We start from the raw sequence: 53803 nt of genomic DNA, 5'->3' as shown, positions 1-53803 counted from the left end.
ACATCCAGCGAACCGTCGCCGACAGTCTGGACACGGCCGGACCCGCCGTGATCGCCGTGCTCTTCGCGCTCCTGCTCCTTGTCCCTCTGCTGATCCGGCGCCGCAGGGGATCACGCTGACCCGCCGGCAGGAGCCGGGAGACGGAGGCAGGGCAGAAGACCATCGCGTCGACGGCCCGCCCGGCCGCCTGCGGGCTGCGGTGCGCGCGGACCATCCCGGAAGCCCTGTGCTGACGCGGTGTGAGACCTGCCTGGCAGGGAATTCGTAGGGAGAAGAGGGCCTGCGCGGCCGCCGGCCGATGACGCAGGAAACGCGTCGCTGTCCGCGGCCGGTCTCAGCGGCCGCGGGACGGCGCCATCTGCCCTCTTCGGAGAGAGCGTCACCATCATGACCACGAACACCACGGTCCTCCCCCCGCCCTCGCAGGCGCCCGGCAGTGACTTCGCCCGGTTGTCGAGAAAGATCGCCGATGCCGGTCTGCTGGGGCGCCGTCCCGGCTACTACGCACTGCGGATCACGGTCGTGACCGCGCTTTACGCCGGTGGGTGGGCCGCCGTCGCGCTCCTCGGCGACAGTTGGTGGACCCTTGCGGTCGCTGCCTTCCTGGCCGTCGTCTTCGGCCAGGTCGCCCTCCTCGCGCATGACGCGGCCCACCGCCAGGTGTTCCGCCGACGCCGGGCCAGCGAGGTGTCGGGACGGATCGCCGGTGCCGGTATCGGGATGAGCTACGGCTGGTGGCAGGACAAGCACACCCGCCACCACGCCAACCCCAACCACGAGGAACTCGACCCCGACCTCGACCCCGACCTGCTGGTCTGGTCCCAGGACCAGGCACGGGCCGCCAAGGGGCTCCCCCGTCTGATCGGCCGCCGGCAGGCGTTCCTGTTCTTCCCGCTCCTCACACTGGAGGGCTTCAACCTCCACGTGTCGAGCGTGAAGGCGCTGGCCAATCGCTCGCTCAAGCACCGGGGGCTCGACGGGGCGCTGCTGTTCGGGCACTTCGCCGTCTATCTGAGCGTCCTGTTCTGGCTGCTGCCGCCCGGTACGGCGTTCGCCTTCCTCGCCGTCCACCAGTGCCTGTTCGGCGTCTACCTCGGCTCCCTCTTCGCGCCCAACCACAAGGGCATGCCGATCCTCACGGGCGAAGACCGCCCGGACTTCCTCCGCCGCCAGGTGCTCACCTCACGCAACGTGCGCGGCGGCCGGCTCACCGACATCGCGCTGGGCGGGCTGAACCACCAGATCGAGCACCACCTGTTCCCGAGCATGCCCAGCCCCAACCTGCGCAAGGCCCGGAGCACCGTCCGGCGCTACTGCGAGGACCTGGGCGTGGAGTACGTGGAGACCGGGCTGATCGCCTCCTACCGGCTGGCCCTCGTCAGTCTCCATCAGGCTGGAGCGCCGCTCCGGAACGCCCGGGTCCCCGCCTAGAAGTCCCGGGTGGGTCCCCGGATGCCCAGCACCACCGATCGTGATCCACCCGGCGTCCCGTGCCGCGGCACGCTCGGCGTGGTGCCATCGCGTGACCGTCCGCGGATTGACGCTCACCACGGAGGCTCCCAAGCTGGTAGCGAGGGGGCCGGCGGAAGGGACCGCGGTCGTGAGTGGTGGGCAGAGTGAGCTTCCCCGGCTGCTGACGGCAGCGGAGACGGCGGCGCCGGTCGACGCAGCCGACGTGGTCGCGGAGGACCTGCGGCAGCGCTTCCAGGCGGAAAGGGTCTCCTTCCTCATCGTGGATCTGACGGGAAAGGCCGTGGCGCGGCTGTCGACCGCCCCGGCGACGGGAGGCCGGGAGGCGGAACGGATCCCGCTGTTCGGCAGCGTCTACGAGGAGGTGATCCGTACCCAGCGGCTGTATCACGAGGCGACCGGCCAGGGGCATCGTGTGATCATGCCGGTGACCAACCGGGGCGACGCGATGGGACTGCTGGAACTGCTCCTGCCGGTCGACCCCGGCGAGGACGTCCTGGACGCGGTCGGGGAAGCCGCCCACGTCCTGGCCTACATCATGATCGCCAACGGGCGCTTCACCGACCTCTACACCTGGGGCAAGCGCTCGGTGCCGCCCACCTTGGCAGCGGAGATCCAGTACCAGCTCCTGCCACCGTCCCTGTCCTGCGAAGCCGCGCAGTTCACGCTGTGCGGGAGCCTGGAGCCCTCCGAGAACCTCAGCGGCGACACGTTCGACTACACCTTGGACCGCGACACCCTGCATGTGTCGGTGACCGACCCGATGGGACACGACATCGATGCCGCCCGGGCCGCCACGGTCCTGGTGAGCGCCCTGCGCGGTGCCCGCCGCGCGGGAGCCGGCCTGGCCGAGCAGGCCCGCCGGGCCGACCAGGCGCTGGCCGATCACGGCCACGGGCACGCCACCGGGCAGCTGCTGCACGTCCATCTCCGCACCGGGCGGGCCCGGCTCGTCAACGCCGGTCACCCGTGGCCGCTGCGCATGCGCGACGGGACGGTGGAGGTGATCACCTGCGAGGTGGATCACCCCTTCGGCCTGTCCGTGCTGGCGCCCCGTCCCTACCGCGTCCAGGATGTCGACCTGCGTCCCGGTGACCGCCTGCTCATGTTCACCGACGGCATGGTCGAACGTCATGGCGCCAAGGTCGACCTCGCCGACCTGCTGGAGCGCACCCGGGACCTGCACCCGCGGGAGGCCGCGCTGGCGCTGACGGCCGCGGTCCGGGACGCCGCCGACGGCCCGCTCGAAGACGACGCCACCGTCGTGTGCCTGGACTGGCACGGCCCTCAGGAGACGCAGCGGCACGTCAGCTCCGGCGCGGACACCCGGCAGGCCTCGGCCGCCCGCGAGCAGCAGCAGCCGTGACCGGGCTCCCCTTGGAGGGCGCCGGGGGACGCCCTCCGCACGGGTTCTCTGTCAGGATCCCTTGGCAGGGAGCCGGGGGGACGCGGTCTCCGGGCGGTCATGGGTGTCCTTCCGCTCGGCGGGAAGCACGACCGGGTGCTTCGAGCCGAGTGCGCCGCCGGGCCCGCCTTGCGCCGGGACGGCTCCGGCGCCTGCCGCTCGTGCCGGTACCGGCCCGCTGCCGGCCGTCCGCCGCATCACGCGTCGGCCGAGGCGAGGCAGAAGGGTGTAGAAGCGGTCGGGAAGGAACACCGCGTCGGCGACGATCATCGCCCCGGAGAAGAGCGGCAGTCCCATGAGCACGGCGATGCCGATGTGCATGCCCAGCAGCAGGATGAGAACGGGGTACTTGAGCCTGCCGAAGAGCACGAACGGGAAGGCCACCTGCAGCAGGACGGTCAGGTAGCCGGCGATGGCGATCACGAGCGTGTGCTCGTCGACGAAGTGCGAGAGCACGGGCCAGGGCCGGAAGAGTTCGAGGTTCAGGGCGTAGTGGAGAGCGGTGCCGTTGCCCCAGGTACTGCCCTGGACCTTGTACAGGCCGGCTGATCCGTAGAGAAGACAGACCTGCGCCGCGATGAGGAACATGCCGCAGTTGTGCAGTGCCGTGACCAAGATGCTCCGGCCGTCGCGGAGTTGCCGGGTGAGGGGGCTTCCCGGCGGTCGCGGCGCGCTGTCGGCGGGAACCGGCTTCGCCTTGAGTCTGCGCGCGTCCAGGGACCAGCGCCGGCCGCAGGCGGTGAGGACGAGGTAGAGGGCCATCAGCAGGAGCAGGTTGTCACCCCCGTCGGTCATGAAGATCGCGCGGGCGTGGAAGGAGGTCACCACGACGGCGAAGAGAACGGACATGACACGGGTCCGCCAGCCCAGCATGAACAGCGCGGAGACGACGAGGGCCAGGACGTAGCAGAGTTCGAAGTACCCCCGGCTGTCCGACAGAGCCAGCACGCTGACCCAGCCCGTCTGTTCGAAGAGCTCGCGGGCCAGGGCGGGCGTCCAGGGGGATCCGGGGCCCCAGATCTCGTCCCGGTGCGGGAACTCACGCAGCAGAAAGACCAGGTAGAGCAGCCCGTAGCCGATGCGCAGCACCGACGCGGCGTACAGGGACACCGGCCGCCCGGTCAGGAGGTCCCACCCCGCGGTGATCCGGCGGCCGAGCCGTTCGCCGGCGCCGGGCAGCGCCGTCCCCTGCGTCTCATTCGGCATGGCGGGTCACCTTCCACCAGGGCAGGAGCCGGTTCTCGGACGGCTTCGGCGGGCGAGCGCCCGCTGATCCGGGAGCGGCGACGGGCAGCGTGACGACGCGGAGCTGGACGAAGTCGAACGGATCGCCTTCATGGGCGGCGAGGCGGTCCGCGGCGATGTTGGTCAGATACGTCCGCATCATCACGGCACGTTCCGTGCGCGCCCTGTCGTCCCCGCCATGCGAGTCGACATAGCCCGACCAGGCGCGACGCAGCATGTTCTGCGCCGTGTGGCTCGGAAACGCCTGATGTTCGACCGCGGAGCCGTCCGTGGCGCTGAGATCGAGCCAGGGGCTCACCTCAACCGATCCATCGGAAGCGGTGTGGGCGGTTCTCGCCAGAATCTGCCGGTTGACGGATTCCGGATCCGGGGCGAAAAGCCGCCAATTCTGTTCGAAGAAGGGGAAAACCCATGCATTGATCTGCGAGCCGTATCGCTTGGAGACGGTGTTGGCCGGTGCGACATGGAGAAACACCAGAAGCACATGGACGACACTCGCCACCATGCACAGGACCACCACGGCGCACACACTTTTTCCGAGGACACGGGTACCTCTTGGCAACGTGGGCGGAGCGGCCGTGGCGTCAGGACATTCCCTCGCATCCGGACCGGGTGCGGAATGCTGGATTTCCTTCACGTCCGCTGCATCGATTCCGCTTGACATCGCCTACCGCCTTTCTCATATCAGCCGCCCATGCCGGGCGGCGCGCGGCGGATTCGAAGAGATTCCGCCGCGCGCCGTCATCGGGTGAGCGGGCTGACCACAGCGCGTTGCCTAGCCGTCGTGACGCTGGGAGTGGTCGTCGCCCTCGTGGCCCTTGGGCTTCCCGTCGTGGCCGTACTTCTCGTGGGGCTGCTCGCCGTAGCCGTACTTCTCGTGGGGCTGCTCGCCGTAGCCGTAGTCCTCGTGGGGCCGCTTGCCGTGGCCGGAGTCGTCGCCGTGACCGGGCTTGCCGTGGCCGGAGCCGTCGCCATGGCCGGGCTTGCCGTGACCGGGCTTGCCGTGACCGTGCCCACCGTCGTGGCCCGGCCTTCCGGGCTTGCCCGGCCCGTGGCCGTGGCCGCCGCCGTTGCCGCCGCCGTTGCCGCCGGTGGTGTTGCCGGCCGTGTTGCCCGCGGTGTTCCCGGACGTGTTGCCGGCGGAGTTCCCGGCCGTGTTGCCGGCGACGTTGCCCGCGGTGCTGCCGGGCGAGGCGATGGGGCCGCCCAGCAGGCCGCCGGTCACGAGGCCGCCGCTGACGAGGCCGCCACCGAGAAGCCCTCCGGTGGTCGTGCCCGCGGTGGTTCCGGTGGTCGTGCCCGCGGTGGTTCCGGTCGTCGTGCCGGTGGTCGTGCCGGTGGTCGTGCCCGTCGTCGTGCCACCCGTGGTGGAGGTCGCGCACCCGCTGAGGAAGATCCTGTTGTTGTCGAGCGTCACGGAGGCGTTACGGGCCAGCGCCCGGCCCTCGATGTTCGCACCCGAGTTGGCGCTGATCGCGGTCAGAGCCATGATGGTGCCCACGAACGTGGAGTCGGTGCCGAGGGTGGCGGAGCTGCCGACCTGCCAGTACACGTTGCACGGCGAGGCGCCGTTCGTGAGGAGCACCCGGCTGGCGGACGCCGTCGTCAGGGCTTCGGGAATCTGGAACACCCAGACGGCGTTCGGGTCTCCCCCGGCGTTGAGGATCAGGTCGCCGGTGAGGCCGACGCCGACTTCGGCGGTGTGGACGCCCGGAAGCAGCGTCTGGCCGTTGCCGATGGCCGCCGGGAGGGCGAAGTCCGTGGCCTGGCCGGCCGCCTGGTTGTACGCCGTGACCAGGTCGGACTTGGCCTGGAGTGCGACAGCGTCCCCAGCGTGCACGGCGCCGAGCACGAGACCGGGCGGGAATCCGGTGATGGCCGGGTTCGGGTGCGTGCCGAGGTCGTGGCTGATCACCGAGGGGCCGGTGTTGGTGACTCCCTCCCCTGCGAGAACGGAGAAACTCGCGGCCGTGGCCAAAGGCACGGGCGTCGCGATGGCCAGCGCCTGCGTCGGCGTCAGGGCAACCATCGCAGCGGCGACCGTGGCGGCAAGCGCCGATGCCAGCATGCCGGACATGGTACGGCGGTGAGTTACCTGCGGGATCTTCAGCTTCATCGAAAAGCCATTTCCTGTGGGGCCATGGCGTACCGGGCCCTACCAATCACCCGGGAAGCCTCGTTGCTGTTACTGCCGCCGCATATTACGCAGAAATATCGTTGTAACTGACTTGAACAAGACAGAAGAATTGCAGCTCATTCGGACGGCGCACAGCGCTGTGAAAATAGCTTGAACTCGAATGCCGGAGCCAAATGCAGCAATTTCCCTACCGGCGCCTCCGGCACGGGACGCCTTCGGGCACCGGATCACCGCACCCGGCCAGATCACGGCGGCCGCAGATTGGCCCCTGTGCGGACGCCGGCGGGATGATGGCGGGCATGCGCATCCGCATCGACGCCGTCGACCTGCCCGGCCGCACCTGCCCGGCCCCTGCCGCCGCCAACGTCCCCGAGTACGGCAACCTCCACGTCGCCGTGCAGCGCCGCGACCGTCCGGCCGAACTCCTCGCGCCGCAGCCCGGTGACGCGCCGTCCGCGACCTGGACCCTGGAGTGCACCACCAGCGTCTCGCCGGCCGGCACCGAGGTCCAAGGCCCCTACGTCCAGGACCGTCTGGGCCGGCGGTTCATCTACCTCTCGTGGGGCACCGTCGACGAGTCGGGCAGCTTCACGATGTTCCGCCGCGCCAAGCTGATGCTCGACGTCATCCCCGCCGACGTACTCGCCGCCGCCGCACGCGACGGACTGCTGGTCGGGCGCCTCGGCCTGACCGACGCACAGGGCGGGCCCCTCTGCGCACGCGTCCAGCCCCCGCACATCACCTGGACCGCCGAACGCGCCGGGTAGCAGATGCCGCACACCGCCCCAACGCCGGCAGCTGCCACCGAATCGGCAGCCTCCCCGGCCCGTGACCGGACGCCGGGAACACCGGCAGGAGCAGCGCGGCCGGTCTGCGCCTTGCGGGTCTCCGCACCGCCTCGCCGCCTGCGGGTGATGGACGGTCAGGTCCTCCAGCCCGCCGCCGCAACGCGGCTCACGCTGGTTCCGGTTCCGGTGCCGGTTCCGGTTGCGGTTCCGGTTGCCGCGTCGGTGCGACCGCCGGTTCCCACTGTCGGGTGGTCCGTACATAGCCGTAGAGCACCGACGTCATCGCCAGGATGAGCAGGGGCCCGGACGCCTCCGGATGTCCGGCCATTTCCATCGGCAGGTAGCGGTACGCGACCAAGAGCGCGGTGAAGATCGTGGTGCCGTAGACGACCAGCTGGATTCCTCGGCGGTCCCGGCCTCGTTCGAGCGAGCGGAGGGCTGCCTCGATGGTGAGGGCGAACACCACGCCGGCGACGAGGTCCACGCCATAGTGGTAGCCGAAGCCGAGCGTCGCGGCGAGAGTGGCGATCAGCCAGAACGTGCCCGCGTAGCGCAGGATCCGCGGGGCTCTGCGGGTATGGATGAAGATCGCGACGGCCCACGCCGTGTGCAGGCTGGGCATGCAGTTGCGGGGGGTGATTCCGTCGTACGTCATCGGGACCGGGCTGGTGATCGGCAGCGGCGTGTGCGGCCACAGGTTGACCGCCGCCCATTCCACGCCACCGGTGCCGGATGCGCCCGGGCCGTAGGCGAAGACCGGGCCGACGACCGGGAAGAGCATGTAGATGCCGGGCCCGAGAAGGCCGATCACCAGGAAGGTGCGCACCAGGTGATGGCTCGGGAAGCGGCCCTCGGCCGCCACGTTGCGCAGCTGGTAGAAGGCGACGACGACCGCGGCCACCGCGAGCTGGCCGTAGACCAGTTGGAGAACGTGGGAGCTGACCGGGTCGGTGGCCTCGACCAGCCGGCCCGCGAGCCATGACGGGTTGCCGAGCGCGTGATCGGCCATGGCCACGTACTGGTCGAGTACCGTCGGGCGGGCCTTCGACGTGATGAGCAGCCAGGTGTCGCCGGTCTTGCGGGCGGCCACCAGCAACAGGCCCAGCCCGACGCCCTTCAGCAGCAGGACGCGTTCGCTGCCGGTGCGGCGCGTGACGGCGAAGACCGCGAAGCCCAGCATCACCCACAGCGCACCGGTGCCGAAGACATGGCCGCCGGACAGGTCGGCGTCGACAGCCCACCGCACCGGCAGGAGGAGGGCGTCGACGCCGATCGCGGCGCCGGCCGCGAGGAACCGCTGCCGCCAGGTGAGCACCACCATCATCAACACCAGACCGCCGTACAGCGGGCCCGGCTTGGGGGCGAGGGCCAGGGCCTGCACCTGGTTGGTGACCGGCCCCGGTTCACCGTAGCGGCGTGCCGCGATCTCCAGTGCGATGAGGAACCCGCACGCGACCACACCGGCCGCGATCCACAGCATCGCGCGCCCATGGCGCCACGTACCCCACGACGTCCTGCCGCCTCTTCGCGAGAACACCCGCGATGCTCTGGCTATCAATCTTCTGGCCGATTCATCCGAATGGCTGGGGAGAGGGAGAGCGATGGACGGACCACCGCGAGTTCGAACATGCTAGCGGAGGGTCGCGTGTCGGCTGCCGCGTCGGACGGCCCTCTCGCGAACTCACCCGCATCGCCGTCCGGACCGGTCCCGCCACAGCCCGGGATCTGCTGTGGGGTGGCCACGCGATCAGCGTCGTGACCGCCGGCGCGTCCAGGACCGGTTCGGCGGTGAGGCCCTCGCGCGGCCGGGTCCGGTACGACTCCGGTGCGGTCCAGCAGGCACGGCCGAGTGCGATCAGCCGGGGCAGTTGCTCGTGGTCCCGGGCTTGTGGGCCGGGGCCGTCCGGGCAGGTGCCGTCGGGGCCGGGCCGGCGCGGCATCGGCAGCCCAGCAGCGCCACGTCGGCCCGGCCGTCGCGCAGCATCGGTCCCTGCTCGCCCGTGCTGCCGCACAGGAGCAGATCGACGGTGACCGCGTCGGGTTCGGCCGCGTAGGCGTCGAGCAGCCCCGGCCTCCGTCAGGGGGACCGACGCGCAGCTCCTCGGCGACGGCGACGAAGTACCGCAACTCCCTTGTTTCCACGGCGACATGGTACTGATCGGACCTGGGTCGGCCTCAACGGTCTCCGCGGGGCCCGCCCCGGAGCAGGGCGCGGCGGTCGCGATCCGGCTCGCCACGCTGCCCGACGACGGTCCGAGCGGCAGGTTCTTCGACGACGAGGCAGAGGTGCCGTGGCGGCCCCGGAGGGAGCCGCGGGTCCGTTCAGCGGGCCTTCGGGGAGACCGGGTCGCGGTCGTCGTCACCGACGGTGACGACGATGCCGGCATGTCCACGCAGGTATCGCCCGGGTACGCCCGCACGGGGGATGTGACCTATGTCGCGGGAGCGGGATTCCGGCGCGCTCACCGCCGTACCGGCCGCTGACGGCGGTGGCCGCGGCTCGCCCCCGTCGACGGAGGTCACAGCGCCGGCACCCGGCGACACGGCAGGAAGGGCCGTGCCCTCGGAGGGCAATATCTGTGCTCGCAAAATGAGAAATAGAACCGGGACCCGCCGAATATTCCTCGAACGCCGGCCGGAACGGAAATTTCGCACGGCACAGGCCCGATCGCACCGTGCTACTGTCGATCTCAGTTGCAGGTGTGGTTGCCAGAAGGTTCATTTCCTACGGGGTAATCATCACGGCGACACGGAATTCACACAGGGTGGATTCCCGAAACCGCCTCCGAAGGAGAAATAAAATGGCTACTGGCACCGTGAAGTGGTTCAACGCGGAAAAGGGCTTCGGCTTCATCGAGCAGGACGGCGGCGGCGCCGACGTCTTCGCCCACTACTCGAACATCGCCACCCAGGGCTTCCGTGAGCTGCTCGAAGGCCAGAAGGTGTCGTTCGACATCGCGCAGGGCCAGAAGGGCCCGACGGCCGAGAACATCGTGCCCGCCTGATATCGGCGCTCGCGCATATTTCGCAGCTGGGGCCCGCACCTCTGGGGTGCGGGCCCCAGCTCGCTGTTTTTCCCCGCCGGTCCGTTCCGGCCGCATCGACTTCGGCTCGTCTCGAGATTCTCTGCGCTGCTCCTTCTGCTGCGGGATTTCCTTGCTACGCGCCCCTCAAGGAAGGTCCCGCATGAAGCGTGCCCACACATCCCGTACCCGTGACCGTTTCTCCGGAGGCGACGGCGGAAACCGCCGTTCCGGTGGCCCGCGCCGCTCCCAGGGCTACGGAAACCGCCGGTCTCCCCAGGGCGAGTTCGCCCTGCCGAAGACGGTCACCGCGCCGCTGCCCGCCGTCGAGTCGTTCGCCGATCTCGCCATGCCCGCGCGGCTGCTGGCCACGCTCGGCCACGAAGGCGTGACCGCGCCGTTCCCGATCCAGGCGGCGACCCTGCCGAACTCCCTGGCCGGTCGTGACGTGCTCGGCCGGGGCCGCACCGGCTCGGGCAAGACCCTGGCCTTCGGTCTCGCCGTGCTGGCCCGTACGGCGGGGCGGCGTGCCGAGCCGCGGCAGCCGCTCGCCCTCGTCCTCGTGCCCACCCGTGAGCTCGCCCAGCAGGTCACCGACGCGCTCACTCCGTACGCCCGCTCCGTGAGCCTGCGGCTGGCCACCGTCGTCGGCGGGATGTCCCTCGGCAGGCAGGCCGGTGCGCTGCGCTCCGGGGCCGAGGTGGTCGTCGCGACACCCGGGCGGCTCAAGGACCTCATCGACCGGGGCGACTGCCGGCTGGACGATGTCGGCATCACGGTTCTCGACGAGGCCGACCAGATGGCCGACATGGGCTTCATGCCGCAGGTCACGGCCCTGCTCGACCAGGTGCGCCCGGGCGGCCAGCGGATGCTGTTCTCCGCCACCCTGGACCGCAACGTCGACCGGCTGGTCCGCACGTACCTGAACGACCCGGTGGTGCACTCGGTCGACCCGTCCGCGGGCGCGGTCACCACGATGGAGCACCACGTCCTCCACGTGCACGACGCGGACAAGCACCGGACGACCACCGAGATCGCGGCGCGCGACGGCCGGGTGATCATGTTCCTGGACACCAAGCACGCGGTGGACCGGCTGACCGAGCACCTGCTGAGCAGCGGCGTGCGCGCCGCGGCCCTGCACGGCGGCAAGTCCCAGCCCCAGCGGACACGCACCCTCGCCCAGTTCAAGAGCGGCCATGTGACGGTCCTGGTCGCGACGAACGTCGCGGCGCGCGGCATCCACGTCGACAACCTCGACCTGGTCGTCAACGTGGACCCGCCCAGTGACCACAAGGACTACCTGCACCGGGGCGGCCGTACCGCCCGCGCCGGCGAGTCCGGCAGCGTGGTCACCCTGGTGACCCCGGGCCAGCGTCGCGGCATGAGCCGGCTGATGACGTCGGCGGGCATCACCCCGCAGGTCGCCCAGGTGCGGTCCGGCGAGGCGGAGCTGAGCCGCATCACCGGTGCCCAGGCCCCTTCCGGCGTCCCGGTCGTCGTCGCCGCGCCGCGCGCGGAGCGCCCCCGCGGCGCGTCCGCCCCGTCCCGGGGCCGACGGGGCCGCCGTCCCACCGGCCAGGGCCGCCCCGCCGGCGAGGCGGCGCGCCCCAGGAGCCAGCGGCGGACCGGCTTCGGCTCGGCCGCGTAGAGCACTGCGCGCCCACCCGCCCTCCCCTCTCGGCAGGAGACACCCATGACGCCGGCTCAGACGCTGCACCACACCATGGCCCACGCACCGCGCATCCGTGACGACATGACGGTCGAGGTGGCGCTGTCCCTCATGGCCGGTGCCCGGGTCGATCACCTCGTCCTGTGCGACGGTGACGACGAGAGCACGGGACTGGTCACCCTGGCCCGGCTCAGTGTCCTCCGGGACGCCCCCACCTACACGGACCGGGTCCGGCTCCGGGACGTCCCGGAGAGGTGAGCACAGGCGGTCAACCGCCACCAGGAACCAGTGAGGGCCCTGCCGACGCGCGTCGGCAGGGCCCTCACTGTCATGTCCCCGGCCCGCCGGCCTCCTCCGTCCGTCAGCTGAGGCCGCCCCAGGAACCCTGCGTCTACCGAACTTCAAAATCTGTCTTTGCCAGAGTAGACATTGGCGCTTGCCACGGTTACTCTTTTTCTCGTTGACACAGTCAAGCCAGACGCAAGGAAGGACGGAGGAGCAGACGCCATCAGGATCGCCCGGCCCGGGAGCACCCCGGTCCGGGTACCGCAAGACCCCGGAATGGATGGTGGTCCCCGGTCACGCAGCCGCGATCCCCGCACCCCTCCCGTTGTCGGGCCGGGTAGCGGAAACAGAAGGTCGGCACAGCATGAGGGCCGACAGATGGTGTTGAATTTCCTTCGGGGCCCTGGTGCCGTACGGCACCAGGGCCCCTCGACGCGTTGTACTACGAGGTGACATGGCAGCAGATACCCCGCTCAGCAACCGGCTGGACGACGACGACTACCCCGCCTACACCATGGGCAGGGCCGCCGAGATGCTCGGCACCACCCCGGGCTTCCTCCGAGCCATCGGTGAGGCCCGTCTGATCACTCCACTGCGCTCGGAGGGCGGACACCGCCGGTACTCCCGCTACCAGCTGCAGATCGCCGCTCGCGCCCGTGAGCTCGTCGACCGGGGTACGCCGATCGAGGCCGCCTGCCGCATCGTCATCCTCGAGGACCAGCTCGAGGAGGCTCAGCGCATCAACGCCGAGTTCCGCCGCGCCGCGAAGGAAGCGGCCGGCAGTTCCGATTCCAGCCCGAGCTGACGCGTGAGAGCCGGGAGCCGGTCACCCGCCTTATGAAGCCCCAGGTCGACGGCCTGGGGTCAGTCTTTGCCCCGGCCGGCTCCAGGGCCCGCCCCGGGATGAATCAACCCCTCGTCATCAGGTCAACCGTCCCGGTCCCTTGACTCGTACGGCGGTAGTGGCGATTCTCATCGCACACTTTGCGAGGTCATGACAAGACGACCGAGCGACCCGCCGACCGAGGGACGTGGGCTGTGACCAGTTCCGGACGCCCGTACCGCCGACGCACGAACGTCACCGTTGTGTCGCTCCTCCTGCTCGTGCTGTCGATCGCGCTCGGCCCCACCCCGGGTGCCGCGGCCGGGAACGACTGGTGGGACCCGGCCGCACGGCCCGCGCCGGACTCCCGGATCAACGTCACGGGCGCACCCTTCACCGGCACGAACGCCGAGGGCGAAGTGCGCGGGTTCGTCGACGCGCACGACCACATCTTCTCCAACGAGGCCTTCGGCGGCCGTCTGATCTGCGGAAAGCCGTTCTCCGACCAGGGCGTGGCCGACGCGCTCAAGGACTGTCCGGAGCACTACCCCGACGGATCGCTCGCGATCTTCGACCTCATCACCAACGGCGGCGACGGCAAGCACGACCCGAACGGCTGGCCCACCTTCAAGGACTGGCCGGCCCACGACTCGCTGACGCACCAGCAGAACTACTACGCCTGGCTCGAGCGGGCCTGGCGCGGCGGACAGCGGGTGCTGGTCAACGACCTCGTCACCAACGGCGTGATCTGCTCCGTGTACTTCTTCAAGGACCGCTCCTGCGACGAGATGACGTCCATCCGGCTGCAGGCCAAGCTGACGTACGACATGCAGGCCTTCGTCGACAGGATGTACGGCGGGCCCGGCAAGGGCTGGTTCCGGGTCGTCACCGACAGCGCGCAGGCCCGCAAGGTCATCGAGCAGGGCAAGCTGGCCGTGGTCATGGGTGTCGAGACCTCCGAGCCCTTCGGCTGCAAACAGGTCCTGGACATCGCGCAGTGCAGCAAGGCGGACATCGACAAGGGCCTGGACGAACTGCACGCGCTGGGCGTGCGCAGCATGTTCCTGTGCCACAAGTTCGACAACGCCCTGTGCGGGGTGCGCTTCGACTCGGGCACGCTCGGCACGGCCATCAACGTCGGGCAGTTCCTGTCGACCGGCACGTACTGGAAGACGGAGAAGTGCACGGGCCCGCAGGCCGACAACCCGATCGGCAACGCGGCGGCGCCGGCGGCCGAGGAGAGACTCCCGGCGGGCGAGGAGGTCCCCTCGTACAGCGCCGACGCCCGGTGCAACGTCCGGGGGCTCACCGGCCTCGGCGAGTACGCCGTACGCGGCATGATGGAGCGCGGCATGATGCTGGAGATCGACCACATGAGCGTCAAGGCCACCGGCCGGGTGCTCGACATCTTCGAGGCCGAGTCCTACCCCGGCGTGCTCTCCTCGCACAGCTGGATGGACCTGGACTGGACCGAGCGGGTCTACGGCCTCGGCGGCTTCATCGCCCAGTACATGCACGGCTCCGAGGGCTTCATCGCGGAGGCGAAGCGCACGGAGGGGTTGCGTGACAAGTACGGCGTGGGCTACGGCTACGGCACCGACATGAACGGCGTCGGCGGCTGGCCGGCCCCGCGCGGGGCGGACGCTCCGAACAAGGTCACGTACCCGTTCAAGAGCGTCGACGGCGGTTCCGTCATCGACCGGCAGACCACCGGCGAGCGCACCTGGGACCTGAACACCGACGGCGCCGCCCACTACGGCCTCGTCCCGGACTGGATCGAGGACATCCGCCGCGTAGGTGGCCAGGACGTGGTCGACGACCTGTTCCGGGGCGCCGAGTCCTACCTCGACACCTGGGCGTCCTCCGAGAACCACGTGGCCGGGGTCGATCTCGCGGCCGGCTCCACCACGTCGGCCAGCTCCTCGGAGTGGAACCTGTTCACGAGCTACCAGCCGCACCGGGCCGTCGACGGGGACCGCGCTACCCGATGGGCCAGCGACTGGAGCGACGACCAGTGGTACCAGGTCGACCTCGGCTCCACCCGGACCGTGGGGCGGGTCACCCTCGACTGGGAGCGCGCGTACGCGAAGTCGTACCGGATCGAGCTCTCCGCCGACGGCGCGAACTGGCGGACCGTCTGGTCCACGACAGCCGGTGACGGCGGTCTGGACACCGCGCGGTTCGCCGGCACACCGGCCCGGTACGTCCGCGTCCACGGGCTGGAACGCGGCACCGGCTGGGGCTACTCCCTCCACGAGGTCGGCGTCCACAGCGGCTGACACCCACGAGAGGGTATCCATGGCACGGTTGCCGTCCGCCGAGCGGCGGCGACAGCTCACCGAAGCGGCGATCAGGGCGATGGCCCGGGACGGCGTCCCCAGGACGACGACCCGGTCCATCGCCGCCGAGGCGGGCGTCTCGCTGAGCGTCTTCCACTACTGCTTCGACTCCAAGCAGCAGCTGATCGAGTCCGTCATCACCACCATCACCGGGCACTACGTGACGGTGGTGAAGGAGGCCATACGGCCCCGGGCCACCCTCGAGGAGACCGTCCGGGCCGGCTTCCAGGCGTACTGGGACCACGTCCGCACCCACCCGGACGAGCACATGCTCACCTACGAGCTCACGCAGTACGCGCTGCGCCAGCCCGGTTTCGAACACCTGGCGCGCCGTCAGTACGAGCTGTACGCCGAGGCGTACACCGGGCTCATCGACCAACTGCGGCAGGCGATGGGCCTGCGTCTGCGCGTGCCCGTTCCCGTCCTGGCCCGCTACCTGGCCGCCATGACCGACGGCCTGACCCTCAACTACCTCGTGCTCGGCGACGACTCGGCCTGGACAGCCATCCTCGACACGGTCACCGCGCACGTCGCAGGGCTGGTGCACGAGAACTGACGGCACACTCCCCCGAACTGGTGGTCATGGGGAACGCCCCGGATCGGGCCGGGCGCCGCCGGGCGCCATGCGGCGGTAGGCGGCGCGGGCGTGGACGAGGCGGGCCAGGGCCGTGCCGATGAGAGTGGCGGTGAGCAGGCAGGCCAGCCAGGGGGCGTCGCGGTGGCCTGTCCAGGTGAGGACGCCGGCGGGCGGTACGGCGAAGCCGTTCAGGAACAGCCAGCACAGGAACGCCGTGCCGGGGGCGGCCGTGAAGCGTGCGCACAGACCCAGCAGGGCGGCCAGCACGGACAGTACGGTCAGGGCCAGTTGCGGCCGGTCCGGGCCCACCACGGTGTTGAGGAGCGCCACCAGCGCCAGTGCCCCGGCGCCGGCCCCCGCCCAGACCAGCGGCGTGGCCACGGGCTGGGGTACGGGTTGGGCTCCGGTGCCCAAAGGCTCCCACTCGATCACGCCGGCGCTTCCTTCCGGTCCTCCTGGACGGAATTCTCCCCGGGTCTCCCCTGCCGGTTCCCGGGGTGCTCGTCAGGGTGCCAGCCCGCCCTCCTCCGGGAGAACAGCCAATCCGGACAGCCGCGCCGGGGCCGGCGTGCCGGGCCATGTGTCGATCGGCAGGACGAAACCCCGGGCGGTGACCCGGGGTTGGTTCGTTCTGGCGTGCGCCGGTGGTCAGACGAAGGCGCTCTCGCCGGTGATCGACTTGCCGACGATCAGGGTGTTCATCTCACGTGTGCCCTCGAAGGAGTAGATGGCCTCCGCGTCGGCGAAGAAGCGGGCGATGTCGTGGTCCAGGAGGATGCCGTTGCCGCCGAAGATCTCCCGGCTCCAGGCCACGACCTCCCGCATCCGGGAGGTGACGAACGCCTTGGCCAGGGCGGAGTGTTCGTCACGGAAGATGCCGGCGTCCTGCAGCCGGGCGAGCTGCACCAGCATTCCCCAGGACGCGGTGATGTTGCCCAGGCTCTTCACCAGCAGGTCCTGGACGAGCTGGAAGCCGCCGATCGGGCGGCCGAACTGGCGGCGCTCCCGGGCGTAGTCCAGGGCGAGTTCGTAGGCGCCGGCCATGACGCCGAGGGCCTGCCAGGCCACTCCGCTGCGTGTGGCGCGCAGGATCTCCGCGACGTCGCGGAAGGAGTTGATGTTCTGCAGGCGGTCGGCCTCCGGCACCCGGACGCCGGTCAGGGTGATCTCGGCGTTCTCGACGATGCGGAAGGCGAGCTTGTTCTCGATCTTCGCCGGGCAGAAGCCGGGCGTGCCCTTCTCCACGACGAAGCCCTTGACGTGGTTGTCGTCGACGTCCCGGGCCCACACCACGACGTAGTCGGCGAAGGTGGCGTTGCCGATCCACTTCTTGGCGCCGTTCAGGATCCAGGTGTCGCCCTCGCGCCGGGCGGTGGTGCGCATACCGCCCGCGACGTCGGAACCGCCGAGCGGCTCGGTCATCGCGAACGCGCCGATCTTGTCCATCGCGGCCATCGCCGGGAGCCAGCGGTCGCGCTGCTCCTGGTCACCGCCGGAGTGGACGGAGTACATCGCCAGGCCGTTGTGGACGCCGAAGAAGGTCGACACCGAGGCGTCGGTGCGGGTCATCTCCAGGGCGAGCATGCCGCTGAGCAGGTTGCTGACGGCGGGAGCGTGCTCGCCGTACCCCTCGTAGGGGAGGCCGGCGAGGCCGCTCTCGCGGAACAGGCCGATGAGCTCCTTCGGAAACTCGCCCCTGGCCCAGTTCTCGTTCACCAGCGGCCTGATCCGGTCCCGCATGAGGGCGCGGGCCTTGAGGAGGATCGTGCGCTCCTCGTCCGGCAGCAGCGCCTCGTAGCCGTAGAAGTCGGCGACCGTCTGGTCCTCGGCCGGTGTCATGGTGGTCGTCATCTCAGTTCTCCTCCTTCTCGGCGCTGTCCAGGGCGGCCAGGACAGCGAGTTGCCTGCGGTCGCGCGTCCCGGTGAGTTCCGAGTACGTGGAGGAGCCGTAGGCCTTTTCCACGGCTTCGATGAGCCGTTCCTGTTGTTCCTCGTTCTGCGACGGGGTGCCGGGGCCCGCCCCCGTCTGCTGCATCGACGCGCCGATGTGCTCGACCAGGTGCCGGTAGCCGCCCGGTCCGCCGCCCAGGTGCGAGCCGAGGAACGGCCCGACCGTGGCCCAGCGCAGGCCCAGTGAGTTGGTCATGACCTTGTCGAGGTCCTCGGGGGTGACCACGCCCTGTGCGACGAGGTACACCGCCTCGCGGCTGAGCGCGTTCTGCAGGCGGTTGCCGACGAAGCCGGCGATCTCCTTGCGCTCGACGACCGGGGTGCGGCCGACCGAGGTGTAGAAGTCCGAAGCGGCCTGTACGGCGTCCTCGCCGGTGCGTTCGCCGGGCACGACCTCGACCAGCGGGACCAGGTGCGGCGGGTTGAACGGGTGGCCGATCAGCACGCGGGCGGCGTCCTCGCCGGACAGCTCCCCCGTGAACGCGGTCGACGGGATGGCCGAGGACGAGCTGAGCAGCAGGGCGTGTGCGGGTGCCTCGCGGGCGAGGACGGCGAACAGGTCCTTCTTGAAGGCGATCCGCTCGGGGCCGTTCTCCTGGACGACGTCCGCGTCCCGGACCGCGTCGGTGACGCCGGCCGCGATGTGCACGCGGCCGGCGAGGCCCGTCACGTCCAGGCCGCGGGCGGCAAGGTGCGGCGAGTACCGCGCCAGGGCCTCGGTGACGGCCTCGGCGAGGTCCTCGCGCGGGTCGCTCACCCGGACGGTCAGGCCGTGCGCGGCGAACAGGGCCGTCCAGGACAGTCCGATGGTCCCGGCGCCGATCACCGCGGCCGTACGGAAGGTGCGGGTCATGACGCGGCTCCCTTCAGGTAGTCGTGGACCGGCTCGACGCCCGACAGCGTCAGGTCGGTGAGGACGTGGCTCGCGGAGACGACCTCGAGTACCGGCAGGTCGGCCAGCGGGGCCAGCACGTGCTGGAAGAGCTGGAGCCGGGCGGGTCCGGTCCACGCCTGCTTGACGGTGAGGTCGGTGATGCGGGTGCGGACGAGTTCCTGCACACGCGGCATGCCGTCGTAGCCGGGGACGGTCTTGAGCATGAAGGTCGGCACGCCGATCTGTTCCTCGGCCTCGCGCCGGTCCAGCTCGTGGTGCTTGTAGCCCATGGTCGCGGTGGCGACCCGCAGGGTGCCGTGGTCGAGGGTGCCGACGAGCGCGCCGGAGTCGACGTACAGCGACGGGGAGCCGATGACCTTCGGGTAGGCGGCGACCTCGCGGCCGGAGGCGGTCGCCGGGAAGTTGTCGAGGTACATCGCGTGCAGGTACTCGCCCTGCTCGCCCTCGAAGCTGACGGGGATCGCCTGGCCGGCCTCGGTGTAGGGGCCGTAGCCGCTGACGTCGCCCATCTTCATGACCTCGAAGCGGACCAGCGGCTCGCCGGTCCGCAGCGGTTCGGGGACGACGGACCGCAGGGCGTCGGGGTCGGTGCGGTAGACGACGTTGAGGTACTCGCGGTCGGTGAACCGCGGGACGGTCGGCGCGAACGCCGGGCTGGTGAGCGGGGTGGTGACGTGCTGACGTACGTCCTCGGTCCTCATGCCTGCCTCACCGCCCCGTCCAGCGCGGGGTGCGGCGCTCGGCGAAGGCGGTCATGCCCTCGCGGACGTCGTCCGAGGCCATCAGGGTCTTCATCCGCCCTCGCTGGAAGGCGAAGGCCTCTTCGTCGGACGCTCCGTCGGCGGCGCGGACGACGCGCTTGACGGCCGCCAGCGCGAGCGGGGCGTTGTCCGCGACCCGTTCGGCCAGCCGGAGCGCCTCGGCGACGGCCTGCCCCTGGGCGGTGACCCGGTTGGCCAGGCCCAGTTCGCCGGCCCGGCGGCCGTCGACGGGCTCGCCGGTCAGCAGGAGTTCCATCGCGAGGTGGTGCGGGACGCGCCGGGGCAGCCGGATCACGCCGCCGCCCGCGGCGATCAGGCCGCGCCTGACCTCGGGCAGGCCGAACCGGGCGTCCTCGGCGGCGACGATCAGGTCGCAGGCCAGGGCCAGTTCGAAGCCGCCGCCCATGGCGAAGCCCTCCACGGCGGCGATGAGGGGCTTGTCCGGCCGGGCCTCGGTCAGACCGCCGAAGCCGCGGCCCTCGACCTCGGGCGACTCGCCGCGCAGGGCGGCCTTGAGGTCCATGCCGGCGCTGAACGTGCCGCCCTCGCCGGTCAGGACGCCGGCCCGCAGGGTGGGGTCGGCCTCCAGTGCGTCGAGTGCGGCGGCCAGGCCCGTGGCGACCTCGGCGTTCACGGCGTTGCGGGCCTCGGGGCGGTCGAGGGTGATCAGCAGGGTGGAGCCGATGCGTTCGGTGCGCACGACGGGAGGTGTGGGGGTGCTCATGACTGTCCTCCGGTGGCAATCAGCGGGCGGTGGCGTCGAGTTCGGCGAGGACGTCCTCGGTGTCCTGGCCCGCGACCGGCGCCAGGCGGCGGATCGAGCCGGGGGTGGCGGAGAAGCGCAGCGGGATGCCGATGGTGCGGACCGTGCCCTCGGTGGGGTGCTCGACGGTGTCGAGGAGGTGGCCGCCCTGGACGTAGGGGTCGTCGTGGGCGCGGTCGAGTTCCAGCACGGGAGCCATCGGGATGCTGTGCTCGGCGCACACCTCCGCCCACTCGTCGGTGGTCAGCGCCGGGGCGCAGGTCTCCAGGAGCGCGGCCAGGTCCTCGTGGTCGGCGCTGTCGATGGCGTCCCCGTTGACCCGCGGGTCCTCGGCGAGGTCCGGGCGTCCGGCGGCGGTGAGGAAGTCCCGGTAGTTCTGCGGGTTGTACGGCATCACGCAGGCCAGGCCGTCCTTGGTGCGCACCGCCTTGTGGCCCTTCAGCATCGACAGGGCGAAGCCGGTGGGGCCGGTCTCGGGCACGTGGGTGTGGCCCGCGAGGTGCTCGACCAGGTTGAACGCGATCAGGGTGTCCGTCATCGGGATCTCGATGAGCTGGCCCCGGCCGGTCCGGTTCCGGTGCAGCAGGGCGGCCAGGACGCTGTAGGCGATGGTCAGCGAGGAGACCTTGTCGCCGATGATGGTCGGCAGGTAGACGGGCTCGCCGAGTGCCCGGTCGGCGATGTCGACCAGGCCGGAGGCGGCCTGCACGGTTTCGTCGTACGCGGCGTTGCCGGCCCGGTCCGAGTCGCTGCGGAAGCCCTGGGCGTGCGCGTAGACGAGGCCGGGGTTGCGGGCGGCGATGTCGTCGTGGGACAGGCCGAGGCGGTGCAGGGCGCCGGGGCGCATGTTGGTGATCAGCACGTCCGCGGTGTCGATCAGCTGGAGCGCCCGCTCGCGCTCGGTGTCGTCCTTGAGGTTGAGAAACACGCTGCGCTTGTTGCGGTTGACGTTGAGGTTCAGCGGGGTCATGCCCGGGGTGGTGCGGTAGTGGCCGGTGCGCACGGTGTCGGCCGGCGACTCGATCTTGATCACGTCGGCGCCCAGGTCGCCGAGGATCTGGGCGGCGTAGGGGCCCATCACCACGGTCGAGAGGTCGATCACACGGATGCCCTCCAGCGGGCCGGCGACGGTGTCGGTGATGTCCGTCATCGGTTTTCTTCACTCCTCGGTTCGCCATGTATGTGCATCTAGAAACTAAGTTAACGCGAGGAGCGGTGCAGCGGAATGACCGAATAACGAAAAGCGGTATGACCGCAGTGGTCATACCGCTTTTCGTGAATACTTTCCGGTGATTACGAGTGGAGCGGCTCGGCGAACACCTCGCGGGCCGCAGCCACGACTTCTTCCAGGTCACCGCCGTGCGCCCGGTCCTTGCGCCAGATCAGCCCGGTCTCCAGACGGGGATGGAAATCGGAGAAGGGAAGGACGGAGACATTATCGATACGATAATTCTGCAGGGGGCTTCTGGGATCCAGCATGGAAATGGAGAAAGCCAGACCGCTGGAGACTATTTCGGAAATCCCGTCGAAAGTGGCGCTGCCCAGTTCGACGCGCTTCTTGATGCCTAGTTCGGCGAGCTGCTGGTCGAGTCCGCGGAAGTACGCGTTGGTCACCGCCGTCGGGGACCCCGCGTAGGCGAGTTCGGCCAGTTCCGCGAGGGCGACGGACTCGCGCCCCGCGAACCGGTCCCGGGGCACGACCGCGCCGAGCCGCTCCGACATCACCGGCACCTGCTCCAGCGCCGGGTCGCCGCCGGCCGGGAGCCGGGCCAGGGTCAGCGCCAGTCTGCCGTCGCACACCGCGTCGACGAGCCGGTCGGTGCCGCCGGGCCAGCGTTTGATCTCGAACCGGTCGCCGACCCGCTCGGCGAGGGCGTCCATCCGTTCCCGCAGGTCGGGATGGACGCCACTGGGGACGCCGAGCAACAGGGTGGTACGCCGCGGCCGGGCCGTCTCGTCCAGCCGCCACCGGATGGAGTCGACCTGCTCCAGCACCCCGCGCGCGATCGGCAGCAGCGCGTTGCCCGCCGGGGTGAGCCGCACGTGATGGGTGTCCCGGTCGAACAGCCGGTGCCCGACCTCGTTCTCGAGATCCTTGATCCGCCGGCTCAACGGGGAAGCCGCCATGTGCAGTTTGCGGGCCGCGGTGGAGAAGTTGAGTTCTTGGGCGACGGCGAGGAAGTAGCGCAGGTGCAGGAGCTCCACGGAATGCACCCTAACCGCTGTGACTCGGGGCCTCGCCGCCCTCTGTCACCGGGGGAATCCGGAGATCCTGATCCGGTGGCGGCGGGCGTTTCCGGGCGGGAGCCGGACACCACCGGGCCGCGCCCGTGCCGTCCCGTACGACGCACCCGAAGGCCTGGTCGGCGAAGGGGAAGGCGAAGGCGTGGGTGCGCGGCAGCAGGAGGCGGGGCAGAAGGGTCCGGCGGGCCTTCAGGACCGCGCCGGTGCACCCCCGTGCGTGGCGGTGCTCCGCGGCCGAAGCCGTGGTGCACCGCCACGCGGGTACACCCGGGGACCCGGCACCGACGCCGTCCCGTCACGCCGAACCGTCACGCCGAAGTCCCGTCACGCCGACCCGTCACACCGGCTCGGACACCCGGCGGTGGCCGGAGAGCACGACCAGTCCGCCGACGACGGCGAGGCCCATCAGGACGGTGCCGAAGAGGGTCGCGCCGGTGGGCAGGCCCACCGCGTCCATGAGGTAGCCCGTGGACACCGGCAGGAGGCCGGCCGGGATGTAACCGCCCACGTTCAGCGCGGCGTTGGCCTCGGCGAGACGCTGCGCCGGGACGGTGGAGTTGAGCAGCGACAGACCGCCGAGCTGGCCCATGCCCTGACCGGCCCCGGCGAGCAGGGCGGAAGCGACGAGCAGCGCCACCGACGCGGCGTGCACGGCGCCGATCAGCGAGGCCATGCTGAGGGTGGTGCTGGTCGCACCGGCGGTCAGGATGGTGCGCCGGGACAGCTTCCGCACGGCGAACTGGACGCCGGTGGCGGCGAGGAACATGACGAACGCCATGGCTCCGGCGACGATCCGGCTGGTGGTGCCGAGCAGTTCGGTCAGCAGGGTGGGGCCGAGCGACAGCACGAAGGACGTGGCGGTGATGCCGGGGGCGAACACCGCGATGCCCAGGGTGAGATGGATGCCGTTGCCGTGCGGTACGCCGGGCACGCGCACCCAGGCGCCCTTGCCGCGGGCGGCGGGACGGCGTACCGGCATGCGCAGCACGGCGAGGACGGCCGTGAGCAGCAGGACGGCCTCGACGACGAAGACGGTGACGGTGGGGGCCGGGAGCGTCTCGGACAGCAGGCCGGCGAGCAGCGGGCCGAGGCCGGCCCCGAAGACCATCGCGCAGGAGGCCAGCAGCGCGGCCAGCCGCTTCCGCTCCGGGCCTGCCACGTCCGTCACGGCGGCCATGCCGGCGGAGACGACCGCGCCGACGGCGATGCCGGTGAACAGCCGGGCGACGATCAGTGCGATGACCGTCGTGGCGGTCGCGAAGATCACGCAGGCGGCCAGGGCGAGCGCGAGGGCGGGCAGCAGCACCGGCTTGCGTCCCAGCCGGTCGGAGACGACGCCCGACACGAGCAGCGAGCCGAGCAGTCCGACGATGTAGAACGCGAACACGACGGTCAGGGTGCCCTGGGAGAACCCGATGTCGCGCTGCCACAGCACGTACAGCGGGGTCGCCGCGTTGGACAGCACGAAGACGGCGGTGACCGGCCAGGCCGCCGGCCACACCCACCAGGTGGGCGCGCGGGCCGCGGCCCGCTCCGGCGGTGCGGCCTGCTGATCGTCCGTCGTCCCGGCGGACGGGGTCCGGCCCTCCGACATGCGTTGCTCCCTCCGGCAAGCTCAGTACGAGTCCATTCGAACTTAGCATGCAGTACGATTGAACTCGTACATAGGATTTCGGTGACAGGGAGCTGCCCATGTCTGCGACGGTTCGACAGGCGCCGGTCGTCAAGGTGGTGCCGGAGCCGGAGAACCTGCCGGAACCGCTGCCCGAGCCGACGGTGGGGGAGTTGCGGCTGGAGACCGTGCTGGGCGCGCTGAGCGACCCGCTGCGGCTGCGGATCGTGCGCAAACTCCTGCTCGAGTCGGAGGCGTTCGACCACTCCTGCGGCTGGTTCGGCCTCGACCGCCCCAAGTCCTCCCTCACCCACCACTTCAAGGCCCTGCGCGAAGCCGGCGTCACCCGCCAGCGCCAGTACGGCCTGGAACGCCGCAGCCACGTCCGCGTGGACGACCTCAACGCCCGGTTCCCCGGACTGGTGGACCTGGTGGCGGCCTGGACACCGCCGGACACGCCCTGAACCAGGGCTTGTTCTCCCGGCGCGTGAGGCCGCCGCCCCGCTACGGTTCCGGGGTCGGGCAGTACGAGACGGGGGGCGTACGTCGCCATGGGCATACGCGGGGAAGTGCGCGGGTGGCGGGCGCGGGGGCGGGTGCTCGCGGCGGACCATCCGCTGCTGGTCGACATCGGTGTCGCGCTGCTCGTCCAGGGCGCGATGACCATGCCGTTCCTCGTGCCGCGCGCGCCGGGGCTGCCGCCGGCGACCTGGGCCGCGTACGGGCTGAGCACCCTCACCGTCGTGCCCCTGGTCTGGCGCAGGCGCGCCCCCGTCGCCGTGCTGTTCGCGGTGCTGGCCGCCAACGCGCTGTACCGGCTGACCGTCGACGGGCCCGGGCAGCCGCTGCCGTACACCGGGCTGGTCGTCGTCTACACCATCGGCGCGCTGTCCGCCCCGCGCAAACGGCTCCTCACCGGGCTCGTGCTGGCCCTCGCCGTGCCGGTGGGAGTGTGGCTCAACACCCGGTCGGCGCGTGAACTGACCTTCTCCCTCTTCGTGTTCATCGCCGCCTACGTGTTCGGACGGCTGACCGATGCCCGGCAGCGGGCCCACCGCGTCGAGGCCGAACGGGCCGCCGCACGCGAACGGGCCCGGATCGCACGGGAGATGCACGACATCCTGTCCCACGCCGTGAGCCTGATGATCGTGCAGGCCGAGGCCGGACCGGTGGCCGTGCGGAGCGCGCCCGAGCGGGCCGAGGCCGCCTTCGACGCCATCTCCGCGACCGGGCGGGACGCCATGGCGCAGTTGCGTCACATGCTGGGGGTGCTGCGGGACGACGGTGACGCGGGCGACGGCACCGCCCCGCGCGAGCCGCAGCCCGGGCTCGCCGCGCTGCCCGGACTTCTCGACCGGGTACGCGGCAGCGGGCTCGAGGTGGCGTACCGGGTCGTGGGGGAGGACCGGCCCGTTTCGGAGGGCGTCGGGGCCACCGTCTTCCGGGTGGTCCAGGAGGCCCTGACCAATACCCTCAAGCATGCGGACGCGCGTACCGTACGGGTTCAATTGACTTATGCAGATGGCGAGCTGGAGGTCCACGTGAGCGATGACGGGAGCGGGTCGCGATCCGTGTCCCGTCGCGGCGGGCACGGACTCGCCGGGATTCGTGAACGGGCCGCGGCCCACGGGGGCAGCGCGGTCGCCGGGCCGGGAGCGGGCGGGCGCGGGTTCGAGGTGCGGGTGCGGATTCCCGTCTCCGCGACAGCGGAGGTGGGGGCGTGACGATCCGTGTCGTCGTCGCCGACGACCAGGAACTCGTGCGCAGCGGCTTCGCGATGATCCTGGACGCGCAGCCGGACATCGAGGTCGTCGCCGAGGCGGGTGACGGCGGCGAGGCCGTCGACGCGGTACGGCGGCACGTGCCCGATGTGGCGCTGCTCGACATCCGGATGCCCCGCACGGACGGCATCGAGGCCTGCCGCGCGATCAGCGCGGCGAGCCGGTGCCGGACGGTGATGCTGACGACCTTCGACTCCGACGAGTACGTGTACGACGCGCTGCACGCGGGCGCGAGCGGCTTCCTGCTCAAGGACGTCCGCCGGGACGACCTGGTGCACGCCGTGCGGGTCGTCGCCCGGGGCGACTCGCTGCTCGCCCCCTCCGTCGCCCGGCGTCTGGTGGAGCAGTACACGCGGCCCGCCGCCGCCCGGGCCCGCCGGTCCGATCCCCGGCTGGACGTCCTGACCGCCCGGGAGCGCGAGACGCTGCTGCTGCTCGCGCGCGGCCTGTCGAACGCCGAGATCGCCGCCGAGCTGGTGGTCAGCGACCACACCGTCAAGACGCATGTCGGCAACGTGCTCTCGAAGCTGGGTCTCAGGGACCGGATCCAGGCCGTGATCTGCGCCTACGAGACCGGACTCGTCGCGGCCGGGGATCCCCCGCCCGGGGGAGCGGCCCGGGCCGGGTCCTCCCCCGCGTCGGCGAGGAAGTGACGCCGCGAGACCACCGGCGGGGGCGATCCGCGGGGCGGCGCCGCTCCGGAGGATGAAGCCGTCACCTCAACGTCGGCCCACCTCACCGGAGTTCGCCATGAAGACCCGTACCCGCCTCCTGACCACCGCCGCACTCGTCGTGGGAGTCGCCGTGGGGCCGACCGTCCTCCCGGCAGCCGCCTCCGCCCCGGCCGCGTCCACCACCGCGCGACCGGCCACGGGGCAGTCCCCGAACCCCGCCCTCGAAGCCGCCATCGCCGGCCTCCCCACCTCCGACGCCACCGCCGCCCTCGTCCGGGTCGGCGGCACGGAGGGCACCTGGCACGGCAGTTCGGGCGTGCACGATCTGCGGACCGGCCGGCCCGCAGATCCGGCCGGCCGCTTCCGCGCCGGATCCGTGACCAAGGTCTTCACCGCCGCGGTCGCCCTGCAACTGGCCCAAGAGGGACGGCTTGACCTCGACCGCAGCGCCCGCTCGTATCTGCCGGAGCTGATTCCCGCCTCGTACGGGGGCGTCACCGTCCGGCAGCTCCTCAACCACACGCACGGCATCCCGGCCCCGGACTTCCCCGGCACCACCGTCGAGGAGTGGTACGCGAACCGCTTCCGCGTCCACGACCCCCGGGGCATGGTCCGCTCGGCGACGTCGAAGAAGCGTGAGTTCGCTCCGGGCGAGCGGCAGCACTACCTCAACATCGGATACACCGTCGCCGGCCTGCTCATCGAGCGTGTCACGCACGACTCGTACGAGCGCCAGGTCGCCCGGCGGGTGCTCGGGCCCCTGGGGCTTCGGGACACCTCCTTCCCGGGGACGAACCCGCGCATCACCGGCCCGCACAACCACGGCTACCAGATCATGCGGCTCGACGACGGCACGACCGGACTCCGGGACGTGTCCGTGTGGGGGTCGACGGACGGGTGGGCGGCCGGGGACATCGTCTCGACCACCGCGGACCTGGAGCGGTTCACCGGCGCCCTGTTCCGGGGGCGGATCGTGCGCGGGCCGCTGCTCCAGGAGATGTTCACACTGCCGGAGGTGACCGACTTCAAGACCGGCAAGCCGGCGGCCTACTCCGCGGGTCTGTCCATGAAGGTGCTGGACGGACGCGAGGTCTGGGGCAAGACGGGCGGGCGCTGGGGATACAACGCCGCCATCGCCTCCACCCGCAACGGCTCCCGCACCCTCGTCTACAGCGTCAACTCCACCGACGCCAAGGGCCAGGACATGAACAGGACCGCCGAGGCCCTCATGGTGGCCACCTACGGCAGGCCGTAGGCCACCACCTCACGGCGCCGGCGGCGCAGCCCGTACGAGCCCCGTCTGGTAGGCGATGACGACCAGCTGCGCGCGGTCCCGGGCGTGCAGCTTGGTCATGGCGCGGTGGATGTGCGTGCGGACGGTCAGCGGGCTGAGCGTGAGGTCCTCGGCGATCTCCGTGTTGGACCTGCCCTCCGCGGCCAGCGCCATCACCTCGCGTTCCCGGACCGTGAGGTCGGCGAGGCGCTCCGGGGGTGCGAGGCCGGTGCCGGAGGGCGGCGCCATGAGGAAACGGGTGATGAGGGAGCGGGTCGCGCCGGGCGAGAGGAGGGCCTCGCCGGAGGCCACCGTGCGCAGGCCCGTCAGCAGGGTGTCGGCGGTGACGTCCTTGCCGAGGAAGCCGCTGGCACCGGCACGCAGGGCCTGGGCGACGTAGTCCTCGGTCTCGAACGTGGTGAGGATCAGGACGCGGGTGGCGGACAGCTCCGGGTCGGCGCACAGCTCGGAGGTGGCGGTGAGGCCGTCGGTGCCGGGCATGCGGATGTCCATGAGGACGATGTCGGGGCGGAGTTCGCGGGTCAGGCCGACCGCCTCGGCACCGTCGGAGGCCTCGGCGACCACCTCCATGTCGGCGCAGGAGTCGATGAGGATGCGGAAGGTGGCCCGCAGCAGGGCCTGGTCGTCGGCGAGCAGCACCCTGATGCTCATGCGGGGGTTCCTTCCACGGGGTGGACCGAGGGTTGCAGGGGCAGCGCGGTGGTGACCGCGAAGCCGCCCTGGGGGCGGGGGCCCGCGCACAGTTCACCGCCGATGGAGAGGGCGCGTTCGCGCATTCCCATGACGCCGAAGCCGCGGCCCCGGGCGCTCTCCGGTTTGCTGGGGCCGTCGTTGGTGACCGTGATCAGCAGCCGGGAGCCGGTGTAGGCGAGGAGCACGTGCGCGGCCGCGGCGGTGGCGTGCTTGGTCACGTTGGTGAGGGCTTCCTGCACGATCCGGTACGCGGTCAGGTCGACGCCGGGCGACAGCGGCTGCGGCTCCCCTTCCGTGGTGACCGTGACCTCCAGGCCCGCCGACTCGCACACCGAGACCAGCTCGGGCAGGCGGGACAGGCCGGGGGACGGCTCCAGCGGCACCGAGCCGGAGGTCTCGCCGTCCTGGCGGAGCAGGCCCAGCGCGGCCTTCAGCTCCCGCAGCGCGGAGGACGTGGTGCCGGTCAGGTCCGTGAGGATCCTCTGGGTCTGCTCGGGGCGGGTGAGGGCGAGGTGCGCCGCGGTGCCGGCCTGGGCGTTGGCCAGGGCCATGTGATGGGCGACGACGTCGTGGAGCTCCCGGGCGATGCGCATCCGTTCCTCCGTGACGCGCAGCCTGGCCTCCTCCTCCCGGGTGCGCTCGGCGTGCTCGGCCCGGGCCTGGACGGCCTGGAGGTAGGCGCGCCGCAGCCGCGTCATGTTGCCGGCGGCCAGGGGCAGCATCAGCCAGAAGAACGGGCCGATCGTCCTGAGCAGCAGTGAGAGGTGGTCCATGGAGTCGGCGACCACCGCCGCGACGATCACCGCCAGCGTGGTGCCGATGCCGTAGACGCGGGTGGTCCTGCGGTCGGTGAGGGTGGCGAGCCAGTACAGCGCCGCCATGATCGGTGCCAGCAGCAGGGGCGTGAGCAGATAGCCCATCGCGACCGCCGCCACGGTGCAGCCCATGGTGATCGTGACGACGGTGCGCGGGAAGGCGCGGTGCTTGAGCAGGGCGAGGCAGGCCACGCCCATGAGGACGACTCCGGTCCTGTCCTGGTCCGGCGGGTCGGCGCCGGGCAGGGCGAGGGAGGTGCCGAAGGCCGCGCAGGCCATCAGCGCCAGGGCCGTCGCCAGGTCGACGGGGAAGGGGTGCTGCTCGGCGAATCCCTCCAGGCGATCCGCGTAGCGCCGCTCCAGGGGGATGCTCATCGGGCTCTCCGGTCGGTGGGGCTGGGACCATCGTGGTCGACTTCGGGCGGGGACGCCCGAGGGGCCGCCCGTGTCCTTCGCCACGGGCGGCCCCGGGTACGGGTCATCAGGTGCGCGCCGGCTCCAGGTCCGGTGCGGGGGCCGGGGCCGGTTCCCGCTCCGGCCGGCTGAGGGCCTCGCCCTCCACGTCGACGCGGGGCAGCGCCCGGTCCAGCCACTTCGGCAGCCACCAGGCCTTGCCGCCGAGCAGGGCGAGGACGGCCGGCACGATCGCCATCCGGACGACGAAGGCGTCGAACAGGACGGCGGAGGCCAGCCCGAAGCCGATCATCTTGATCATGGAGTCGCTCTCGGCGACGAACCCGGCGAACACCGCGATCATGATCAGGGCGGCGGCCACGACCACCCGGGCGCTGTGCCGGAAGCCGGACGTGACCGCGCGGGCGGGCGACTCGCCGTGGACGTACGCCTCCCTCATCCGGGAGACGAGGAAGACCTCGTAGTCCATCGCCAGGCCGAAGACGATGCCCACCAGGAAGATCGGCATCAGGCTCATGATCGGGCCGGTCTGCTCCACGCCGAGGAGCTCCGCGCCGTGGCCCTGCTGGAAGACCACGACGACCGCGCCGAGGGAGGCCAGCACCGACAGCAGGAAGCCCAGGGCCGCCTTGAGCGGGACGAGCAGGGACCGGAAGACCACCAGCAGCAGCACGATCGCCAGGCCGACCACGACGGTCAGGTACGGGATCAGCGCGGCCTGGACCTTCCCGGCGATGTCGATGTTCATCGCGGTGGTGCCGGTGACCTCGTAGCTCGCTCCGGTGCCGGACTCGATGCCGGGGCGCTCGTCCCGGATGGTGGTCACCAGGTCCTTGGTCTTCTCGTCGGTCGGCGCGGTGGACGGCACGGCCGAGAACACCGCGGTGTCGCCGGCGTCGTTGAAGCGTGCCGGGGAGACGGACACGACGCCCTCGGTGCCGCCGATCTCCTTCGCGATGGTGCCGGCGGCCGCCTTCGGGTCGGCGGCGCCCTCGGCGTCCACGACGATGGTCAGCGGCCCGTTGAAGCCCGGCCCGAAGCCCTCGGCGAGCGCGTCGTAGGCCCGGCGCTCGGTGGTGGAGACCGGCTTGGCCTCGTCCCCGGGCATGCCCAGCTGGAGGCCGGCCGCGGGCAGGGCGAGGGCGCCGAGGCCGATGACGCCGAGGAGCAGAACGGGTATGGGGCGGCGCAGCACCAACCGCGCCCACCGGGTGCCGGCGTTGGCCTCGGTGCTCTCCTCGATCCGGCCGCTCCTGCGGGCCCGACGGCTGAGCACGGCGTTCGGCCAGAAGCCGAGGAGCGCCGGGACGAGGGTGAGGGCGATCAGTACGGCGACGACGACCGCGCCCGCCGCGGCCAGCCCCATCTTGGTGAGCATCGGGATGCCGACCACGGTGAGCCCGGCCAGCGCGATCACGACGGTGAGCCCGGCGAACACGACGGCGGAACCGGCCGTGCCGACGGCCATGCCGGTCGCCTCCTGCGGCGTACGGCCCTTGGCGCGCTCCTCGCGGTAGCGGGAGACGACGAACAGCGCGTAGTCGATGCCGACGGCGAGGCCCAGCATCATGGCGAGGGTGCCGGTGGTCGTGGACAGGCCCAGGGCGCCGGCCAGGGTGAGGATCGTGGCCATGCTGACGCCGACACCGATGACGGCGGTCAGCAGGGGCAGCCCGGCGGCGGCCAGCGAACCGAACGTGACCAGAAGCACGACGGCGGCGATCGCGACGCCGATGACCTCGGCCGCACCGCCCGGCCCGCCCTCGGCGGCCAGCGCGCTACCGCCCGCCTCGACGGTGAGTCCGGAGTCCCGGGCCCCGTCGATGGTCCGCTCCAGGTGACTGCGGCTGGCGTCGGTGAGGTCGCCGGCTCCGACCTTGTAGGTGACCGTCGCGAAGGCCGTCGTGCCGTCCTTGCTGATCGTCTTCGCCGCGAACGGGTCGACGGCGCTCGCGACCTGCGTGCCGTCGCCGAGTCCGGTCACGGCCTTCTCGATGGTCCGCTTGTTCCCGGCGGCGGTGACCTTCTCGCCGCCCGGCGCGATGAAGACGACCCTGGCCGTCGCGCTGTCGGCCGTGGCCCCGGGGAAGCGCTGCTCCATCAGGTCGAACGCCTTCTGGGACTCGATGCCGGGCATCGAGAACTCCTCGTCGGCGGCCCCTGGCGCCCTGAGGGCGCCCAGGCCCACGGCGGCCAGGACGGCCGCCCAGACCAGGGCGACGTACCAGCGCCGCCGGAAGGCCAGACGGCCCACTCGATACAGGAAAGTAGCCACGGCAGGAGATCTCCACATCTGGTGTCGAACGTCTGCCAAGCCTGTCGGTGAGCGGGTTGTCCCGTCGTCGTGCGCCTGCCGACAATCCGCGGTACTCGGTACGCAGTACGGAAGGGCGGGCGGCTCCACCTCGGGTACGAGATTCCCGCGCCGACCGCCCCGACCTGTGCTACCTTGGCTGGTGTTGCAGTTTTGGTTCCCAGAGACTTCGAGTGCTCTATCGACCTTTGTCGACGAGCACTCTTTTTGTTTCCGAGGATTTTCGGATCTCTCCGGAGGGTGATCATCACAGCGACCCCGAGTCGGCAAAGTGCAGGTCTCGGGTACTGCCCCTCAAGGGAGATGCACATGGCAACTGGCACCGTGAAGTGGTTCAACGCGGAAAAGGGCTTCGGCTTCATCGAGCAGGAGGGTGGCGGCCCGGACGTGTTCGCCCACTACTCGAACATCGCCACCTCCGGCTTCCGCGAGCTTCAGGAAGGCCAGAAGGTTACCTTCGACGTCACGCAGGGCCAGAAGGGCCCGCAGGCCGAGAACATCGTTCCCGCCTGACGCGTACGCGAATGCCCTGAACCGGGGCCCGCACCCTCGCGGTGCGGGCCCCGGCTCGTTTTGCTCTTCTCCGGCTCAACTCTTGCGAATCCTGCGGCCCTCCGGTGCCGCCGCGCATTCCTCGACGCGTGCCGCATCGAGGAAGGTTCCCCATGGACCGCACCGCTCGCAAGAACAACGGCTCGTCCCACTCCCGTGGCAACGGCTTCCGGCCCCGTAAGTCGGGCGGCGGGAGCACCGCTTCCCGTCCGGCGGGCGGCGGCCGCGGCGGGCGCCGCCCCGCCCCCAGCCGGGAGTTCACACCTCCCGTCACCGTCACCCCGGCGCTGCCGGCCGTCGAGGCGTTCGCCGACCTCGACCTGCCCGAGCGGCTGCTGGCCGCGCTGCGCGCCGAGGGCCTGACCGCGCCGTTCCCGATCCAGGCGGCGACGCTGCCGAACTCGCTGGCCGGCCGTGACGTGCTCGGCCGTGGCCGCACCGGCTCGGGCAAGACGCTCGCCTTCGGGCTCGCCCTGCTGGCCCGCGTCGACGGGCAGCGGGCCGAGGCCCGGCAGCCCCGGGCCCTCGTCCTCGTGCCCACGCGCGAGCTGGCCCAGCAGGTCACCGACGCCCTCACCCCGTACGCCCGCGCGCTGCGGCTGCGGCTCGCCACGGTGGTCGGCGGCATGCCGATCGGCCGGCAGGCGAACGCGCTGCGCGCCGGGGCCGAGGTCGTCGTCGCCACGCCCGGCCGCCTCAAGGACCTCATAGACCGGGGCGACTGCCGGCTGGACCACGTCGACATCACCGTCCTCGACGAGGCCGACCAGATGACCGACATGGGCTTCATGCCGCAGGTCACGGCCCTGCTCGACCAGGTGCGCCCGGGCGGCCAGCGGATGCTGTTCTCCGCCACCCTGGACCGCAACGTCGACCGCCTGGTCCGCACGTACCTGAACGACCCGGTGGTCCACTCGGTCGACCCGTCCGCGGGCGCGGTCACCACGATGGAGCACCACCTGCTACACGTGGAGGACGACGACAAGCACGCCACCACGACCCGGATCGCCGCCCGCGACGGGCGCGTGATCATGTTCCTGGACACCAAGCACGCCGCCGACCGGCTGGCCAAGAAGCTGCTGGCCGTCGGCGTGCGCGCCATGGCCCTGCACGGCGGCAAGTCCCAGTCCCAGCGGACCAGGACGCTCGCCCGCTTCAAGGACGGTCAGGTCACGGTCCTGGTGGCCACCAACGTCGCCGCCCGGGGCATCCACGTCGACAACCTCGACCTCGTCGTCAACGTGGACCCGCCCGGCGACCACAAGGACTACCTGCACCGGGGCGGCCGTACCGCGCGCGCCGGTGAGTCGGGCACCGTCGTCACGCTGGTCCTGCCCCACCAGCGGCGCGAGATGACCCGGCTGATGGCCGACGCCGGCATCACCCCGCAGGTCACCCGGGTCCGTTCGGGCGAGACCGAACTGAACCGCATCACCGGGGCGCAGGAGCCCTCGGGCGTGCCCGTGGTCCTCACCCCGCCGGCCACCGAGAAGGCCCCCGCGCGCACGGGTTCCGCCCCGAACGCACGGCGGGGCAGGCCGCCCCGGGGCCGCCGCCGCTGAACCGGCCCGCGGGCCCTACGGGTTCGGCGCCGGCCGCGGCACCGTGCCCGCCCCGTCCGACGACAGGAGCAGGGAGCCGTCCGGTGCCGCGGCGAAGCGGGGTGGGGGGCCGGGGCCGCCGTGGTCGAAGAGGGCCGGATCGGGGCGGCGGCCGACGGGCCGGGGGCCCGACCGCCAGGTACTGAACACGGCGTCGCGCATCGGCGTGAAGGACCGGTCCCTGCGGTCCGAACCGGTCGGCGGGGCCGTCGTTCGCGGAGACGGGGACGCGGGCGTTGCGGATGGTCGGGGCTCGGGGACGAAGGGGATTACGCGGAGTCCGTGACGCACGACGCCCCCCTGCGCCGCGACCGGTGGGGGCCGCGGTGCCGGGGGGGGGCGTCGGGGGCTGGGCGCCGGACGGGCGGTCAGTCGCCCGTCACGTCCGTGACCTTCCAGCGCTGGTTGGATCCCGAGTTCGGCTGCCAGACGCCCACAGAGGCGCCGTCGTTCGTGGACTGGCCTGCGACATCGGGGAGTTGGCCGGTCGCCGCGTTCACGAGCGTCCACGTGCCGTCGCCGGTCGTGGACGCGATCCACTGCGCGGCGTCGTCGCGGCGGCCCTCGTCGGGTTCGGCGACCAGGGCACCGTCGCGGATGGCCAGGCGCTTGTCCGCGCCGGTCTCGGTGAGGACGTAGCGCTTGCGGTTGTCCGCGCCGCGGATCTGCTCCACCCGCCACTGCTGACCGCTGGGGTCGGTGGCGTTCGGGGTCTTGATGACCAGGCCCGTGCCGTTGCCGGCGAGAGTGAGGTCCTTGCCGCTCTGGACGCCGGTCAGGCGGTAGGTGTGACCCTTGCGCAGCTCGGCCGCGTCCTCGGCGACTCCGGAGACGCCCTTGACGAGGAACGACGTCACGGACTGGGCGGGCACGGTGAGAGTGGCCTGCTTGCCGCTGACGCGGACGGGCCGCTGCTTCTCCAGCTTGCCGTCGGCGCTGGTCACCACGGGGGTGACCGTGGCACGAGAGGAGACCCGGCCGAACTTCGACAGGTCGAGCGTGACCTCGCGCGCCTCGGTGGCACTGTTGACGTGGACGACGGTCGCCGCGCCGCCCTTGCGGGAGATCGCCGCGGTGCTGGACGTGTCGTTCGTCTTGATCAGCCGGTCGCCGGGCTTGATGAAGTGCGTGAAGTTGCGGGCCGTGTCGAACTTGGTGTTCGTGTAGACCGGGCAGGACTTCAGGGTGTCCTTCGAGGTGCAGCTGAACGGGATCTGGATCTCGCCCCAGTTGCCGCCCTTCGCGGACTCGCCGCCCGGCTTCATGTTGTCGTAGTCCTCGACGGGCTGCCAGAACACCCAGGCCTTGGGCTCCAGTTCTCGCAGGTCGTCCACCATGCGCTGGGCGAGTCCCAGGCCGGGCCGCATGTCCGTGAAGCTCTGGCCGTCGCCCCAGTCGCCCTCGACCTCGCTCATCCACAGCGGTTTGCCGGCGGCCTTGGCCAGGTCGCGGACGGTGGTGCGCTGACCGGTGCCGTAGGTGTGGACGTTCATCTGGTCCACGAGGTCGCGGACCTCCTGGGGGTAGGAGTTCCAGTTCGTCGCGAACGTGCCGGGGTTGGTCTCGTCCATCGCGGATATCTCCGCGTCCGACCGGGACTTCTCCAGGACCGGGGCCAGCGCGCGGATCACCTTCTGCTGGAGCTCGGGGCCGATGTGGGCGCCCTCCTGGCGGCCTCCGACCGGCTCGCCGTCCGGGCCGAGCCTGGTGCCCCAGTAGTTGGTGTTCGGCTCGTTGAACGGGTCCAGCGTGTCGACCTTGATGCCGTGCGCCTTCTCCAGCCGCTCGGTCGCCCCCACCAGGTACTTGGCGAAGTCGTCGACGGAGTCGGTCTTCAGCTGGTCCTTGCCCGCGTCGAAGTTCCCGGAGACGTAGCCGCTCTCGGTCATGAACCAGGGCGGGGAGTTGCTGAAGGTCTCCCAGTGGGTGATGTCCTTCTTGATGCGGTCGACCCACCAGCGCTGCGTCTTGTCGGCATGTCTGTTCCAGTCGGCGGGGTCGTCGGCGTCCCACCAGTCGACGTCCTCGCGGGTGGTGCCCGCCGGGGCCTTCCACCAGCCCTCGACCGCGCCGCCCGCCCGCAGGTAGTCCTTCACGTCGGGGGCGTTGCCGCCGCCGATGTTGTAGCGGGCGATGTTCAGGGCGAGGCCGTCGTCGCCGAAGAGGAGCTTGTAGAGCTTCTCGCGGACCGCGGGCGGGTAGTCGCCGGTGGCGTTGGCGAACCAGACCAGGCTGGTGCCCCAGCCCTCGAACTTCTCCCCCGAGTAGGAGGGGTCGGGCCGGACGGTGACGCCGGCCGCGGCGGCCTCGGCAGCCGCGGTCTCCGCGTGCGCGGCGGGCAGGGTGGCGGTGGCCAGGACGGTTCCGGTCGCCAAGGTGACGCCGATGGCCCCGAGGAGCCTTCTCTTACGGGTGCGGTGTGCCATCTCGAGTACTCCAGCTCTTCTGCGTGCCGCGGGGTGACGAGGCTCCCGGCGGACGCGGAGATCGGGGCCTACGTGGTGCGACTGGTGCGGATCCGGCGCCTTCTCATACGATTTCGACCAGGGAATGTTTACGTAAACATCCACTGGCGGGATGTCTACACTGTCCGAATCTCAGGGGTCAAGGACTCGTTCCGGACCGAAAATTGCGCCGGGTGCGCGGCGAGGGGAACGAGGGGCAGATGGGCACCGTGGAGGGCGAGAGCGCGTCGGGCGGCACGAGCCGTACGAGAAGGCGGGCGGCCAGGCCCCGCCAGGGCGCGTCCATGGCGGACGTCGCGCAGCTCGCCGGGGTCTCGTCCCAGACGGTCTCCCGCGTCTCGAACGGCTTCCCGGGCGTCACCGAGGACACCCGCGCGCAGGTCCTGGCCGCCATGCGGGAGCTGGGCTACCGTCCCAACAGCGCGGCCCGGGCGCTGCGCCGGGGCGAGTTCCGCACCCTCGGCGTGATCACCTTCTCCCTCTCCACCATGGGCAACATCCGCACCCTGGAGGCCATCGCCACCTCGGCCGCCGAGCACGGGTACGCCGTCACCCTGCTGCCCGTGGCCGTCCCCACCCAGGACGAGGTCAACGGCGCCTTCTCCCGGCTGGGTGAGCTCGCCGTGGACGCCGTCATCGTCATCATGGAGATCCACCTGCTCGACGCGGCGACTGTCTCCCTCCCGCCCGGCGTCCAGGTCGTGGTGGCCGACTCCGACGCCGGCGACCGCTACACCGTCGTCGACACCGACCAGGCGGGCGGCGCCCGTGACGCCGTACGGCACCTGCTGGAGCTCGGCCACGACACGGTGTGGCACCTGGCCGGACCGGAGGGCTCCTTCGCCGCCCAGCGCCGCGCCAACGCCTGGCGCACCACACTCACCGAGGCGGGCCGCACCCCGCCGCCCCTGGTCCGCGGCGACTGGTCGGCCGAATCCGGCTACCGGGCGGGCCTCCTCCTCGCCGACGAGCCGGACTGCACGGCGGTGTTCGCGGCCAACGACCAGATGGCCCTGGGCCTGCTCCGCGCCCTGCACGAACGCGGCCGCCGAGTCCCCGGCGACGTCAGCGTCATCGGCTTCGACGACATCCCCGAGTCCGCGTCCTTCCTCCCGCCCCTCACCACGATCCACCAGGACTTCGCGCAGGTGGGACGACTGTGCGTGGAGGGGGTGCTCAGCAAGATGCGGGAGGACGGGGCGGAGCACGGGACGACGCTGGTGCCGACGCGGTTGGTGCGGCGGGCGAGTACGGCGCGGAGGCCGGGGTGACGGGGCGGGACGGCGGGGACGGTCCGGCCCGGACGGCGTTGGACACCAGCTCCGAAACGCGTCGTTCCCACCCGAGGCGGAGACCACCGGCGGATCGCCCAAGAGCGGGGTGAGTTCCACCCCGAGACCATGGGGCCGGCGCATGCAGCGGGAGGCGTGCCGAACGCTTACGTCGTTGTTCGAGCTGACGGATCACATCGACCGGCATGCCGGAGCGTTCGGCCGGTTCTTCCTGCGTCAGAGAGGACATCTCGCATGCCCGAGCTCTATCCCCCCGGTATCGAGCCGTACGCGCACGGCATGCTCGATGCCGGCGACGGCAACCGCGTGTACTGGGAGGTCTGCGGGAACCCCGCGGGCAAGCCCGCTGTCGTGCTGCACGGCGGGCCGGGATCGGGGGCGGGGCCGTTCTGGCGCCGGCTGTTCGACCCGGAGGCGTACCGCATCGTGCTCCTGGACCAGCGCGGGTGCGGGCGCAGTACGCCCGACGCCGCAGATCCGCAGACCCCGCTCGCCGCCCACACCACGCACCATCTCATCGCCGACCTGGAGCAGTTGCGGCAGCACCTCGGCATCGAGGAGTGGCTCGTTCTCGGCGGCTCCTGGGGCGTGACGCTCGCGCTGGCCTACGCCGAGCGGCACCCCGGGTCCGTGTCCGAGCTGGTCCTCTTCAGCGTCACCAGCACCACGCGCCGCGAAGTGGAGTGGGTCACCCGGGACATGGGGCGGATCTTCCCCGAGGAGTGGGCCCGGTTCCGGGACGCCGTACCGGAGGCCGAGCGCGACGGGAGTCTGGTGGACGCCTACGCCCGGATGCTCGCCGACCCCGATCCGGCCGTACGGGAGCGGGCCGCGCGGGAGTGGTGCCGGTGGGAGGACGTGCACGTCTCCACCCTGCCGGGACACCGGCCCGACCCCCGCTACGAGGACCCGCGCTTCCGGATGCGCTTCGCCCGGCTCGTCACGCACTACTGGCGGCATGCCGCCTTCCTGGAGGACGGGGCGCTGCTGCGCGACGCCGGGAAGCTCGCGGGCATCCCGGGCGTGATGGTCCACGGCCGGATGGACATCAGCGGACCCGCGGACATCGCGTGGCACCTGGCGCAGGTGTGGCCGGACGCGGAGCTCGTGCTGATCGGCGGCGAGGGGCACGGGCTGTCGGGGACCTCCGCGACGGCGGCCGTGGTGGCGGCGACGGACCGGTTCCGGGACGCGTGAGGGCCGCGCTGCCCGCCGTCAGCTGCTCAAGCCCGCGCCCTGCGCACCGTGGGAGCGACTCCGAGGGGAGGGCACCGGTAGGGGCGGCCGCGGGCGTGATGGATCACTCACGGATTCCTCGCGCACAGCACTGGCCCCTCCGCCCCGCCCCACCCGATCGTGGGCACCATGAATGATCACGCTGCCGAGCCCGGGGACGTCCGCCGCTTCTGGGGGCGGCTCGGGCTCCCCGGCCTCGTCGACGTGCACACGCACTTCATGCCGGAGCGGGTCCTGCGCAAGGTCTGGGAGTACTTCGACGCGCTCGGGCCGCTCACCGGCGGGCTGGAGTGGCCCATCACCTACCGGGAGGCGGAAGCCGAACGGGCCGAGATCCTCCGAGGGTTCGGCGTGCGCGCCTTCACCGCGATGCTCTATCCGCACAAGCCCGGCATGGCCCGCTGGCTGAACGGCTGGGCCGCCGACTTCGCACGCCGCACCCCCGACTGTCTGCACACCGCCACCCTCTTCCCCGAGCCAGGTGTCGAGGCGTACGTCCGGGAAGCCGTCGAAGCGGGCGCGCGGGTCTTCAAGGCGCATGTGCAGGTGGGGGCGTACGACCCGGCCGACGACCTCCTCCAGCCGGCGTGGGGGGTGCTGGCCGAGGCCGGGATCCCCGTGGTGATCCACTGCGGTTCCGGGCCCGCGCCCGGCAAGCACACCGGCCCCGGGCCGATCGCACGGGTGCTGGCGGAGCACCCCCGGCTCCGGCTGATCGTCGCCCACATGGGAATGCCCGAGTACGAGGAGTTCCTCGGTCTCGCCGAGCGGTACGGGGAGGTGCGGCTGGACACGACGATGGCGTTCACCGACTTCACCGAGCGGCTCGCGCCGTTCCCCCACCGGGCCCTGCCCCGGCTGGCGGACGTCGGCGACCGCGTTCTGCTCGGCTCCGACTTCCCCAACATCCCCTACCCGTACGTGCACCAGCTCCACTCCCTGGAGCGGCTGGGCCTCGGGGAGGACTGGCTGAGGGCGGTGTGCCACGACAACGCGGCGGAGCTCTTCGGTCTCTGACCGCTGCCGGCCGGGCGGGGGTGCCGTGAGAGGCCGTAGCCCGTCATGACCCGATGTCCACCACACGGGCCCAGTCGGGTGGTGAGTCCGGGACGTACTCGGGACGGGACTCGTCGTAGGAGTGGTTCCCGTACCGGCGGGGGAACAGGCCCACCACCGTCCGGCACGGGGGCCGGGTGCCCGGCCAGGGTGTCTGGCCGTCGGTGAGGGCCACGATGACGTCCGGGACCGGGCGGGTGCGCAGGGCGCGGGTGAAGCCGGCGCGCAGGTCCGTGCCGCCGCCGCCCGTGAGCGGGATGCCCTCGGCACGGCACAGGCGGCGGGCGAACCCGGCCGAGGCGTCGCAGGGCACGACCGTGACCAGGTCGCGGCGTCCCCCCACGGCCCGGGCGATCGCGGCGACCTCCAGGAGCGCGCTGCCCAGTTCGGCGTCGCTGACCGAGCCGGAGGTGTCGATGATGACGGACACGCGGGGCGGACGGCGACGCAGGCTCGGCAGGACGGTGCCGGGCAGGGCGGTGGAGCGCCGGGCGGGGCGGCCGTAGGTGTAGTCCTCGCCCGCGCCGGGGGCGGACGCCGCCGAGCGCACCGCGGCGCCCAGCAGTTGCCGCCACGGCTGGGGTGGGTGGAATGCCTCCTCGGCCCAGCGCCGCCAGCCCTGCGGGGCGTTGCCGGGACGGCCCGTGATGCCCTGCGCCACCCGGAAGCGGACCGCGTCCCGCTCCTGCTCGCTCAGGCCGTGCGCGCCGTCCGGGCCGAGTTCCCACTCCCGGTCCAGGCCGTCGGCGCCGCTGCCGCAGTCCAGCCAGGCCAGGTCCTGCGACCGCGGGCCCAGGCTGAACTGCCGCAGGTACTCCTCCATCAACTCGCCGTCGGACAGGCCGAGATCCCCCGGCTCGACGACTCCCTCCGGGCGGGCCAGGCCGTCGCCGTAGACGTCGTCGTTGATCTCGAAGTCAGCGGCGATGTTCATCCGCAGCCGCTCCCCCGGGCCGTTCAGGCCCCGCTCGCGGGCGACCCGGTCGCTGCGGGCGTGGTGGTCGCGCAGCAGGTGGGACACCTCGTGGACCCACACGCCCGCGAGTTCCTCCACGGGCGTGCGGTCCACGAACCCCGGCGACACATAGCAGCGCCAGTACCGGTCGACGCCCATCGTCGGCACCCGCCGTGACTCGACGACGTGCAGGGCGAAGAGGGCCGTCGCGAGGTAGGGGCGTACGCGGGCGGCATGCAGGCGGGCCGTGAAGAGCTTGTCGCGGTCGAGGGCCCCGGTCGCGCCGGACGGGTCCGTCGTCATCGGCCCGCCGTCGCCTCCGTACGGGTACCCGCGCGGTCCGCCCGCCGGGACAGGGACACCACTCCGGCCAGGCGCTCGATCGACGCCGGCACGTCCCAGTCGTCGCGGCGCAGGGAGGCGAGTGTGGTCGCCGGGACGACCACCACGTCCGGGGGGCCGGTCTCCAGGGCCTTGACCAGGAGCGCCCATGCCGCGTCCCAACGGGGCCGTTCCGGGCGGTTGCGGACCGCGGCCACGACACCGTCCAGCGCGGCCTGGCGCAGATCCCCCCGCTCGGGCAGCACCGCACCGGCCGGATCGGCCAGCAGCGTCTCGGGGTCCGGGAGGTCCATCCGGTCCAGGCTCGCCAGCAGTTCGAGACCGGGCCCGTCCCCGACGGTGCCCCGGACGAGCAGGGAGAGGACGTCACGGGAGGAGCCGGCCGCGGTCGCGAAGGCGATCAGGTGCAGTGTCATCTCCCAGCTGCGTGGGGACGGCCAGGGCCCGCCCCGGCGCATCTCGCCGCTGGGCAGCCGGTGCGCGAGGGCGGGGCGTGCGGTGAGCAGCCCGCACACGGCCCGGCGGGCGAAGTCCACGGCGTCCGGAAGCCGTTCCGGGTCGAGCCGGGGGAGGGTCGCCCGGGGCCAGATCCCGCCGAGGCCGCGGACGACGACGTCGGTGTCATGCGTCCACTGCAGATGGACGAACCGGTTGGCGAGGGGCGGGCTCAGTTCCCAGCCGTCGGCCGCCGAGGAGCGCGGGTTGGCGGCGGCCACGATCCGCACGCCCGGCGGCAGCCGCAGCGCGCCGATCCGCCGTTCCAGCACGAGCCTGAGCAGGGCGGCCTGCACGGCGGGCGGCGCGGTGGACAGTTCGTCGAGGAACAGCAGCCCCCGGCCGGCCCGCACCAGGCGTACGGCCCAGTCCGGCGGGGCCATCGGCACGCCCTGCTCGGCGGGGTCGTCGCCGACGACCGGCAGCCCGGAGAAGTCGGACGGCTCGTGCACGCTCGCGATCACCGTGGTCAGCGGCAGGTCCAGGGCCGTGGCGAGCTGGGTCAGGGCCGCGGTCTTGCCGATGCCCGGCTCGCCCCACAGCAGCACGGGCAGGTCGGCGGCCACGGCCAGCGTGAGGGCCTCCAGTTGGGTGTCGGGGCGGGGTTCGGTGGTGGTGTCCCGCAGCAGGGCCAGCAGGTCACCGGCCACGTCGAGCTGGGAGTCGGTGCCGGGCGGGGACGGGATGTGTGTGCGCATGTGTGATCACCTGTGTGCCGGTGGTGAGCCGTCTCGGCGGGATGCGGGAAGGGCGGGGGCCGGGGCGGTCGCCCCGGTCGTTCGGGCCGGTCACATGTGGCGTGGGTGCGGGCCGTCGCCGCGGGAGCGGCGGCGGTCCCAGGGACGCAGGCTGCCGGGCGAGGGGCCCTCCAGGCCCGCGCGGAACAGCCCGTGGGCGATGCGCCGCCGCGCGGCCGTCTCCAGCGCGTCCCGCAGCGGACCGTCGCGCAGCACCGCCTCGGGGCCCAGCAGGCTCTCGACGGCGGCGAGCGCACCGGCGACGTCGCCGTGGTGGAGGCGTTCGCGGACGCCGGGGAGGCAGTCGGGTCGGCGGTGTGCCTCGTCGACGGCCCGCAGGCAGGGCAGCGGCGGTCCGCCGAAGGCGGCGAGCAGTTCCTCCCGGCGGATTTCGGCCGGGTCGTGGTCGAGGGCGGCCAGGACGCCGTCGACCAGGCCGATCCGGTGCCGGGCGCCCCGGCACTGCACCACCCGTGGATCACCCGCCCGTTCCGGCGCCCCGGAGGTGGCGGTCCGCTCGGCCCCCAACGCCGAGGCGACCAGCGGATGCAGGCGCCCGGCGTCGATCGCCCCGGCCCGCAGCAGCTCCAGATCAGGCAGCACCCAGGTCGCCGCGTCGGGCAGCACGGGCAGCGAGGCGTCGGGGGCACGCGCGTACGACATCGCGGTCTGCTCACCGCCGTCGGACACGTCCAGGACGACCCGGTGCCGTGCCCCGAGCCGTATGGAGACCTTGCCACCGGACCGTCCCTCGGCCCGCAGCAGGATCCGTGCCTCGGCCGCCCACCGGTCGACGGCGCACCGCTGTCCGAGCGGCAGCGGCCCGGGCAGGTCCGCGTCCGGCACCGAACCGCCCTGGCCGGAGCGCGCCCGCAGCTCACCGGCCCGGCGCGCGTCCCACAGGTGGCGGTGCAGGTCGAGCCGGAAGCGCCGGCTGGGGCGGGGGTGCGGATGCCGCCGGCCGGCCTCCCGTGTGCGGGACGCGTCCCACAGGGCGAGGCTGATGCGCTGACCGGCGTCCGCCCAGGCCGGCGGCGTCCGCACCACGAGGTGCAGCGCTCCCGCGCCCGCTGCGCCGTACCGGGCCAGGGTGAGGGTCAGGCCCGGCCGGAGCAGCCCGTCGGGGGCGATCCTCGGCATGTGCCAGCGCAGCAGGTCCGGGGCGAGGTGCCGGAGGTCGGCGCGGAGCCGGGCGGCGAAGTCCCGGCCGTGACGCCGCGCCACGAGACGGGGCCGGAGGTCGACGTCGAGGTTCGCGGCGGCGCAGGCGCCCGCCCAGTCACCGGCACGGCGGCGCGCGGTCGCGGTCTCGATCATGGAGGGCGGTACGGCGAACTCGCGCACGCGCGGCCAGAAGGAAAGCGGGTGGTCCCCGTTCGCGAGGTCGGTGAGCATCAGCACTCACCTGGCGCGGACGGGTCCCCCAATCTGTTCACGGAGTGAGTCGTCATGGCGACGGATGCTAGCGGCCCCGGCTCCCGCGCGCAGCCGGATATCGCGGAGCCACCGCATACGACTTTGCCGTCTCTTTACAACCCGCCGTGCCGCCGCCTCGTCTCTCCGCACGATCTGTCACCCAGCCCGACCGTCGGGCGGACCGACGAAGGAGTGCGATTCCATGCGCCGAACTGTCCTCAGCGCCCTGGCCTTCGCGGGCACCGCCGTACTGATGGGCACGGGGCCCGCGTTCGCGGACGCGGCGGCCCCGAGCCCGGTCCCGACTTCCGCCGCGCCCACCGCCCAGCCGGAGAGCGCCGAGCCGACCCGGGCTGCCGAGCCGACGCGGGCTGCCGAGCCGACCCGCCCGCCGGCCGGTGACGAGCCGGCCCCTGCGCCGGCCGAGGACCAGGTGTCCGTCAGGCCGAGCGGCGCGCCCGACACCGGTGTGACGGCGGCCTCCCCGGCCTCCGGGACCGGCGGTACGGCGATCGGCGCCGGCGCCGCCGCGGTGCTCGCCCTGGGCGGCGGCACGGTCTTCGTCGTGCGCCGCCGCCGGGCCACCGGGGCATGAGCCCGCTCTCCAGGCGCGCGTTCACGGCCGTGGCGCCGGCATCCCTGCTGACGGCGTGCGGGGGCCACGAAGCCACCGCACGGCGGCCGGAACCCCCGCCCCGGCCGGTTCCGGCCGAGGGGGCGCGTTCCCTCGGCCGTTCGGTCCCGGTGCGGCTGCTGATCCCGGCGATCGGCGTCGACACCCCGGTCATCCGGCTGGGCCTGGCAGCCGACGGCACGGTGCAGGTGCCGCCGGTCACGGCCCACGACCGGGCGGGCTGGTACCGGCACTCACCGACCCCCGGCGAGACCGGCCCGTCGGTGCTCCTCGGCCATGTCACGGTCGGCCCGTACGGCGACGGCGTCTTCCGCCACCTCGCCCGGCTGCACCGGGACGACCGGGTCGTGGCGCGCCTGGAGAACGGCACGGCGGCTGAGTTCGCCGTCACGGCCGTACGGACCGTCCCGAAAACCGGCTTCCCGGCGGACGACGTCTACGGGAACGTGGACCGTCCGGAGTTGCGGCTGATCACGTGCGGCGGAGCGCGGACCGGCGACGGTTACGCGGACAACGTGATCGTGTTCGCGGCACTGAGCGGCGCCGGGTCGGCCACCCCTGGAGAGCGTTGAAACGGTCCCGCGAGAGAGCAGCGTCCGAGCTGTTCGCCGCCCTCTACCCGCGCCTCGCCGGCTGGTGCCGCCGGCTCGTCGACGACGACGGGACGGCCCACGAGATCGCCTCGGAGGCGTTCACCCGGCTCTGGGCCCGCTGGACGTCCGTGGAGGAACCGCGCGGGTTCCTCTACGTCACCGCGGCCAACCTCGTCCGTGACCACTGGCGCAAACTGGAGCGCGAGCGCCGGGCCATGCACCGCGTCACCTCGGAAGCCGCCGTACGGCCCCACCCCGAACAGGCCGACCCGTCGGTGCGGCTGCTCGTGCAGTCGCTGCCGGAACGACTCCGCGTCCCGATCCTCCTCCACTACTACGCTGACATGCCGATCCGGGAGGTGTCCGCACTGACCGGGCGCAAGGAAGGAACCGTCAAGGCCGACCTGCACGCGGCCCGGGAACTGCTCCGCGTCCACCTGAGGAGAAGCCTTGACCACACGCCCTGACGGCGGCCCGGGCGACCCGGAGCCGGCCCCTGACGACCCGCTCGCCCTGATCCTGCGCCCCTCCTCCCCCGACTACCTGGGCGCGCCCCCCGGCCAGTACGAGACGGTCCGCCGCCGGGCCGCCCGCCGCCGCCTGCTGCGCACCGCGGCCGGGGCGGGCCTGTGCTGCGTCGCCGCCGTCCTCATCACGCTCCCCCTGCGCCACACGGCACCCGAGCGCCCCACGACTCCGACGATCCCGATGGCACCGCCCACGACGAGAACCTCGCCGCCCGCTCCCTCCGCGCCCCCCACCCCGGTGCCGGCCCCGTCCGCATCCGACCACCGGGTTCCGTCCCCGGGCACCGCCCGTCCCCGCACACCCGGCCCCGGCACCAGCGCCCCCGACGAGGCGAGCAGCCCGACAGCCGCCTCCCGCGCCCCGTCGGCCAACCCCACCTCGATACGTCCCGCCCCTTCGGCGGATCGCCCGAGCACGGATCAGAGGGCGGCCGACAGCCTCTGACCGGCACCGCCGGGGCCCGGCTCGGCGGTCCAGAACAGTTCACGGTCGCAGACGGCCGGGCCGGACATCGTGGCCACGACGACCGCCCCCAGCCCGAACAGCACGAAGGCGGCCGGCCGCACCACCGGCCACGGCCCGCCCCGCCCGCGCACCCGGCCGACACCCCAGCCGTAGAGCCCGCCCGGCACGGCGACGAGCAGGTGGGCGGGGGCGTCCGGCTGCCACGTTCCCCGTAGCCGTCCGACGGTCGGTTCCGGCAGCTGCACGGCCGTCAGTTCGCTCACGAGCGGACGATGACCACCGGTGTTCCGGCGGTGGCGGCGGGGTGCGCGAGGCCCGCCGCCATCACCCGAGTTCGTTCGTCATGCCGTGCGGCGGCGCCCGGTAGCCTGGCCGTATGGCACTGGCATGCAACGCCCTGCCTCACTGCTTCCTCTGACGCCGCGGTGAGGACGGCGACGTGAGTTGGTCACGTCGCCGTCCTCGGCGTACCCGCCCCCGCTGCCGGTTACCGGCGGCCGGCCGGCGGGCGCCGACGCCCCACCGTCCGCCACCCGCACGCGGCGCCCCCGCTCCTCGGCGGTGTGCCGTGTCCCGAGGAGCACCCATGCCGTCCGACCGGCTCCTGTCCGTCCTGACCTGCCCCCTGTGCCCGGCCGCACTCGAACACACCCCCGGCGCCCTGCGCTGCGCCGGCCGGCACACCTTCGACATCGCCCGCCACGGCTACGTCAGCCTGCTGACCGGCCACCGGCGCGCCCCGAGCGCCGACTCCCCCGACATGGTCCGGTGCCGGGCCTCGTTCCTCGGCGCCGGACACTACGACCCGCTCGCCCGCACCCTCGCGGAGCTCGCCACGGAACTGGCCCCGCCCGACGCCACCGTCCTGGACGCCGGGGCCGGCACCGGCCACTACCTCGCCGCCGTCCTGGACGCCCTCCCCCGGGCCCTGGGACTGGGGCTGGACAGCTCCGTGCCCGCCCTGCGCGCGGCGGCCCGCGCGCATGCCCGTGCTGAGGCCGCCGGCTGGGACGTGTGGCAGCCGTGGCCCGTGCGCACCGGCTGCGCCGACCTCGTCCTCAACGTCTTCGCACCCCGCAACGGACCCGAGTTCCACCGCGTCCTCGCCCCGGACGGCGCGCTGCTCGTCGTCATCCCCACCGCCCGGCATCTGCGCGAACTGCGCGCGTCCGTGGGGCTGCTGGACGTCGACCCGGGAAAGCAGGGCCGCCTGCACCGGACCCTGGCGGCGCACTTCCGGCACGAGCGCGCCGAGCCGCTCGAGTACGCCATGAGCCTCACGGCGGGGGAGGCCGCCGCCCTGGTGGCCATGAGTCCGGCCGCGCATCACGTCGGTGCGGCGGAACTCCGGCGCCGGATCGCGGAGTTGGAGGTGCCGGTGCGGGTGACGGCCTCGTTCGTCGCGTCGGTGTACCGGCCGCGTGCATAGCCACCTCCTCAAGCGGACCGGGCCGGTTCGTCCGTGTGCCGCTGCTGTGCCGCCGTCAGCGTGTGGACCATGAGGGCGGCGGCCCCGGCCGCCGCCACGATCACCAGGTCCGCGGCGAGCAGGGACAGGACACCGCTGTAGGCACGGGCGATGACCTCGTCCGTGTCGTCGGCGTAGACGAGGCCCACGCCGCCGGCCAGACCGGCCAGCCACAGGCCCCACCACCAGTTCACGACGGCGGGCAGCCGCCGGTCGGGGAAGACCGAGCGGTGGACGTCCGCGACGACGCCCCGGGGTATCCACAGGTTCACGACCGGCACGATCCAGCCCAGCCAGAGCCAGGGGTAGCCGTAGCGGTGCTCAGCGCCCGAGAGGGCCTTGGCGTTGTCCCTCATCCGGTCCAGCCAGAACAGGAACGCGATCGCGCAGAGGGCCGTGACCGCGCTGCCCACGGAGGCGACCAGGTGGTAGGAGTCCTCCAGCGCGTTCAGCGGACGGTGCTGACCGCCGCCCTGGTCGGGAGGGCCGGACGCGGGCTCTCCGGCCGCGGCGAGCCGGATGTGCCAGACCGCCCGGGCCGCCCAGGCGACCCCGGCGAGGCCGAGGGCCACGACGGCACAGCGGGCGGCTCCCCGGACGGGACGCAGAGCGGGGGCGGGGGCGGCTGGAGTGGACTTCCGTTCGATCACCCGGTCATCCTGCCGTACGCAGCTCCGAAGCCCGGCCCTCCTCGTCGAACCGCACCTCGAGGACGTGGTCGACGGCGTCCCGGTCGAGGGGCCCGAACACATGCGGGAACAGGGTGTCCCCGGAGACGCCGGGCGGCGGGGCCGGGGCCGCCGCCTCCCACTCCACCCGGGCGGTGAGCCGCGCCTCGTCGAGGGCGAGCACCAGCAGGGGCCCGGGCGCGTCCCGGTAGAAGGCGTTGACGACCGCCAGCGTGGTCGCCTCGTCCGGGGAGCAGTGCACGAAGCCTTCCTCGGCGAGCGAGGCGGGCGCGTACGCCGGGTCGGTGGCGATGCTCCAGACGGTGCGCGGTACGACGTGATAGATCATGGCCCCGTTATAGACGCCGAGGGGAGCCCGGGGAGTTCCAGGGCGGCGATGGTCCGCCGGGTCGCCTCGGCGATCAGGGCGTCGGAGGGCTCGGTGCCGTGACCGGGCCGGTCGGTCATGACGGCCAGGACGAGCGGCCCGGTGCGGGGCGGGTGGACGACCGCGATGTCGTTGGCCCGGCCGTAGTTGCCCGTGCCGGTCTTGTCGGCCACCTTCCAGTTCCCGGGGAGCCCGGCCCGGATACGGCGGGCGCCGACGGCGGTGGCGTTGCGTGAGAGCCAGTCCATGAGGAGCCGGCGTTCGCGGGCGGGCAGGGCGGTGCCCAGCAGAAGCCTGCGGAAGTCGGTGGCGATCGCCTGCGGGGTGGTGGTGTCGGCGGGGTCGTCCGGCGGCACGTCGTGCAGTTCGGGCTCGTAGTGGTCCATGCGGCTCACGGTGTCGCCGAGCCCGCGCAGGTAGGCGGTGAGCCGGGCGGGGCCGCCGATGTCGCGCATCAGGAGGTTGCCCGCCGTGCCGTCGCTGTACCGGACGGCGGCGTCGCACAGCTCACGGAGGGTCATTCCGGTCGCGACGTGCCTGCCGGTGATCGGCGCGGTGGAGCGCAGGTCGGCCTCGGTGTAGGTGACGCGGCGGTCCAGGCCGCTCAGGGAGCGGTGGTGCAGGACCGCCGCGGCGGCCAGCGCCTTGAACGTCGAGCAGAACGCGAAGCGTTCGCCCGCCCGGTGGACGACCGTGGCACCGGTGCCGGCCGCGAGGGCGTAGAGACCGACGCGGGCGCCGTACTCGCGCTCCAGGTCCGCCAGCCGGGGCCGGTGGACCGGGGGCCTGCCCGACGGGGCGCCCGTGGACGCGGGAGTCGGGCTCGCACCGCCCGCGGGGGTCCGGCTCGCACCGCCCGCGGGGCGGTCGTCCGTGCCGCAGGCGGCGAGCGGGACCAGGGCCGCGGCGGCCAGCAGGGCACGGCGGGACGGGGCGGCCCGGTCGGGGTGCGTACGCGGTGTTCCTGTCCCAGCGGTCATGCCCGGAGTGCTCCCGTCACTGCGGACGGGAGCCCGGACCGGCTCGCTGCTCAGAGCTGGAACTCGGCCGGAGGCACCCCCAGAGACGCGCACGCCTCACGCAGGACCATCTGCTCGGCCTGGGAGAAGTCGCCGTCGGAACCGGCGATGACGATGCCCGTCTGGATCACGGCCCGGGCCTCGGTGGGCTTCTTGGCGGTCTTGGCGATCTCCTGCATCGCCTCCGCCTTGCCGAGCTGGAAGTTGGCGGTCAGCTGGTCCACGTGCTTGTTGAAACGCTGCCGGAGCTGCTCCGGCGGGAAGTTCTGCAGCACGTCGTTGCTGAGGATCATCGACTCGACCTGCTGACGCTCGGCCGGATCCACGTGCCCGTCGGCCGCCGCGACCAGGGCGCACATCGCCATGCTCGCGTCCCGGTACGCACCGCTCTTCAACTCGTTCTTCAGCGACCCGAGCTGCGTCTTCAGCAGACCGACCAGCTGGGCCTTGCCACCACCACCGGACCTCGTCCCGCCGCCGTGCCCACCGGTCGTCGCACCCCGCCCGCCCTGACCCTGCTGGAGAGACTTGGCCTGGTCCTTGAGCCGGTCCCACACTGCCATTGACGTCACCTCGGTACTAGTCGGCATCACCTGGCGCACCCGCTGACGCGCGCACACCCGTCCAACGCCCGGCCCCCGGGCAAAGGTTCCGCAAAAGGAAACCGGACGGCGCTGCTGCTGCCGCCGAGCTCCGCACCGGTGCAGAATGGTTGATTCCGGACGCGGGGGGATCGGGGTCCTTCCCAGGCGGGAAGGCCGGGCCCGGCTCCCGAGCGGCACACGCGGGGACGCGACGGCCGGGCCCGGCCTTCCTCTGGCCGCAATCTGCCATCCGGCACCCCGCGCCGCCTCCCGGGCGGGCCCGAACGGGGACGGGCCGGGCGGGCCTGTGATGATGAGCGCATGTCGACTCTCGCCACCCTCGCGGTACTGGCCCTCGCCGCGCTCCACATCTACATCCTGGTGCTGGAGATGTTCCTGTGGACCACGCCGCGCGCCCGGGCCGCCTTCGGCACCAGCGCCGAGTTCGCCGCCGGCACGAAGGCCCTGGCGGCCAACCAGGGCCTCTACAACGGCTTCCTCGCGGCCGGCCTGGTGTGGGGCGCGGTGGCCTCCGACCCGGTGGGCTTCCAGGTCTCGGTGTTCTTCCTGGTGTGCGTGGCGGTCGCGGGGCTGTACGGAGCCGCGACCGCCAGCCGGAAGATCATCTTCGTCCAGACGGTCCCGGCGCTGGCCGCCCTGGCCCTGGTCCTGCTCGCGCGCTGAGTCAGACGCCCTGCGTCACGGCCCGTTCCATGAGCCGGACGGCCTCCGCCTCCTCGGTGTCGGGCGGCACCACCAGCAGGTCCCATCGCCCCCGGCCGGGGGCGAGCAGGCAGACGGTGTGCGGGGCGGTCGGCGAGTCCGTGCGCCCCACGTGCACATCCTGGCCCGCGACGACCATCCGCTCCGGGCAGGACGGCCAGGTGTCCCCGTTGACCAGGACGCTGCCGATCCGGCCCCAGGCCCCCGGCAGTCCGCCGAGCAGCCCGGGCAGTTCGGCGGCCATGTCGTACGAGCGGGGCCACCACGCCCCGTCGATCCGGCGGGCCGTGCGGCCCTGGCGCGGCTGGTCCGCGATGCGCAGCCGGACCTCGGACGGCGCGGGGACGGACGGCGGGGTCGAAGAGGGGGACGTCATCGAGGGGCTCCTGCTGCGGTGGGGGTGCGTGGCCAGGAAGTGGCGAAGCCGCGAGCCGGTGTAGGGGTCCTGGGGGCGGAGCGAGGCGGGGCGTGGAGCGCCGGGACGCCACCGGTTCGGCCACCGGTTCGCGACCCCTCGGTTCCTCCACCGTACCGCTCCCGGAGCCTGAGCGGGGGTGCCGGAGCCCTCGATCCCCGGCGGAGGGGCCCGGCGGAGGGGGCGCGCCCGTCACCGCCGGGGGGCTCACTCGCTCGTGCCACAGCGGACTCACACGCCGCCGGCAGCCCGGGTCGTCACCGGCGCGGCCGGGGTTGCCCGGTAGGTACCGGTGGGGCATTCCGGGCGCTTTATCCCATTCCGTCGGCGATACTTGGGGCATGAATACGGCAACGTATGCAGAACTGGCGGCGTCGTCGGATCACGTGGTCGCCGTGAGCATCGCCTTCGTCGGCGGGCTGATCGTGGCCTGCGGGCTGATCTGGGCCGTGCGGGTCGGGATGCGCGTCATGGACAAGGACACCCATCACCCCGCCCCGGAGGAACAGCCGCACATGCCGGACACCGGTCCGGTCCGCGAGATGCGGGAGATGCGGGAACCCGACGACGTGCCGGTGGTGGCGCGCGACGGTCAGCGGCTCCTGCCCCATGAGCTCCACCGCGCGAGCACCAGGACCGGTAAGGACCAGAAACCGCGCCGCTGGTCGCCCGGATCCAGCGGATCCTTCGGCGGCGGCGGACTCGGACGCTCATGACACCGTGACGCCCCAGGACCAGGGAGACGACATGGCCGCCCGCCACCGGACGCGCTGGGCGTCGGCAGGGACGGTGCTGGCGCTCGCCCTCTCCGCCGCCCTCACCGGCTGCGGCGGCGACGACAGCCCCGCGGACACCGCCAGGAAGGCGGAGTCCGCGGTGGGGTCGATCGCCTCCGAGGCCTCCGAGGCGATCGAATCCGCGACGGCGGAGGCCGAGCGCCGCCTCGACGACATCCAGGGCGGCATCGACGTCAAGGACGATGTCGGGATCGGCCCGCCCGTCACCGGCTCCGACGGCCGTGTCCGGTCCGAGGTCACCGTCCGCAACACCGACGACTCGACCCGCTCCTTCGCCGTCCAGGTCGACTTCCGGGACTCCGGGGGCGGCCTGGTCGACACCGTCATCGTCACGGTCGACCACGTACAGGCCGGCGAGTCCGCCACGGCCACCGCCCGCAGCACCCACGACCTCTCCGGCGACATCCGCACGGACGTCGCCCGCGCCGTGCGCTACTGACCCGCGCCGGCCTCCGTCACCGAGATGTCGATCTGCTCGCTCATCGCGCTCACCCCGTTCAGGGCGGCCACCGCCTGGAGCCGGTTGGCGCCCGCCGGGAGGCCGGGCCCCGGGGTGCAGGTCCAGGTGCCGTCGGGGGCGGTGGTGGTCGCGCAGGCTTCCCGGTCGTCCTTGTCACGGACGGTGACCCGGGCGCCCGGGTGGGCGGTGCCGGAGATCACCGGCCGGGCGGCCAGCGGCACGCCGGACAGCGGGCGGGTCAGCGTCGGCCCGGCCAGGCCCACCGTCACGGCACACCGGCCGACCGCCCGCGGGACGCCCCGGGCGTGGGTGACCCGCAGGGAGCAGTCCCGCAGCCGGGTGCCCGGAACGGCGTCTCCCGGCACGGCCAGCACGAAGGGGAACACGCGCTCCTGCCCGGGCGCGTCGCCGGTGACGGTGTACGTCGCGCTGCGTCCGTCGGCGGCGACCGAGCCGCGGTAGCCGGGCACGTCGAGCGGCGTGCCGGTCACCCGCGTGCCCCGGGGCGCGGTCAGCGTCAGCGTCGCGCCTTCGACGGCGTGCCGGACGCCCGCGACCTCGACGATGCCCTCTCGCCCGGGCGCGATGGTCGCGGCTCCCCACAGCCCGCCGTCCCGGGCCGCCGCCGTGGGGCCGGGCAGGGCGAGCACTCCCGCTGCGACGGCCCCCGCCACGGCTGCTGTCCTGCTGTACCTGTTCATCGCGGGCGGGGCTCCCTGTGCGGACGTCGACGGCACTCTGCCAGCGATTCTCCGGGGCGTTCGGGACGGTGGCGCGTGCGGCCGGGCCGTGCGGGTGGCGGGGCGGCGGGCGTCGCACCGGCCCCGCGCGCCGCCCCGCGCCCGTGCCAGGGATACCTGCGGCCTGATCCAGACGACAGGCCCTAACTGTATTGACCTGAAGCGTTGTTCACACGGCTGATCGGTGGGTGGCCGCCGAGTGC

General features: G+C 72.4%; 55 protein-coding genes and 2 pseudogenes (1 of these 57 cut by a window edge). 28 read left to right on the top strand and 29 right to left on the bottom strand.

All coding sequences use genetic code 11. The annotated features are described in order from the left end of the window. The 3 genes from ACFU3E_RS06715 to ACFU3E_RS06705 all read left to right on the top strand — a co-directional run. On the top strand, positions 1 to 119 hold the end of the coding sequence (locus tag ACFU3E_RS06715; RefSeq protein WP_384153087.1) for a cytochrome c biogenesis CcdA family protein. 724 nt of this gene lie to the left of the window's left edge; the window shows 119 of its 843 coding nt (coding positions 725-843); its start codon lies off the left edge, out of view; it ends in the stop codon at positions 117 to 119. 268 nt (positions 120 to 387) lie between these two features. After that, a complete protein-coding gene (locus ACFU3E_RS06710; RefSeq protein WP_384153084.1) occupies positions 388 to 1431 on the top strand; it encodes a fatty acid desaturase family protein in 1044 nt (347 codons plus the stop codon). A 169-nt stretch (positions 1432 to 1600) separates the two neighbouring features. Then, positions 1601 to 2836 (top strand): PP2C family protein-serine/threonine phosphatase, encoded by a 1236-nt coding sequence (locus tag ACFU3E_RS06705; protein ID WP_384153081.1) that lies wholly within the window; start codon positions 1601 to 1603, stop codon positions 2834 to 2836. Between the two features lie 51 nt (positions 2837 to 2887). On the opposite strand, the gene ACFU3E_RS06700 is transcribed toward ACFU3E_RS06705, so the two are convergent. From ACFU3E_RS06700 to ACFU3E_RS06690, 3 genes are all read right to left on the bottom strand, one after another. Next, complete coding sequence (locus ACFU3E_RS06700; protein WP_384153078.1) at positions 2888 to 4081, bottom strand: HTTM domain-containing protein; 1194 nt, start codon at positions 4079 to 4081, stop codon at positions 2888 to 2890. Beyond that, complete coding sequence (locus ACFU3E_RS06695) at positions 4071 to 4625, bottom strand: DUF5819 family protein (RefSeq protein ID WP_384153075.1); 555 nt, start codon at positions 4623 to 4625, stop codon at positions 4071 to 4073. The genes ACFU3E_RS06700 and ACFU3E_RS06695 overlap by 11 nt, the downstream gene beginning before the upstream one ends. 270 nt (positions 4626 to 4895) lie before the next feature. Further along, positions 4896 to 6236, bottom strand: coding sequence for an ice-binding family protein (locus ACFU3E_RS06690; protein WP_384153072.1), 1341 nt, complete (start codon positions 6234 to 6236; stop codon positions 4896 to 4898). Between the two features lie 320 nt (positions 6237 to 6556). Between ACFU3E_RS06690 and ACFU3E_RS06685 the strand changes: the two genes are divergently transcribed. Further along, the gene (locus ACFU3E_RS06685; RefSeq protein WP_384153069.1) at positions 6557 to 7024 is read left to right on the top strand and encodes a DUF5990 family protein; all 468 of its coding nucleotides are present in this window, start codon (positions 6557 to 6559) and stop codon (positions 7022 to 7024) included. A gap of 187 nt (positions 7025 to 7211) precedes the next feature. On the opposite strand, the gene ACFU3E_RS06680 is transcribed toward ACFU3E_RS06685, so the two are convergent. After that, positions 7212 to 8525 (bottom strand): phosphatase PAP2 family protein, encoded by a 1314-nt coding sequence (locus tag ACFU3E_RS06680; RefSeq protein ID WP_384153066.1) that lies wholly within the window; start codon positions 8523 to 8525, stop codon positions 7212 to 7214. Positions 8526 to 8616: 91 nt separating this feature from the next. Then, positions 8617 to 9110, bottom strand: a pseudogene (locus ACFU3E_RS06675) (LysR family transcriptional regulator); the annotation flags it as partial. 83 nt (positions 9111 to 9193) lie between these two features. Here ACFU3E_RS06675 and ACFU3E_RS06670 point away from each other — a divergent pair. From ACFU3E_RS06670 to ACFU3E_RS06640, 7 genes are all read left to right on the top strand, one after another. Continuing rightward, positions 9194 to 9529, top strand: a complete 336-nt coding sequence (locus ACFU3E_RS06670; RefSeq protein WP_384153063.1) for a hypothetical protein — start codon at positions 9194 to 9196, stop codon at positions 9527 to 9529. Positions 9530 to 9846: 317 nt separating this feature from the next. Then, on the top strand, positions 9847 to 10050 hold the full coding sequence (locus ACFU3E_RS06665) for a cold-shock protein (protein WP_028799214.1): 204 nt from the start codon (positions 9847 to 9849) through the stop codon (positions 10048 to 10050). A 181-nt stretch (positions 10051 to 10231) separates the two neighbouring features. After that, complete coding sequence (locus ACFU3E_RS06660; protein WP_384153060.1) at positions 10232 to 11716, top strand: DEAD/DEAH box helicase; 1485 nt, start codon at positions 10232 to 10234, stop codon at positions 11714 to 11716. Between the two features lie 45 nt (positions 11717 to 11761). After that, positions 11762 to 11995, top strand: coding sequence for a CBS domain-containing protein (locus tag ACFU3E_RS06655; protein ID WP_384153057.1), 234 nt, complete (start codon positions 11762 to 11764; stop codon positions 11993 to 11995). Positions 11996 to 12476: 481 nt separating this feature from the next. Continuing rightward, entirely contained in the window at positions 12477 to 12827 is a 351-nt protein-coding gene (locus ACFU3E_RS06650; protein WP_384153054.1) for a helix-turn-helix domain-containing protein, read from the top strand. A gap of 233 nt (positions 12828 to 13060) precedes the next feature. Continuing rightward, positions 13061 to 15124: a discoidin domain-containing protein gene (locus ACFU3E_RS06645; RefSeq protein WP_384153051.1), complete on the top strand. Its 2064-nt coding sequence runs from the start codon at positions 13061 to 13063 to the stop codon at positions 15122 to 15124. 19 nt (positions 15125 to 15143) lie between these two features. Further along, entirely contained in the window at positions 15144 to 15740 is a 597-nt protein-coding gene (locus ACFU3E_RS06640; protein ID WP_384153048.1) for a TetR/AcrR family transcriptional regulator, read from the top strand. A gap of 24 nt (positions 15741 to 15764) precedes the next feature. On the opposite strand, the gene ACFU3E_RS06635 is transcribed toward ACFU3E_RS06640, so the two are convergent. The 8 genes from ACFU3E_RS06635 to ACFU3E_RS06600 form a co-directional block, all read right to left on the bottom strand. Further along, positions 15765 to 16193: a hypothetical protein gene (locus tag ACFU3E_RS06635; protein WP_384153045.1), complete on the bottom strand. Its 429-nt coding sequence runs from the start codon at positions 16191 to 16193 to the stop codon at positions 15765 to 15767. Between the two features lie 216 nt (positions 16194 to 16409). Further along, the gene (locus tag ACFU3E_RS06630) at positions 16410 to 17612 is read right to left on the bottom strand and encodes an acyl-CoA dehydrogenase family protein (RefSeq protein WP_384153042.1); all 1203 of its coding nucleotides are present in this window, start codon (positions 17610 to 17612) and stop codon (positions 16410 to 16412) included. 1 nt (position 17613) lies between these two features. Beyond that, the gene (locus ACFU3E_RS06625) at positions 17614 to 18564 is read right to left on the bottom strand and encodes a 3-hydroxyacyl-CoA dehydrogenase NAD-binding domain-containing protein (protein WP_384153039.1); all 951 of its coding nucleotides are present in this window, start codon (positions 18562 to 18564) and stop codon (positions 17614 to 17616) included. Continuing rightward, a complete protein-coding gene (locus ACFU3E_RS06620) occupies positions 18561 to 19307 on the bottom strand; it encodes an acetoacetate decarboxylase (protein WP_384153036.1) in 747 nt (248 codons plus the stop codon). Before ACFU3E_RS06620 ends, ACFU3E_RS06625 begins: the two co-directional genes overlap by 4 nt. Positions 19308 to 19314: 7 nt before the next feature. Further along, entirely contained in the window at positions 19315 to 20091 is a 777-nt protein-coding gene (locus tag ACFU3E_RS06615; RefSeq protein ID WP_384153032.1) for a crotonase/enoyl-CoA hydratase family protein, read from the bottom strand. A gap of 19 nt (positions 20092 to 20110) precedes the next feature. Beyond that, positions 20111 to 21280 (bottom strand): CaiB/BaiF CoA transferase family protein, encoded by a 1170-nt coding sequence (locus tag ACFU3E_RS06610; protein ID WP_384153029.1) that lies wholly within the window; start codon positions 21278 to 21280, stop codon positions 20111 to 20113. A 143-nt stretch (positions 21281 to 21423) separates the two neighbouring features. Beyond that, complete coding sequence (locus tag ACFU3E_RS06605) at positions 21424 to 22335, bottom strand: LysR family transcriptional regulator (protein ID WP_384153026.1); 912 nt, start codon at positions 22333 to 22335, stop codon at positions 21424 to 21426. Positions 22336 to 22711: 376 nt separating this feature from the next. Continuing rightward, positions 22712 to 23968, bottom strand: a complete 1257-nt coding sequence (locus tag ACFU3E_RS06600) for an MFS transporter (RefSeq protein WP_384153022.1) — start codon at positions 23966 to 23968, stop codon at positions 22712 to 22714. 98 nt (positions 23969 to 24066) lie between these two features. Between ACFU3E_RS06600 and ACFU3E_RS06595 the strand changes: the two genes are divergently transcribed. From ACFU3E_RS06595 to ACFU3E_RS06580, 4 genes are all read left to right on the top strand, one after another. After that, a complete protein-coding gene (locus ACFU3E_RS06595; RefSeq protein WP_384153019.1) occupies positions 24067 to 24450 on the top strand; it encodes an ArsR/SmtB family transcription factor in 384 nt (127 codons plus the stop codon). Positions 24451 to 24537: 87 nt separating this feature from the next. Further along, complete coding sequence (locus ACFU3E_RS06590) at positions 24538 to 25710, top strand: sensor histidine kinase (RefSeq protein WP_384153016.1); 1173 nt, start codon at positions 24538 to 24540, stop codon at positions 25708 to 25710. Further along, entirely contained in the window at positions 25707 to 26420 is a 714-nt protein-coding gene (locus tag ACFU3E_RS06585; RefSeq protein WP_384153013.1) for a response regulator, read from the top strand. Before ACFU3E_RS06590 ends, ACFU3E_RS06585 begins: the two co-directional genes overlap by 4 nt. Positions 26421 to 26517: 97 nt before the next feature. Beyond that, entirely contained in the window at positions 26518 to 27696 is a 1179-nt protein-coding gene (locus tag ACFU3E_RS06580; RefSeq protein ID WP_384153010.1) for a serine hydrolase domain-containing protein, read from the top strand. Between the two features lie 9 nt (positions 27697 to 27705). Here ACFU3E_RS06580 and ACFU3E_RS06575 read toward each other — a convergent pair whose 3' ends face one another. The 3 genes from ACFU3E_RS06575 to ACFU3E_RS06565 form a co-directional block, all read right to left on the bottom strand. Next, the gene (locus ACFU3E_RS06575; RefSeq protein ID WP_384153007.1) at positions 27706 to 28386 is read right to left on the bottom strand and encodes a response regulator; all 681 of its coding nucleotides are present in this window, start codon (positions 28384 to 28386) and stop codon (positions 27706 to 27708) included. Beyond that, positions 28383 to 29618, bottom strand: a complete 1236-nt coding sequence (locus ACFU3E_RS06570; protein WP_384153004.1) for a sensor histidine kinase — start codon at positions 29616 to 29618, stop codon at positions 28383 to 28385. Before ACFU3E_RS06570 ends, ACFU3E_RS06575 begins: the two co-directional genes overlap by 4 nt. A gap of 106 nt (positions 29619 to 29724) precedes the next feature. After that, the gene (locus ACFU3E_RS06565; RefSeq protein WP_384153001.1) at positions 29725 to 31932 is read right to left on the bottom strand and encodes an MMPL family transporter; all 2208 of its coding nucleotides are present in this window, start codon (positions 31930 to 31932) and stop codon (positions 29725 to 29727) included. Positions 31933 to 32280: 348 nt separating this feature from the next. On the opposite strand from ACFU3E_RS06565, the gene ACFU3E_RS06560 reads away from it, so the two are divergent. After that, on the top strand, positions 32281 to 32484 hold the full coding sequence (locus tag ACFU3E_RS06560) for a cold-shock protein (RefSeq protein WP_030846597.1): 204 nt from the start codon (positions 32281 to 32283) through the stop codon (positions 32482 to 32484). A 152-nt stretch (positions 32485 to 32636) separates the two neighbouring features. Next, the gene (locus ACFU3E_RS06555; protein ID WP_384152998.1) at positions 32637 to 34085 is read left to right on the top strand and encodes a DEAD/DEAH box helicase; all 1449 of its coding nucleotides are present in this window, start codon (positions 32637 to 32639) and stop codon (positions 34083 to 34085) included. A 15-nt stretch (positions 34086 to 34100) separates the two neighbouring features. Here ACFU3E_RS06555 and ACFU3E_RS06550 read toward each other — a convergent pair whose 3' ends face one another. Together ACFU3E_RS06550 and ACFU3E_RS06545 are read right to left on the bottom strand one after the other, a co-directional pair. Beyond that, positions 34101 to 34286 (bottom strand): hypothetical protein, encoded by a 186-nt coding sequence (locus ACFU3E_RS06550; RefSeq protein ID WP_384152995.1) that lies wholly within the window; start codon positions 34284 to 34286, stop codon positions 34101 to 34103. Positions 34287 to 34492: 206 nt separating this feature from the next. Beyond that, the gene (locus ACFU3E_RS06545) at positions 34493 to 36550 is read right to left on the bottom strand and encodes a glycoside hydrolase (protein ID WP_384152992.1); all 2058 of its coding nucleotides are present in this window, start codon (positions 36548 to 36550) and stop codon (positions 34493 to 34495) included. Between the two features lie 323 nt (positions 36551 to 36873). Here ACFU3E_RS06545 and ACFU3E_RS06540 point away from each other — a divergent pair, with 323 nt between their 5' ends. Then, entirely contained in the window at positions 36874 to 37860 is a 987-nt protein-coding gene (locus ACFU3E_RS06540) for a LacI family DNA-binding transcriptional regulator (RefSeq protein WP_384153535.1), read from the top strand. A gap of 51 nt (positions 37861 to 37911) precedes the next feature. On the opposite strand, the pseudogene ACFU3E_RS06535 reads toward ACFU3E_RS06540, so the two are convergent. Continuing rightward, a pseudogene (locus ACFU3E_RS06535) lies at positions 37912 to 38110 on the bottom strand (transcriptional regulator); the annotation flags it as partial. Between the two features lie 5 nt (positions 38111 to 38115). Between ACFU3E_RS06535 and pip the strand changes: the two are divergent. Both pip and ACFU3E_RS06525 read left to right on the top strand, forming a co-directional pair. After that, positions 38116 to 39078 (top strand): prolyl aminopeptidase, encoded by a 963-nt coding sequence (gene pip / locus ACFU3E_RS06530; protein WP_384152989.1) that lies wholly within the window; start codon positions 38116 to 38118, stop codon positions 39076 to 39078. 168 nt (positions 39079 to 39246) lie between these two features. Next, positions 39247 to 40134 carry an amidohydrolase family protein gene (locus ACFU3E_RS06525; RefSeq protein WP_384152986.1) on the top strand — a complete coding sequence of 296 codons (888 nt, stop codon included), beginning with the start codon at positions 39247 to 39249 and terminating at the stop codon, positions 40132 to 40134. A gap of 43 nt (positions 40135 to 40177) precedes the next feature. On the opposite strand, the gene ACFU3E_RS06520 is transcribed toward ACFU3E_RS06525, so the two are convergent. The 3 genes from ACFU3E_RS06520 to ACFU3E_RS06510 form a co-directional block, all read right to left on the bottom strand. Next, positions 40178 to 41431, bottom strand: coding sequence for a VWA-like domain-containing protein (locus ACFU3E_RS06520; RefSeq protein WP_384152983.1), 1254 nt, complete (start codon positions 41429 to 41431; stop codon positions 40178 to 40180). Then, the gene (locus ACFU3E_RS06515) at positions 41428 to 42663 is read right to left on the bottom strand and encodes an AAA family ATPase (protein WP_384152980.1); all 1236 of its coding nucleotides are present in this window, start codon (positions 42661 to 42663) and stop codon (positions 41428 to 41430) included. Before ACFU3E_RS06515 ends, ACFU3E_RS06520 begins: the two co-directional genes overlap by 4 nt. A gap of 90 nt (positions 42664 to 42753) precedes the next feature. Further along, positions 42754 to 44097: a hypothetical protein gene (locus tag ACFU3E_RS06510; RefSeq protein ID WP_384152977.1), complete on the bottom strand. Its 1344-nt coding sequence runs from the start codon at positions 44095 to 44097 to the stop codon at positions 42754 to 42756. A 223-nt stretch (positions 44098 to 44320) separates the two neighbouring features. Between ACFU3E_RS06510 and ACFU3E_RS06505 the strand changes: the two genes are divergently transcribed. The 4 genes from ACFU3E_RS06505 to ACFU3E_RS06490 are packed head-to-tail and all read left to right on the top strand — an operon-like array spanning position 44321 to position 46317. Next, positions 44321 to 44713, top strand: a complete 393-nt coding sequence (locus tag ACFU3E_RS06505) for a sortase-dependent protein (RefSeq protein ID WP_384152975.1) — start codon at positions 44321 to 44323, stop codon at positions 44711 to 44713. Continuing rightward, on the top strand, positions 44710 to 45324 hold the full coding sequence (locus tag ACFU3E_RS06500; protein ID WP_384152972.1) for a class F sortase: 615 nt from the start codon (positions 44710 to 44712) through the stop codon (positions 45322 to 45324). Before ACFU3E_RS06505 ends, ACFU3E_RS06500 begins: the two co-directional genes overlap by 4 nt. Next, complete coding sequence (locus ACFU3E_RS06495) at positions 45321 to 45812, top strand: RNA polymerase sigma factor (RefSeq protein ID WP_384152969.1); 492 nt, start codon at positions 45321 to 45323, stop codon at positions 45810 to 45812. Before ACFU3E_RS06500 ends, ACFU3E_RS06495 begins: the two co-directional genes overlap by 4 nt. Then, positions 45796 to 46317 (top strand): hypothetical protein, encoded by a 522-nt coding sequence (locus tag ACFU3E_RS06490; protein ID WP_384152966.1) that lies wholly within the window; start codon positions 45796 to 45798, stop codon positions 46315 to 46317. Before ACFU3E_RS06495 ends, ACFU3E_RS06490 begins: the two co-directional genes overlap by 17 nt. Here the strand turns inward: ACFU3E_RS06490 and ACFU3E_RS06485 are convergent. Then, positions 46293 to 46601: a cytochrome c oxidase assembly protein gene (locus tag ACFU3E_RS06485; protein ID WP_384152963.1), complete on the bottom strand. Its 309-nt coding sequence runs from the start codon at positions 46599 to 46601 to the stop codon at positions 46293 to 46295. The two genes, ACFU3E_RS06490 and ACFU3E_RS06485, sit on opposite strands and share 25 nt — an antisense overlap. Before the next feature lie 323 nt (positions 46602 to 46924). Between ACFU3E_RS06485 and ACFU3E_RS06480 the strand changes: the two genes are divergently transcribed. Then, the gene (locus ACFU3E_RS06480) at positions 46925 to 47767 is read left to right on the top strand and encodes a putative RNA methyltransferase (protein WP_384152959.1); all 843 of its coding nucleotides are present in this window, start codon (positions 46925 to 46927) and stop codon (positions 47765 to 47767) included. An 8-nt stretch (positions 47768 to 47775) separates the two neighbouring features. Here ACFU3E_RS06480 and ACFU3E_RS06475 read toward each other — a convergent pair whose 3' ends face one another. The 4 genes from ACFU3E_RS06475 to ACFU3E_RS06460 are packed head-to-tail and all read right to left on the bottom strand — an operon-like array spanning position 47776 to position 50444. Beyond that, positions 47776 to 48456, bottom strand: coding sequence for a DUF4328 domain-containing protein (locus tag ACFU3E_RS06475; protein ID WP_384152956.1), 681 nt, complete (start codon positions 48454 to 48456; stop codon positions 47776 to 47778). A gap of 4 nt (positions 48457 to 48460) precedes the next feature. Beyond that, entirely contained in the window at positions 48461 to 48823 is a 363-nt protein-coding gene (locus ACFU3E_RS06470) for a DUF952 domain-containing protein (RefSeq protein WP_384152953.1), read from the bottom strand. Beyond that, positions 48820 to 49842, bottom strand: a complete 1023-nt coding sequence (bla, locus tag ACFU3E_RS06465; protein WP_384152950.1) for a class A beta-lactamase — start codon at positions 49840 to 49842, stop codon at positions 48820 to 48822. The genes ACFU3E_RS06470 and bla overlap by 4 nt, the downstream gene beginning before the upstream one ends. A 50-nt stretch (positions 49843 to 49892) precedes the next feature. Beyond that, positions 49893 to 50444 (bottom strand): tellurite resistance TerB family protein, encoded by a 552-nt coding sequence (locus ACFU3E_RS06460; protein ID WP_384152947.1) that lies wholly within the window; start codon positions 50442 to 50444, stop codon positions 49893 to 49895. 342 nt (positions 50445 to 50786) lie between these two features. On the opposite strand from ACFU3E_RS06460, the gene ACFU3E_RS06455 reads away from it, so the two are divergent. Continuing rightward, entirely contained in the window at positions 50787 to 51149 is a 363-nt protein-coding gene (locus ACFU3E_RS06455; protein WP_384152944.1) for a DUF1304 domain-containing protein, read from the top strand. A 1-nt stretch (position 51150) separates the two neighbouring features. On the opposite strand, the gene ACFU3E_RS06450 is transcribed toward ACFU3E_RS06455, so the two are convergent. Beyond that, complete coding sequence (locus ACFU3E_RS06450; RefSeq protein WP_384152941.1) at positions 51151 to 51564, bottom strand: DUF5994 family protein; 414 nt, start codon at positions 51562 to 51564, stop codon at positions 51151 to 51153. 380 nt (positions 51565 to 51944) lie between these two features. Here ACFU3E_RS06450 and ACFU3E_RS06445 point away from each other — a divergent pair, with 380 nt between their 5' ends. Both ACFU3E_RS06445 and ACFU3E_RS06440 read left to right on the top strand, forming a co-directional pair. Further along, positions 51945 to 52319, top strand: a complete 375-nt coding sequence (locus ACFU3E_RS06445; RefSeq protein ID WP_384152938.1) for a DUF6479 family protein — start codon at positions 51945 to 51947, stop codon at positions 52317 to 52319. Between the two features lie 31 nt (positions 52320 to 52350). Beyond that, entirely contained in the window at positions 52351 to 52839 is a 489-nt protein-coding gene (locus tag ACFU3E_RS06440) for a hypothetical protein (protein ID WP_384152935.1), read from the top strand. Here the strand turns inward: ACFU3E_RS06440 and ACFU3E_RS06435 are convergent. Further along, positions 52833 to 53561, bottom strand: coding sequence for a carboxypeptidase regulatory-like domain-containing protein (locus ACFU3E_RS06435; protein WP_384152932.1), 729 nt, complete (start codon positions 53559 to 53561; stop codon positions 52833 to 52835). The two genes, ACFU3E_RS06440 and ACFU3E_RS06435, sit on opposite strands and share 7 nt — an antisense overlap. Positions 53562 to 53803 lie beyond the last annotated feature (242 nt).

This window comes from Streptomyces sp. NPDC057424 (genome assembly GCF_042803315.1).
In the GTDB taxonomy this organism is placed as follows: domain Bacteria; phylum Actinomycetota; class Actinomycetes; order Streptomycetales; family Streptomycetaceae; genus Streptomyces.
This window is presented reverse-complemented; position numbering and strand designations above follow the sequence as displayed.

Excerpts from the sequence above, each read along its gene's own strand:
- ACFU3E_RS06500 (WP_384152972.1), top strand. The coding sequence starts at position 44,710 with ATGAGCCCGCTCTCCAGGCGCGCGTTCACGGCCGTGGCGCCGGCATCC.
- ACFU3E_RS06455 (WP_384152944.1), top strand. The coding sequence starts at position 50,787 with ATGTCGACTCTCGCCACCCTCGCGGTACTGGCCCTCGCCGCGCTCCAC.
- ACFU3E_RS06575 (WP_384153007.1), bottom strand. The coding sequence starts at position 28,386 with ATGAGCATCAGGGTGCTGCTCGCCGACGACCAGGCCCTGCTGCGGGCC.
- ACFU3E_RS06600 (WP_384153022.1), bottom strand. The coding sequence starts at position 23,968 with ATGTCGGAGGGCCGGACCCCGTCCGCCGGGACGACGGACGATCAGCAG.
- ACFU3E_RS06690 (WP_384153072.1), bottom strand. The coding sequence starts at position 6,236 with ATGAAGCTGAAGATCCCGCAGGTAACTCACCGCCGTACCATGTCCGGC.
- ACFU3E_RS06630 (WP_384153042.1), bottom strand. The coding sequence starts at position 17,612 with ATGACGACCACCATGACACCGGCCGAGGACCAGACGGTCGCCGACTTC.
- ACFU3E_RS06695 (WP_384153075.1), bottom strand. The coding sequence starts at position 4,625 with ATGGTGGCGAGTGTCGTCCATGTGCTTCTGGTGTTTCTCCATGTCGCA.
- ACFU3E_RS06655 (WP_384153057.1), top strand. The coding sequence starts at position 11,762 with ATGACGCCGGCTCAGACGCTGCACCACACCATGGCCCACGCACCGCGC.
- ACFU3E_RS06505 (WP_384152975.1), top strand. The coding sequence starts at position 44,321 with ATGCGCCGAACTGTCCTCAGCGCCCTGGCCTTCGCGGGCACCGCCGTA.
- ACFU3E_RS06640 (WP_384153048.1), top strand. The coding sequence starts at position 15,144 with ATGGCACGGTTGCCGTCCGCCGAGCGGCGGCGACAGCTCACCGAAGCG.
- ACFU3E_RS06590 (WP_384153016.1), top strand. The coding sequence starts at position 24,538 with ATGGGCATACGCGGGGAAGTGCGCGGGTGGCGGGCGCGGGGGCGGGTG.
- ACFU3E_RS06515 (WP_384152980.1), bottom strand. The coding sequence starts at position 42,663 with ATGCGCACACACATCCCGTCCCCGCCCGGCACCGACTCCCAGCTCGAC.
- ACFU3E_RS06595 (WP_384153019.1), top strand. The coding sequence starts at position 24,067 with ATGTCTGCGACGGTTCGACAGGCGCCGGTCGTCAAGGTGGTGCCGGAG.
- ACFU3E_RS06555 (WP_384152998.1), top strand. The coding sequence starts at position 32,637 with ATGGACCGCACCGCTCGCAAGAACAACGGCTCGTCCCACTCCCGTGGC.
- ACFU3E_RS06650 (WP_384153054.1), top strand. The coding sequence starts at position 12,477 with ATGGCAGCAGATACCCCGCTCAGCAACCGGCTGGACGACGACGACTAC.
- ACFU3E_RS06545 (WP_384152992.1), bottom strand. The coding sequence starts at position 36,550 with ATGGCACACCGCACCCGTAAGAGAAGGCTCCTCGGGGCCATCGGCGTC.
- ACFU3E_RS06580 (WP_384153010.1), top strand. The coding sequence starts at position 26,518 with ATGAAGACCCGTACCCGCCTCCTGACCACCGCCGCACTCGTCGTGGGA.
- ACFU3E_RS06550 (WP_384152995.1), bottom strand. The coding sequence starts at position 34,286 with ATGCGCGACGCCGTGTTCAGTACCTGGCGGTCGGGCCCCCGGCCCGTC.
- ACFU3E_RS06520 (WP_384152983.1), bottom strand. The coding sequence starts at position 41,431 with ATGACGACGGACCCGTCCGGCGCGACCGGGGCCCTCGACCGCGACAAG.
- ACFU3E_RS06540 (WP_384153535.1), top strand. The coding sequence starts at position 36,874 with ATGGCGGACGTCGCGCAGCTCGCCGGGGTCTCGTCCCAGACGGTCTCC.
- ACFU3E_RS06510 (WP_384152977.1), bottom strand. The coding sequence starts at position 44,097 with ATGCTCACCGACCTCGCGAACGGGGACCACCCGCTTTCCTTCTGGCCG.
- ACFU3E_RS06620 (WP_384153036.1), bottom strand. The coding sequence starts at position 19,307 with ATGAGGACCGAGGACGTACGTCAGCACGTCACCACCCCGCTCACCAGC.
- ACFU3E_RS06610 (WP_384153029.1), bottom strand. The coding sequence starts at position 21,280 with ATGACGGACATCACCGACACCGTCGCCGGCCCGCTGGAGGGCATCCGT.
- ACFU3E_RS06560 (WP_030846597.1), top strand. The coding sequence starts at position 32,281 with ATGGCAACTGGCACCGTGAAGTGGTTCAACGCGGAAAAGGGCTTCGGC.
- ACFU3E_RS06685 (WP_384153069.1), top strand. The coding sequence starts at position 6,557 with ATGCGCATCCGCATCGACGCCGTCGACCTGCCCGGCCGCACCTGCCCG.
- ACFU3E_RS06710 (WP_384153084.1), top strand. The coding sequence starts at position 388 with ATGACCACGAACACCACGGTCCTCCCCCCGCCCTCGCAGGCGCCCGGC.
- ACFU3E_RS06680 (WP_384153066.1), bottom strand. The coding sequence starts at position 8,525 with ATGCTGTGGATCGCGGCCGGTGTGGTCGCGTGCGGGTTCCTCATCGCA.
- ACFU3E_RS06615 (WP_384153032.1), bottom strand. The coding sequence starts at position 20,091 with ATGAGCACCCCCACACCTCCCGTCGTGCGCACCGAACGCATCGGCTCC.
- ACFU3E_RS06460 (WP_384152947.1), bottom strand. The coding sequence starts at position 50,444 with ATGGCAGTGTGGGACCGGCTCAAGGACCAGGCCAAGTCTCTCCAGCAG.
- bla (WP_384152950.1), bottom strand. The coding sequence starts at position 49,842 with ATGACCGCTGGGACAGGAACACCGCGTACGCACCCCGACCGGGCCGCC.
- ACFU3E_RS06525 (WP_384152986.1), top strand. The coding sequence starts at position 39,247 with ATGAATGATCACGCTGCCGAGCCCGGGGACGTCCGCCGCTTCTGGGGG.
- ACFU3E_RS06625 (WP_384153039.1), bottom strand. The coding sequence starts at position 18,564 with ATGACCCGCACCTTCCGTACGGCCGCGGTGATCGGCGCCGGGACCATC.
- ACFU3E_RS06670 (WP_384153063.1), top strand. The coding sequence starts at position 9,194 with ATGGTACTGATCGGACCTGGGTCGGCCTCAACGGTCTCCGCGGGGCCC.
- ACFU3E_RS06470 (WP_384152953.1), bottom strand. The coding sequence starts at position 48,823 with ATGATCTATCACGTCGTACCGCGCACCGTCTGGAGCATCGCCACCGAC.
- ACFU3E_RS06450 (WP_384152941.1), bottom strand. The coding sequence starts at position 51,564 with ATGACGTCCCCCTCTTCGACCCCGCCGTCCGTCCCCGCGCCGTCCGAG.
- pip (WP_384152989.1), top strand. The coding sequence starts at position 38,116 with ATGCCCGAGCTCTATCCCCCCGGTATCGAGCCGTACGCGCACGGCATG.
- ACFU3E_RS06480 (WP_384152959.1), top strand. The coding sequence starts at position 46,925 with ATGCCGTCCGACCGGCTCCTGTCCGTCCTGACCTGCCCCCTGTGCCCG.
- ACFU3E_RS06440 (WP_384152935.1), top strand. The coding sequence starts at position 52,351 with ATGGCCGCCCGCCACCGGACGCGCTGGGCGTCGGCAGGGACGGTGCTG.
- ACFU3E_RS06570 (WP_384153004.1), bottom strand. The coding sequence starts at position 29,618 with ATGAGCATCCCCCTGGAGCGGCGCTACGCGGATCGCCTGGAGGGATTC.
- ACFU3E_RS06660 (WP_384153060.1), top strand. The coding sequence starts at position 10,232 with ATGAAGCGTGCCCACACATCCCGTACCCGTGACCGTTTCTCCGGAGGC.
- ACFU3E_RS06665 (WP_028799214.1), top strand. The coding sequence starts at position 9,847 with ATGGCTACTGGCACCGTGAAGTGGTTCAACGCGGAAAAGGGCTTCGGC.
- ACFU3E_RS06445 (WP_384152938.1), top strand. The coding sequence starts at position 51,945 with ATGAATACGGCAACGTATGCAGAACTGGCGGCGTCGTCGGATCACGTG.
- ACFU3E_RS06700 (WP_384153078.1), bottom strand. The coding sequence starts at position 4,081 with ATGCCGAATGAGACGCAGGGGACGGCGCTGCCCGGCGCCGGCGAACGG.
- ACFU3E_RS06435 (WP_384152932.1), bottom strand. The coding sequence starts at position 53,561 with ATGAACAGGTACAGCAGGACAGCAGCCGTGGCGGGGGCCGTCGCAGCG.